The sequence below is a fragment of the Leekyejoonella antrihumi genome, assembly GCF_007845645.1.
In the GTDB taxonomy this organism is placed as follows: Bacteria; Actinomycetota; Actinomycetes; order Actinomycetales; family Dermatophilaceae; genus Leekyejoonella; species Leekyejoonella antrihumi.
This window is the reverse complement of the sequence record NZ_VCQV01000037.1, coordinates 1-55,405: the sequence shown is the minus strand read 5'-3', so window position 1 is coordinate 55,405 and position 55,405 is coordinate 1. Positions and strand designations below refer to the sequence as shown.

49 protein-coding genes and 1 pseudogene are annotated in these 55,405 nt (G+C 66.7%); 29 read left to right on the top strand and 21 right to left on the bottom strand.

From position 1 onward, the window contains the following. Positions 1–93 precede the first annotated feature (93 nt). From FGL98_RS20440 to FGL98_RS20420, 5 genes are all read right to left on the bottom strand, one after another. A complete protein-coding gene (locus FGL98_RS20440) occupies positions 94–648 on the bottom strand; it encodes an alpha/beta hydrolase-fold protein (RefSeq protein ID WP_146319949.1) in 555 nt (184 codons plus the stop codon). 136 nt (positions 649–784) lie between these two features. After that, complete coding sequence (locus FGL98_RS20435) at positions 785–1,540, bottom strand: alpha/beta hydrolase-fold protein (RefSeq protein ID WP_186526283.1); 756 nt, start codon at positions 1,538–1,540, stop codon at positions 785–787. 272 nt (positions 1,541–1,812) lie between these two features. After that, entirely contained in the window at positions 1,813–3,921 is a 2,109-nt protein-coding gene (locus tag FGL98_RS20430; protein ID WP_246136668.1) for a prolyl oligopeptidase family serine peptidase, read from the bottom strand. A 131-nt stretch (positions 3,922–4,052) separates the two neighbouring features. Further along, positions 4,053–5,462: an ABC transporter substrate-binding protein gene (locus tag FGL98_RS20425; RefSeq protein WP_222432300.1), complete on the bottom strand. Its 1,410-nt coding sequence runs from the start codon at positions 5,460–5,462 to the stop codon at positions 4,053–4,055. Positions 5,463–6,021: 559 nt separating this feature from the next. After that, entirely contained in the window at positions 6,022–7,332 is a 1,311-nt protein-coding gene (locus FGL98_RS20420; protein ID WP_146319941.1) for an NAD(P)/FAD-dependent oxidoreductase, read from the bottom strand. A gap of 798 nt (positions 7,333–8,130) precedes the next feature. Here FGL98_RS20420 and FGL98_RS20415 point away from each other — a divergent pair. From FGL98_RS20415 to FGL98_RS20390, 6 genes are all read left to right on the top strand, one after another. Further along, positions 8,131–9,087, top strand: coding sequence for an ABC transporter permease (locus FGL98_RS20415; RefSeq protein ID WP_222432299.1), 957 nt, complete (start codon positions 8,131–8,133; stop codon positions 9,085–9,087). A gap of 4 nt (positions 9,088–9,091) precedes the next feature. Next, positions 9,092–9,958 carry an ABC transporter permease gene (locus FGL98_RS20410; protein ID WP_146319939.1) on the top strand — a complete coding sequence of 289 codons (867 nt, stop codon included), beginning with the start codon at positions 9,092–9,094 and terminating at the stop codon, positions 9,956–9,958. Beyond that, positions 9,955–11,874: a dipeptide ABC transporter ATP-binding protein gene (locus FGL98_RS20405; protein WP_146319937.1), complete on the top strand. Its 1,920-nt coding sequence runs from the start codon at positions 9,955–9,957 to the stop codon at positions 11,872–11,874. Before FGL98_RS20410 ends, FGL98_RS20405 begins: the two co-directional genes overlap by 4 nt. After that, on the top strand, positions 11,871–13,925 hold the full coding sequence (locus FGL98_RS20400) for an alpha/beta hydrolase family protein (RefSeq protein ID WP_146319934.1): 2,055 nt from the start codon (positions 11,871–11,873) through the stop codon (positions 13,923–13,925). Before FGL98_RS20405 ends, FGL98_RS20400 begins: the two co-directional genes overlap by 4 nt. A gap of 138 nt (positions 13,926–14,063) precedes the next feature. Beyond that, positions 14,064–15,287, top strand: coding sequence for a PucR family transcriptional regulator (locus FGL98_RS20395; protein WP_186526281.1), 1,224 nt, complete (start codon positions 14,064–14,066; stop codon positions 15,285–15,287). A 369-nt stretch (positions 15,288–15,656) separates the two neighbouring features. Then, on the top strand, positions 15,657–17,630 hold the full coding sequence (locus FGL98_RS20390) for a S9 family peptidase (RefSeq protein WP_146319930.1): 1,974 nt from the start codon (positions 15,657–15,659) through the stop codon (positions 17,628–17,630). A gap of 586 nt (positions 17,631–18,216) precedes the next feature. Here FGL98_RS20390 and FGL98_RS20385 read toward each other — a convergent pair. Next, positions 18,217–21,054, bottom strand: coding sequence for an AfsR/SARP family transcriptional regulator (locus FGL98_RS20385; RefSeq protein WP_146319928.1), 2,838 nt, complete (start codon positions 21,052–21,054; stop codon positions 18,217–18,219). A 152-nt stretch (positions 21,055–21,206) separates the two neighbouring features. Between FGL98_RS20385 and FGL98_RS20380 the strand changes: the two genes are divergently transcribed. Further along, entirely contained in the window at positions 21,207–22,160 is a 954-nt protein-coding gene (locus tag FGL98_RS20380; RefSeq protein WP_146319926.1) for a LysR family transcriptional regulator, read from the top strand. A 7-nt stretch (positions 22,161–22,167) separates the two neighbouring features. On the opposite strand, the gene FGL98_RS20375 is transcribed toward FGL98_RS20380, so the two are convergent. From FGL98_RS20375 to FGL98_RS20350, 6 genes are read right to left on the bottom strand one after another with little or no spacing between them, the layout of a single operon-like run. Then, entirely contained in the window at positions 22,168–23,397 is a 1,230-nt protein-coding gene (locus FGL98_RS20375) for a vWA domain-containing protein (RefSeq protein ID WP_222432298.1), read from the bottom strand. Continuing rightward, positions 23,373–24,248 carry an AAA family ATPase gene (locus tag FGL98_RS20370; RefSeq protein ID WP_146319924.1) on the bottom strand — a complete coding sequence of 292 codons (876 nt, stop codon included), beginning with the start codon at positions 24,246–24,248 and terminating at the stop codon, positions 23,373–23,375. The genes FGL98_RS20375 and FGL98_RS20370 overlap by 25 nt, the downstream gene beginning before the upstream one ends. Positions 24,249–24,251: 3 nt before the next feature. After that, positions 24,252–25,151, bottom strand: a complete 900-nt coding sequence (locus FGL98_RS20365) for an XdhC family protein (protein ID WP_222432297.1) — start codon at positions 25,149–25,151, stop codon at positions 24,252–24,254. A 15-nt stretch (positions 25,152–25,166) separates the two neighbouring features. Continuing rightward, positions 25,167–27,563 carry an aerobic carbon-monoxide dehydrogenase large subunit gene (locus FGL98_RS20360; protein WP_146319922.1) on the bottom strand — a complete coding sequence of 799 codons (2,397 nt, stop codon included), beginning with the start codon at positions 27,561–27,563 and terminating at the stop codon, positions 25,167–25,169. Further along, complete coding sequence (locus FGL98_RS20355) at positions 27,560–28,099, bottom strand: (2Fe-2S)-binding protein (protein WP_146319920.1); 540 nt, start codon at positions 28,097–28,099, stop codon at positions 27,560–27,562. Before FGL98_RS20355 ends, FGL98_RS20360 begins: the two co-directional genes overlap by 4 nt. A gap of 1 nt (position 28,100) precedes the next feature. Next, positions 28,101–28,994, bottom strand: coding sequence for an FAD binding domain-containing protein (locus FGL98_RS20350; RefSeq protein ID WP_146319918.1), 894 nt, complete (start codon positions 28,992–28,994; stop codon positions 28,101–28,103). Between the two features lie 140 nt (positions 28,995–29,134). Between FGL98_RS20350 and FGL98_RS20345 the strand changes: the two genes are divergently transcribed. Further along, positions 29,135–30,037 (top strand): SPFH domain-containing protein, encoded by a 903-nt coding sequence (locus tag FGL98_RS20345; RefSeq protein WP_146319916.1) that lies wholly within the window; start codon positions 29,135–29,137, stop codon positions 30,035–30,037. Continuing rightward, complete coding sequence (locus FGL98_RS20340) at positions 30,034–30,234, top strand: type II toxin-antitoxin system antitoxin (RefSeq protein WP_146319914.1); 201 nt, start codon at positions 30,034–30,036, stop codon at positions 30,232–30,234. Before FGL98_RS20345 ends, FGL98_RS20340 begins: the two co-directional genes overlap by 4 nt. 23 nt (positions 30,235–30,257) lie before the next feature. On the opposite strand, the gene FGL98_RS26515 is transcribed toward FGL98_RS20340, so the two are convergent. Continuing rightward, a complete protein-coding gene (locus FGL98_RS26515; RefSeq protein WP_246136667.1) occupies positions 30,258–30,677 on the bottom strand; it encodes an MmcQ/YjbR family DNA-binding protein in 420 nt (139 codons plus the stop codon). A gap of 70 nt (positions 30,678–30,747) precedes the next feature. Between FGL98_RS26515 and FGL98_RS20330 the strand changes: the two genes are divergently transcribed. Continuing rightward, positions 30,748–32,622: an APC family permease gene (locus FGL98_RS20330; protein WP_146319910.1), complete on the top strand. Its 1,875-nt coding sequence runs from the start codon at positions 30,748–30,750 to the stop codon at positions 32,620–32,622. A 217-nt stretch (positions 32,623–32,839) separates the two neighbouring features. On the opposite strand, the gene FGL98_RS20325 is transcribed toward FGL98_RS20330, so the two are convergent. Next, on the bottom strand, positions 32,840–33,397 hold the full coding sequence (locus FGL98_RS20325; protein WP_222432296.1) for a hypothetical protein: 558 nt from the start codon (positions 33,395–33,397) through the stop codon (positions 32,840–32,842). A gap of 101 nt (positions 33,398–33,498) precedes the next feature. Between FGL98_RS20325 and FGL98_RS20320 the strand changes: the two genes are divergently transcribed. Genes FGL98_RS20320 through FGL98_RS20305 form a run of 4 tightly spaced genes read left to right on the top strand, consistent with a single transcriptional unit; the run spans position 33,499 to position 36,150 of the window. After that, positions 33,499–33,990: a DUF2505 domain-containing protein gene (locus FGL98_RS20320; protein ID WP_146319908.1), complete on the top strand. Its 492-nt coding sequence runs from the start codon at positions 33,499–33,501 to the stop codon at positions 33,988–33,990. A 14-nt stretch (positions 33,991–34,004) separates the two neighbouring features. Then, the gene (locus FGL98_RS20315) at positions 34,005–34,976 is read left to right on the top strand and encodes a carbohydrate kinase family protein (protein ID WP_222432295.1); all 972 of its coding nucleotides are present in this window, start codon (positions 34,005–34,007) and stop codon (positions 34,974–34,976) included. Continuing rightward, the gene (locus FGL98_RS20310) at positions 34,973–35,911 is read left to right on the top strand and encodes a pseudouridine-5'-phosphate glycosidase (protein ID WP_146319903.1); all 939 of its coding nucleotides are present in this window, start codon (positions 34,973–34,975) and stop codon (positions 35,909–35,911) included. Before FGL98_RS20315 ends, FGL98_RS20310 begins: the two co-directional genes overlap by 4 nt. Positions 35,912–35,925: 14 nt before the next feature. Further along, positions 35,926–36,150, top strand: a complete 225-nt coding sequence (locus FGL98_RS20305; RefSeq protein ID WP_146319901.1) for a hypothetical protein — start codon at positions 35,926–35,928, stop codon at positions 36,148–36,150. A gap of 2 nt (positions 36,151–36,152) precedes the next feature. On the opposite strand, the gene FGL98_RS20300 is transcribed toward FGL98_RS20305, so the two are convergent. After that, entirely contained in the window at positions 36,153–37,040 is an 888-nt protein-coding gene (locus tag FGL98_RS20300; RefSeq protein WP_146319899.1) for an alpha/beta fold hydrolase, read from the bottom strand. 72 nt (positions 37,041–37,112) lie between these two features. Here FGL98_RS20300 and FGL98_RS20295 point away from each other — a divergent pair, with 72 nt between their 5' ends. The 3 genes from FGL98_RS20295 to FGL98_RS20285 all read left to right on the top strand — a co-directional run bounded on the left by FGL98_RS20295 (position 37,113) and on the right by FGL98_RS20285 (position 39,657). Next, positions 37,113–37,766, top strand: coding sequence for a GntR family transcriptional regulator (locus FGL98_RS20295; protein ID WP_186526279.1), 654 nt, complete (start codon positions 37,113–37,115; stop codon positions 37,764–37,766). After that, the gene (locus tag FGL98_RS20290) at positions 37,763–39,124 is read left to right on the top strand and encodes an MFS transporter (protein ID WP_246136666.1); all 1,362 of its coding nucleotides are present in this window, start codon (positions 37,763–37,765) and stop codon (positions 39,122–39,124) included. The genes FGL98_RS20295 and FGL98_RS20290 overlap by 4 nt, the downstream gene beginning before the upstream one ends. Positions 39,125–39,261: 137 nt before the next feature. Continuing rightward, on the top strand, positions 39,262–39,657 hold the full coding sequence (locus FGL98_RS20285; protein ID WP_146319895.1) for a universal stress protein: 396 nt from the start codon (positions 39,262–39,264) through the stop codon (positions 39,655–39,657). 104 nt (positions 39,658–39,761) lie between these two features. On the opposite strand, the gene FGL98_RS20280 is transcribed toward FGL98_RS20285, so the two are convergent. After that, a complete protein-coding gene (locus FGL98_RS20280) occupies positions 39,762–40,253 on the bottom strand; it encodes an inorganic diphosphatase (protein ID WP_146319894.1) in 492 nt (163 codons plus the stop codon). Positions 40,254–40,337: 84 nt separating this feature from the next. Here FGL98_RS20280 and dacB point away from each other — a divergent pair, with 84 nt between their 5' ends. From dacB to FGL98_RS20235, 9 genes are all read left to right on the top strand, one after another. Continuing rightward, positions 40,338–41,762, top strand: a complete 1,425-nt coding sequence (gene dacB / locus FGL98_RS20275; protein WP_146319892.1) for a D-alanyl-D-alanine carboxypeptidase/D-alanyl-D-alanine endopeptidase — start codon at positions 40,338–40,340, stop codon at positions 41,760–41,762. Between the two features lie 129 nt (positions 41,763–41,891). Continuing rightward, complete coding sequence (locus FGL98_RS20270; protein ID WP_146319890.1) at positions 41,892–42,971, top strand: zinc-dependent metalloprotease; 1,080 nt, start codon at positions 41,892–41,894, stop codon at positions 42,969–42,971. Between the two features lie 3 nt (positions 42,972–42,974). Then, positions 42,975–44,033 (top strand): tRNA lysidine(34) synthetase TilS, encoded by a 1,059-nt coding sequence (gene tilS / locus FGL98_RS20265; protein ID WP_146319888.1) that lies wholly within the window; start codon positions 42,975–42,977, stop codon positions 44,031–44,033. A 4-nt stretch (positions 44,034–44,037) separates the two neighbouring features. Further along, positions 44,038–44,589, top strand: a complete 552-nt coding sequence (gene hpt / locus FGL98_RS20260; RefSeq protein WP_146319886.1) for a hypoxanthine phosphoribosyltransferase — start codon at positions 44,038–44,040, stop codon at positions 44,587–44,589. Positions 44,590–44,760: 171 nt separating this feature from the next. Beyond that, positions 44,761–46,794: an ATP-dependent zinc metalloprotease FtsH gene (gene ftsH / locus FGL98_RS20255; protein WP_146319884.1), complete on the top strand. Its 2,034-nt coding sequence runs from the start codon at positions 44,761–44,763 to the stop codon at positions 46,792–46,794. Further along, a complete protein-coding gene (folE, locus tag FGL98_RS20250) occupies positions 46,772–47,359 on the top strand; it encodes a GTP cyclohydrolase I FolE (protein WP_146319882.1) in 588 nt (195 codons plus the stop codon). The genes ftsH and folE overlap by 23 nt, the downstream gene beginning before the upstream one ends. A 5-nt stretch (positions 47,360–47,364) precedes the next feature. Further along, complete coding sequence (folP, locus tag FGL98_RS20245) at positions 47,365–48,237, top strand: dihydropteroate synthase (RefSeq protein ID WP_425461013.1); 873 nt, start codon at positions 47,365–47,367, stop codon at positions 48,235–48,237. Then, positions 48,230–49,159, top strand: a complete 930-nt coding sequence (folK, locus tag FGL98_RS20240; protein WP_246136665.1) for a 2-amino-4-hydroxy-6-hydroxymethyldihydropteridine diphosphokinase — start codon at positions 48,230–48,232, stop codon at positions 49,157–49,159. Before folP ends, folK begins: the two co-directional genes overlap by 8 nt. Continuing rightward, the gene (locus FGL98_RS20235; RefSeq protein ID WP_186526278.1) at positions 49,156–49,659 is read left to right on the top strand and encodes a DUF3180 domain-containing protein; all 504 of its coding nucleotides are present in this window, start codon (positions 49,156–49,158) and stop codon (positions 49,657–49,659) included. The genes folK and FGL98_RS20235 overlap by 4 nt, the downstream gene beginning before the upstream one ends. 193 nt (positions 49,660–49,852) lie before the next feature. Here FGL98_RS20235 and FGL98_RS27230 read toward each other — a convergent pair. Then, positions 49,853–50,062 (bottom strand): annotated as a pseudogene (locus tag FGL98_RS27230) (ClpX C4-type zinc finger protein); the annotation flags it as partial. Between the two features lie 165 nt (positions 50,063–50,227). On the opposite strand from FGL98_RS27230, the gene FGL98_RS20225 reads away from it, so the two are divergent. Both FGL98_RS20225 and FGL98_RS26510 read left to right on the top strand, forming a co-directional pair. Then, positions 50,228–50,746, top strand: coding sequence for a DinB family protein (locus tag FGL98_RS20225; protein ID WP_146319877.1), 519 nt, complete (start codon positions 50,228–50,230; stop codon positions 50,744–50,746). A 458-nt stretch (positions 50,747–51,204) separates the two neighbouring features. Further along, the gene (locus tag FGL98_RS26510) at positions 51,205–51,444 is read left to right on the top strand and encodes a hypothetical protein (RefSeq protein ID WP_246136664.1); all 240 of its coding nucleotides are present in this window, start codon (positions 51,205–51,207) and stop codon (positions 51,442–51,444) included. A gap of 273 nt (positions 51,445–51,717) precedes the next feature. Here FGL98_RS26510 and FGL98_RS20210 read toward each other — a convergent pair whose 3' ends face one another. The 4 genes from FGL98_RS20210 to FGL98_RS20195 all read right to left on the bottom strand — a co-directional run bounded on the left by FGL98_RS20210 (position 51,718) and on the right by FGL98_RS20195 (position 54,607). Continuing rightward, a complete protein-coding gene (locus FGL98_RS20210; protein WP_146319873.1) occupies positions 51,718–52,029 on the bottom strand; it encodes a hypothetical protein in 312 nt (103 codons plus the stop codon). 115 nt (positions 52,030–52,144) lie between these two features. Beyond that, positions 52,145–52,330, bottom strand: coding sequence for a hypothetical protein (locus FGL98_RS20205; RefSeq protein ID WP_146319871.1), 186 nt, complete (start codon positions 52,328–52,330; stop codon positions 52,145–52,147). A 155-nt stretch (positions 52,331–52,485) separates the two neighbouring features. Further along, complete coding sequence (locus FGL98_RS20200) at positions 52,486–53,646, bottom strand: NADH-quinone oxidoreductase subunit D (protein WP_146319869.1); 1,161 nt, start codon at positions 53,644–53,646, stop codon at positions 52,486–52,488. 4 nt (positions 53,647–53,650) lie between these two features. Further along, a complete protein-coding gene (locus tag FGL98_RS20195; protein WP_246136663.1) occupies positions 53,651–54,607 on the bottom strand; it encodes an EamA family transporter in 957 nt (318 codons plus the stop codon). Positions 54,608–54,740: 133 nt separating this feature from the next. Between FGL98_RS20195 and FGL98_RS20190 the strand changes: the two genes are divergently transcribed. Beyond that, on the top strand, positions 54,741–55,286 hold the full coding sequence (locus tag FGL98_RS20190) for a CGNR zinc finger domain-containing protein (protein WP_146319865.1): 546 nt from the start codon (positions 54,741–54,743) through the stop codon (positions 55,284–55,286). The last annotated feature ends 119 nt before the right edge of the window (positions 55,287–55,405 follow it).

Here is a 55,405-nt window from a genome sequence, read left to right as displayed (position 1 = left end):
CGTCGAGGTCCTTGGTGATCGGTGAGCTTGGTCGCTTCCGATCCTGAGGACCTCGACCCCTACCTCACCGCATCCACGATCACTGGCGTGTCGCTAACGCCCCCACCACACGTACGAAGAGCCGGAATAGCCGAATAGTCCAGCGGCGTCCGTCCGCACGTTGTAACGCTGCTCGACCACTGGTCGGAGTTCTTGTTCCAGGAAGGCCAGGAAGTTGTCAGCACGTCCCCCATTCATGATCGACTCTCGGTAGGCCTGCTCCTCTTCCGCTGTCCACCCCGCGGCTTCAGCGTCGTCGTGCACATTGGCCAGGACCGATTCGGACGGTAGCTCACCAGGTGGGACTAGCTCACGAGTGCGTCGAGTCAGCCAACTGGTTGCGCCTTCCGGCGGATAGCCGACTGCCACATGAACGAACGGCACCCATGACTCGATCACGTCGTAGGCGAGTTGCTCGACGTATGGGGCGAGGAGCGCGGCCGAAGCATTCCCATCGGTGGTATAGAGGACCGGGTAAGGACCTCGACTGTCAGTATAATTGACTGGTTTGGTAACCCAGATCGCGAGGCGATCGCCGACGAGTTCGGAATCCAGCTCGAAGTAATCAGTGGTAGGTAACGTCGCGGCGAACGGCGACAATTCGGTCATGATTGGCCAACCCTTCGAGGTAAGTTGCTGTCTATTTAGCGAACCGTGCCTTCACCGATCGAACCTCCATCATCTGGTCTCGATTCCTAACCCGCGCCTGACGCGTCGAGTGAAGCCCACACGTGAATGGGCTGGATTAACCTTGGCGCATAATCTCCATCTCAGGCGACTCCTGAGAATAGCACTGACGCAGAAAACTGAACCAGGATGACGTGTTACCGGTGGCGTGAGATTGTGCGGGTATAATGTGACTGCTAAGCACATGACCACGCAATGGCTTCTTCCCTGCGTGGGTTATGAACTCCGCGGTGCCGACTCCAACGTAGGCTTGATAGGCTGATACCCTCGTGATTTCGGTCTCGTTCACAGTGATATGCAGCATTCGATCGCTATAGTCGCTGTCTTTTTTTGCCTCACTGTCATACAGTTGAAAGACTTTTGACTCGAATCCGATTATTCCGGGACTGCCCGCACCGACTTTACTGAATATTGTCCGCTGGAGGGCGGCATAGATCGCGAATAGACCCCCGTAGGAGTATCCGAATAAACCAGTCGATGCGTCATCGATGCGAAACTCGGCAGTGATCAGCGGGTGTAATTCTTCGACAAGGAATGCGAGGAATTTGTCGGCGGCCGGATTCTGCAGGTTATGCAGATAAAGCTTCGCAGCGTCCGCGTCTAGGAGTCCAGCTTCCACTAGCAGATTCAAGCTCTCCGCGCTGGTAGTCGGCAGAAGGGGCTCTCCAGGCGGAAGAAGGTCGCGGGCACGTACCGCCAGTTGCCGATCCACATCGGGGCCGACATACCCGACGCATACCTGAATATGAGGCTGGATCGGATTGATCGGATCGTCCCGTATCATCATCGTATGGGGGGCGGTCAATGGCGCCATCAGATTTCCGTCGGGCAAATATATTGCTGGATAGCGGGCGGTTGGCTCGGATTCATATCGGGGAGGGACCGTTACCCACACACCAAAGCTGCCTCCAACGGTACTCGATTCTAACTCGAAGTACCGCGTGTTGGGCAACATTGACGCAAGTGGCGGGGATGTTTCATTCCAAGTCATTGATGCGGTCCGTTCTTGATATTGGCAAATGTGTTTCGCGGCGTGGTCACTGATTCAGTGAGAACGGGATCGTACAGTTCCGGGCCCGCGATGTCTCAGCCTGGCCGATTGAGGTTGGATGTGCCATCCGCGGTGGCCGGCCGCATTCCGAGTTCGCAGAAGATGAAGGAGAGCCAGTCGGTTGCCTGGGCAACGGCCTCGAGCCTGCCGTTGGACCACCCGTGCCCCACGTCGCGCCAGACACGCAGCAGGACTGGCCGCCGTGAGTTGGTCGCCTGCAAACGTGCGACGAATTTTCGGGCGTGCCATGCCGGGCAGCGGGTGTCGGTCTGGCCAGCGTCGACGAAGATTGCGGGATATTCCGTGTCAGCGACGACGAGCTGGCACGGGGAGAAGGTCGCCATCCGGCGTACATCGTCCGGAGCGTCGATCCGTCCGAACTCGCCTACGACGATGTCGCGGCCGTAGGGCTCACGGCATCCCCCGACAATGTCGAGAAACGGCTTCTGGGGAACGGCCACTGACCATAAGTCCGGCCTTTGGGTAATGGCGACACCGGTCATTAGGCCGCCACCGCTGCCTCCGGTCACCGCGAGCATGGACGGTTCGGTGTCACCTCGTGAGATAAGGTCCTCGGCGATCGCATATAGATCGTCGTAGCCGCGCTGTTTGTGCTCGAACCGCCCGGAGTTCCACCAGTTCCGTCCAAATTCGCCACCGCCGCGAAGGTGCGTATGCACATAAAGTCCCCCCGACAGGGCGAAAGCAGAGAGTGGCCCAGTGTACTGAGGTGCCCATGGCACCCCGAATCCGCCGTACCCGTACATGAGCGCGGGGCGAGGCCGCCCAGCGGGTGTGGCGTCTGCCCGCGCAACGACGTGGTAAGGAATCCGAGTGCCATCGACGGACACCGCCTCCCTGCTCTCCACAGAGAGTTCCGCGAGGCTGACCGCGGGCGGATCAATTACGTGAACGGCGTTCGACTTCAGGCCGTGACGGTACGTTCCCCATGAGGAAGTGAGGGTCGAGAACGCGAAGATAAACTCGTCGGGGTACCCGGTTGGCATCGCCTGCATCAGTGGAAATGGCGGCTCCGCGACCACCCCGTCGCCGGGCAACGTCAACTCCCCGAGCGGTTCGCCGTTTAGCGAGATCATGCGAACGCGGGAGAATGTGTCCACCAATTCGGTGAGGTAAAGGACATCACCCACGGCGGTCACTCGCCGCAACACGGCAGTGGACTCAGGAACGATTTCACGCCAACTGTGCGGATCGTTGGGTGTTCGGCTGGCCAGTGGGATTCCGACGAGACGTGAGCGTGGCGCGCCGCAGTCAGTCACAGCTATGTATTCGTCACCCACGATCTGACCTATGACTGTGCCGTCGACGTCTGTGACGAACGGCGTCCATGATTCTCCGTTGTTCAGGTCCCGCCGGTAGCGGGGAACCGGTTGGAAGAGACCCACAGCAACGACGACTTGCGCGGTCGGGGACACTTGCGCGATCGCGTATGAGGCGAGGCCGTCAGTAAGCTGAATTGGTTCGGGCGCCGAGGGCGGCAACGCACCGAGACGATGGAAGAAGATCGCATTGCGAAACTGATCTCGGTGCGTCTCATCCCGAGCCGTGAAGAAGAATCCGTTGGAGTCAGGTAGCCAGACGACGCCGCCTGTCCAGCTGTCATTCACCAGTTGCTCGATCTTGTCCGGGAGCTCCTCGCCGGACTCAACGTTAAGCAGAACGATTCGATTGCGTTCGGACCCATCCGTCGTCAGCCCGTAGGCGATGATCTGCCCATCGGGAGACGGGCTGAACCACTCGATGTTCAGCACTCCGTCGACTGGAAGCACGGCAGGGTCTACGAGAGTCCGCCACGGCCCCTGGGCGGATGGGCCGCACTCGAGTCGACCATGGTCGGTATCGGCGTCTGATCCCTTTCGAAACCACGTTTCTCCGCCCCGTACAGGCACTCCCCCAAATCGGGACGTGACTAACTGGTCGAGCAGACGCTGGGTCGCCCAGCGATCAGGCCAGGACTCGAGGTATTGGGTGCTCAGCGAGTTCTGAGCATCGTCCCAACTCGACACTCTATCGTTGTTTCCCTCAAGCCACCGAAGGCCATCCGGGAAGGTCACTCCTGCCAGTTCGTCGACGGTATTGTCTAGAGGAGTCGGAGGATACGCTGGGGGCTTCCCAGATGGCATGGTACTCAATGGTCGCTCCTATTTGGGCAGACGGCTCGGATTTGTTCACTCGTGCGCGATAGGCAGTGTCCGCGCGGCCCGATGACAGGAAACACACTGCGCCGCCTCGAACGCATATCATAGACGAAGTATCATCTGGAGGCCTTGAGATCGAAGATCCAGCTCCCATTTATAAGCGTGAACAAGTTTCCGTCGTTCGTGAATGTATAACCTTTCGCCAATACAGTGGCATTGTCAGGTGAGAACAGTGGGATGTAGGCTGCATCGCCGGCAATCTGGGAGAGAATAGTCTTGGTAGCCTTCCACCGCGCGCCGTTACTTGACGAGCTTTCCATCACCGGTAGCGCTGTCTCGATCTGAGGCGTCGTCCAGTTGGTGGTGTTGAAGTGTTGTGGAGCCGTATTTGCCTTGCCAACCACAAGGCTCAGGAGTCCATTCGGATCCGGAACATCCGCAACTATCGTCATGAACTGGGCTCCGGGGTTCTTCTGGCCATAGACACTGGTAAGCCACTGGTTCTGGGTCTGGGACTTGAGATTGATCTTGACGCCCAGCTTCTGCATATTCTGTTGGAGGTTGAGAGCCGTCAGCTTGGTAAAAGGAGTGCTCGAGATGTAGGGAACGGTTACCGTGAAGCCCTTGGGGTGCTTCGACTGGGCCAGTTCGGCTGCTGCCTTCGTCGGACTGAAATCATACCCGGGCAGGCTTTTGAGAAATGATTTAGCGGCGCTAGTCGACGGAGCAACATCGCTTATAACGCCCGCGGGGACTAGCCCGTGCAGCACGGCCCCGTTGTTTCCGAAGGCCGCCTTGAGGAGCCCGGTCCGGTCGATTGAGTAAGCGAACGCCTTTCGAACATGCGGGTCATTGAACGGCGCAATTGATGTATTCAGTGCGATATAGGTGGATTCAAGGGAAGGCGTCTCATAAAGTGTTGCTCCGTCGATACTCTTCCACTGTTGGATGGCCTTAGGATCGGAGATCAGCGTGCCGTCGATCGACCCCGAGCGCATTGCGAGTTGCGCAGACGTGTCGTTATCGATGAACGTGAAGACCACCTTCCGTGCGGATGGTCTCTTTCCCCAGTAGTGCGGATTCGCGGCCAGGGTAACGGCGCTGGTGGTATCCGAACTGAACTTGTACGGTCCGGTACCCACTGGGAGCGCGGTCCGGGTGCCAAGCTCCTTGGCGTGGGCCTTGGCGAACTTGGCTTCCTGCACGTATGTGATGACGGCGAGTTTGGCGCGGGTTGCGGGATCGGGCTTAGTCAGCTTGACCGTGACCTGCAGCGGGCCGGTGACTTTAACGCTTCCAATGTTTCCTACATCTCCAGCGGTCTGTGCGGGTGGGCTGGTTACGTGCTTGATGCTCCACGCGACGTCCTTCGCGGTCAGAGGTGTTCCGTCCGAGAACTTGACCCCCGACCGGATTGTGTACACGAGGGTGGTCGCGTTCGGTTGGCTGACTGCCGTTGCTAGATTGGGCGAAACCTGGCCTGTCGATGACACCCGCTCAAGTGGTTCGGTGACCAGTGAGATCATCTGCATCGTCGTGGTCACATAGTTTTTCGCGATGTCTAGCGATACTGGCGCGCTCGCCAGGGCGAACGTGAACGTGGGTATCGCTTTGCTACTACTCTTACCGGGCGACGAGCTACTCGTCTGGCCCGACTCCGAGCCACCACTACAGCCAGCGAGCAGCACCGCCAGGCATATTCCTACTATGACTGTAGTGTGTCGGGCGTGTACCGTCGTGTGTCTAGGGTCAACTAGCGGGATCGGCCTCATTGCTTCGCCTCTCAGTCATCACCACTACGAACGTGCTTGTCGTTGGCCGCTATCGCGCGCCGTCTAAGAGCAAGGCTAGACAACCTATGCCCGACCTTTCGAGAGACGACTGTCGAAACATCAGCGTGTTTGGCGAGACGCCTGTCAAGTTGCCGAGGAGCCAGCGGCGGCCTGGTTGAAATCGGCTCCGCTGATCGCAGAACCTTTCACCCGGCGTCGGCTTCGCATCGGCGGGTGGGGCCATCCGTGAATTCATTCCGTTGGCCTTACCTACCACGTCAAACGTGCTGCTCTTCGCCACGCCGCCCTTCGGTCAGCCCATCACGGTTCCCGAGGAGGCATTGTTGGGGGTGCGCTTGCGCGAGAATGCGCCCAGGTTGATCACATGACCGGTGTGTTCGCAGGTGTAGCGCAGCGGGTCGCGGTCGTGGTCGTGCCCGGCCTCGACACCGTCGATGATGGTGGCGAGGAATCGGCCAGCGAGGGGTGCGTTCTTGAACTGGTTGCCGCTGGTGCCGATTGCGACATAGAACCCATCAAGGTCGGTGCGGTCGTAGATCGGGGTCCAGTCGTCGGCGACGTCGTAGACGCCGGCGATTCCGGTGGGAGCGTTCGGTACGGTCAAACCGGGAAGGCGGCGGGCAGCGCGGGTGACCTGCGCCTGAAACCGCGAGGCCGTCGGTCGGGGATTGGCCCGATCCGGATCGTCGATCCACTCCAGCGGATCGCATGCCGGCTCGGTGCCGCCAATGAGTAGGAAGCCCGATCCGTCTGGGCGCATGTAGGTGCCCAGATCCATGTCGGCGATCGCCGGACCGAGTCCTGATGGTCGGTTGTATCCGGGTGGTGCTGCTACCTGGTGCACTTCCTGACGCATGGGCCGCACACCTACGGTGAATTCTCCTCCAACGCCGGCCATCCGGTTTATTTCGCTCGACCACGGCCCGGCCACGTTGACGAGCACACGAGTGGCAATCTGAGTCCCGTCCGAGAGCTTGACCGCAGATACCCGGCCCGCGTGACGATCGATACCCGTCACCGCCCGATTGAACAGAAATTCGGCCCCGGCCGCTCCTGCGGCGGTGGCGAGGTTCTGCGCCGCCAGCTGAGCATCGTCGATGAATCCCCCGTCCGGCGTGTATAGCGCACCGATCTGCTTCGTCGCGGTCTCGGCGAAGAAGGCCTCGTCGTCCACCCGTTTGGGCGGCCAGTATCGACCGGTATCAATGCCCGGAACCCGCGCACGGAGCTCGGCGGCATCCCACTCCTCATACGGCACGCCCACCAGATCGAAAAGAGGCATGATGTGGTCGCGAGGCATCGGCGGCACGTCGAGCATCACCATCCCGACTCGAACGAATGTGGCCAGACCACCGTTATCCGGTATCCGCAGGTGCTCGGACCACTTCTCCCAGCAGTGCTTCGACTCCCACGCCGTCGCCACCGCGTCCCAGGTGGAGTAGTTGAAGCGCACGACCGCACTTGATGCGCTCGTCGACCCGAGTCCGGCCCCCCCCGCCTTGTCGACAACGAGGACGCGCAAACCAGTCTTCGCTAGCTCCAACGCCGAGGCCGCACCGATCACACCCGCACCGACGACGACCACATCCGCCGTATCAGACATACCGTCCCTAACCCTCGAAGTCGAATACACCTATCGTCTGGCGCAGGGCCCGTAGTAGACCATCGGCTATCGTCGAGAATCACGACTCATCGCTTCGTCATATGTATACGAGTCGACCCTGGGATGCGGCGCATTGGCGTTCTCGACCTATGTCGTGGTCCGGACTGCCGATGGCTCGCCAGACTGAAATTGCGACGAGTGTGCAAGATCAAGATGCAAGAATCCCACATCTGTCGCTACACGTGGAGCCGTCGCGGGGCGGACACTTGAGCTAGTCGAGTACCGCAGGAATGCGGCTGTCCGCCAAAGGAGGTATCCCATGCAGCACAACCGAGTAGTTCCCACGGCTTTTGTTCGGATGGCCACCGCCGGGGCAGCAGTGGCGCCGCCGGTGGCTGCCGGTCGCAGCGCGAGCTCGACAGAGGGCACACCAGCGCGCATCCGACTAACTTCGCACTCGCCCTACCGGCCGCGCCCATCTCACTTGACGTCTCCAAGGATTACGACGCCAACATCATGCAGATCATGGCATTGGTGGCCGGGAAACCTGGGTACATCTCCAGCACGGGCACGTTGTCGCCGGGACTCGCGGGGAGCGTGTCGCAGCCGAATCCCACGACGCTCGCCGACGATTATTCTTACATTCCGTTGTACAGCCCAGGCACGGTCTCCGTGTTGGGGAGCGGATTCCACTTCGGCACGAAGCCAACTCTGTTCGATCTGGACGTTAACGGAACCTGGATATCCCACCTGAAAGCCAGCTAGGCGATCCTTGCATGTGAAGGAGCAGATTCCACCGTGGCAATCGTACTATTCCTGCTCAAGCGGCTGGTCGGGATGGTCGTGATTTTGATCATCGTGAGCTTTCTGGTGTTTAGCCTGCTGGCGTTGAGCCCGGGATCGGTGGTGGCAACGCTGTTGGGCACGCAGCCATCGACGCCACAGGTTGTCGCAGCGATCAAGGCGCAGTACCACCTGAACGACCCGTTCCTCGTGCAGTACTGGCACTGGTTGACCAGCGCGGTGCACGGCGATCTCGGGCGGTCGATCCAGTCGGGCGAGGCGGTGACCAGCGTGATTGCCTCGCATCTTCCGGTGACGTTGGAGTTGGCGGCGTACACGTTGGTGCTGGTTGTCGTCGTGGGGATCCCGGTCGGGATGGCGGCCGGGATCGGCCGTGGCCGGCTGTTCGATCGGAGCGTCTCCGGGGCGACGATCGTGGGAATGGGCGCGCCAGGGTTCGCCCTGGGTATCTTGCTGATCTACGTGTTCGGGGTGGGTTTGGGCTGGTTTCCGGTCTACGGCGCGGGCAGCAGCCAGGCCATCGACCGGGTGTATCACCTGACGTTGCCCGCGGTGGCACTGGCAACCGGCCTGGTGGCGCTGATTGTCCGACAGACTCGGGCCGCGGTGATGGACGTGATGGAGCAGGATTACATCACGTTTGCCCGGACCCGCGGGGTCGGTCGCGCCCGGGTCATGCTGGGCTACGCATTGCGCAACACCGCGCTTCCGGTGGTGACCGCGGCCGGGCTGCTGCTGATCGTTGCGATCTCGGGGACGGTCCTCGTCGAGACGGTGTTCTCCCTCCCCGGGGCGGGGCAGTTGATGGTGCAGGCTATCGAGGCGAAGAACGTTCCCGTAGTGCAGGGCCTGGCGTTCTTCGTGGCCGTGCTGGTGGTCGCGGTGAACCTGCTGGTCGATGCGGCCGCGTTGATGATCGATCCGCGCACTCGTGCCGGGGTACGGGGGTGAGGCGATGACCAGTGATGTTAGGTCGGACCAGGCCGAGGGTGCGGCAATAGATCATCTGCAACGAGTGCCGGTGGTGGCAGTCATCTGCGGCCTCGTGCTGCTCGCCGTGCTGGTCTGTGTCGTCGCCGGGGGCTGGCTGGCGCCTCAGGACCCGAGTGCTCAGAACCCTCTGCTGAGTGCTATGGCGCCGGGGCACGGCCACCTGCTGGGAACGGACGAGCTCGGCCGCGATGTGCTTTCCCGGCTCCTGTCGGGAGCCCGATCGTCGGTCGTTGGCCCGCTCGTGGTCGCAGCTGGCTGTCTGCTGATCGGGGCGACGCTGGGGATGGCCGGCGCGTACTTCGGCGGTGTCGTCGACACTGCCGTCAACCGGCTCGCGGACATGGTGTATGCGCTGCCCGCGTTGCTCATCGCAATTGTCGTGCTCGGGGTTGTCGGCGGTGGGTACTGGATCACCGTTGCGGTACTGCTGCTCTTGTCGCTGCCCTACGAGATCCGATTGTGCCGGAGCGCCGCCATGGTAGAGGTCCGACTGCCCTACGTTGACGCGGCCCGCACGATAGGCATCTCGGCGTGGCGGATCATCTTCCGGCACGTCTTGCCGAACATCCTGCCCACCGTCGTCGCGACGTTCCTGCTCGACTTCGTCGGCGCGTTGGTCGGCTTCGCGGCACTGAGTTACCTGGGGTTGGGTGTGCCGCCGAGCAGCCCGAGCTGGGGGACGACGCTGGCCGAAGGGCAGTCGCTGATCACCCAGAACCCCTGGCTATCGATCGCTCCGGCGGTCCTGATCATCGTCACCGCGTCGAGCGCCACCTTGCTCGGGGACTGGGGACATGAACTACTGGCCCACGCGGGAACCCAACGATGAACACCGAGGAGGGGGCGGCGAGAGACCTGGCCACTCACCTGCACCCAGACGACGCCGGTGACCGTTCCGGCGCAGCACTGCTGCACGTCGAACGGCTCAACGTCGCGGTCGGGCCCGTGCGCCGGGCCCGACCGCTGGTACGCGACGTCAGCTTCGACGTGCACCGCGGCCAGGCTCTCGGCATCGTCGGCGAGTCGGGCAGCGGCAAATCACTGACCGCACGCGCCGTCGTCGGACTGCTCCCTGCAGGGTTGCACGCATCCGGGTCGGTGACCTTCGACGGTCACCAACTGATCGACGCCGAGCGCCGGACGTGGCGGGCGCTGCGGGGATCGCGAGTCAGCCTGTTACTCCAAGACCCATTCACCATGCTCAACCCGCTGCAGACCGCGGGAGCGCACCTGGCCGAGTCGCTGCCCCGGGGCGGCCACCACAGCCGAAGCAGGCAAAGAGACGAGATAGCCCGGCGACTGGGCGAGGTCGGCCTCGCCGCCGAGGTCGCCGAGCAATACCCGTTCCAACTCTCCGGAGGCATGCGGCAACGGGTCGCGCTGGCCGTGGCGCTCGCTCGCGACCCCGAGCTGCTCATCGCGGATGAACCGACCACCGCACTGGACGTGACCACGCAGGCCGAGGTGCTGGAACTGTTGCAGTCCATTCGCCGTAGCCGTGGAATGAGCCTGATTCTGATCACCCACGACCTGCGGGTCGCGTTCTCGGTCTGCGATCGAGTCCAGGTGATGTACGCCGGTTCCGTGCTCGAACAGTCCCCGACCGCAGCGTTGGCAGCCGATCCTGCGCATCCATACAGCCTCGGGCTGTTGTTGGCCGACCCGCCCGTCACGCACTACGTCGCCGAGCTTACTGCGATCCCCGGCAGTGTGCCGCAAGCCGACACCGTCGCCGACACCTGCGCCTTCGCGGCCCGCTGCAGCTGGGCCCAGCCGGAGTGCGCCGCGGCCAGACCCCCCTTGGCCCCGGTCGGCCCGAACCGGACCTCGGCATGCCTGCGCCTGGGCGAGATCCACCCGGAGCTGCGGGCCGCGCTCAGCCACCTCGACCAGCCGGCGGCACCGCCACCGGCTCTCACCGTTGGCGACCCTATCGCCGCGATCACTGAGCTACGCAAGACGTTCCATACCAGCAGGCTCGCCGGCCGGGCCCGGCGCACGACCGCGCTCGACGGTGTCAGCCTGCAGATCGGCGAAGGGGAATCCGTCGGCCTGGTCGGCGAGACCGGGTCCGGGAAGACCACCATCGCCCGCGCACTCCTCGGCCTCATCACCCCGGATGCGGGACGCATCGACCTGGCCGGTATCGACATCAGTAACTACCGACGCCTCGATCGACGCCAACGCCGGCAGGCGCGCCGGATCGTGCAGGCCGTCTTCCAAGATCCCTACACCTCACTGAATCCGGCGCTGAGCATCGGGACCACGCTGCGCGAGGTCCTCGACCTGCGCGGCGACGTCACCGACTCACGGCACGAAACAGCGGACCTGTTGGGCCTGGTGGGGCTACCGGCCTCCTACGCGCAGCGTCGGCCCGTGGCACTCTCCGGCGGCGAACGACAACGTGTCGCCATCGCCCGAGCCATCGCACTGCGCCCCCGACTGCTCATCTGCGACGAACCGGTGGCCGCGCTGGACGTCTCCGCGCAGGCACAAGTGCTCGAACTGCTCCGTGACATTCACCGCCGCTACAACACCAGCATGCTATTCATCACCCACGACCTGTCAGTGGTGCGGCAAATGGCCGACCGGATCATCGTGCTCTACCACGGACAGGTCGTCGAAACCGGCGACACCGCCACCGTGCTCGACTCCCCGAACCACCCCTATACCCGCCGGCTCATCAACGCGATTCCCAGCGCGCAAGCCCCCAGCGGTCACGCTCCCGATCGAAGTGAGCCATGACCCCTACATCACGGAGCAGCGTCGAGAACTACCGCGCACGGACCCTCACGCCTGGCCTCGGTCGGCTGATCGACATCACCGACATCGCACCCTCACCGGGCGGTGACCGGATCGCCGTCACCGGCAACGTAATGGACAGCCTCGATCGCCCGCCCCACCCCACCTGCCACCTGATCGAGGTAGCAACAGGCAAAATCAGGAGACTCGGCGGAGTCGGGCCGAGCGCCTGGTCCAGCGATGGCACGAGCCTCGCCTACGTCAACACGCCGACGTCGGTGGCGATCCTCGACACCGTGACCGGATCACGGCGATCGTACGAGCTGCCCGGCGTCATCGAATACCTCAGATTCGCACCGCGCAAGTCGAGCGTGCTGGCCGGGGTGGCCCAGATGAGCGCGGACCGCTCTGGAGCGGACGGGTCGGGTGCACTGTCTCAAGACGCCCCACCCCTCGAGACGCATCCCGTCGAGGACAGCAGCCACGACGCGGGCTGGCGGCACGCGTGGCGCATCGATCCCGAAGAAGGCACAGTCTGCCAAGTGTCGCCGCCAGGCTGGAACGTGTGGGAGGCCGACTGGTGCGCGGCCGGCATCGTGGCCGTCGCCAGCCGCCACCCCGAGGAGAGCGCCTGGTATCACGCCCGGATCGTCATGCTTCGTGGCCCGCACACGCCCCCGCGCGTCATTGCCAGGAGCGCCGCGCAACTCGGCCTGCTGTGCGCATCGCCCGACGGGACCGCCATCGCCTACGCCGAGGCAATCTGCAGCGACCGTGGGATCGTCGCAGGCGACGCCAAGATCCTCGATCTGCACAGTCAAGAAATCACCCCCGTTGACAGCGGTAATGTCGACGTCACGTCGCTGGCATGGCGTGACGAGTCGACGCTCCTCGCCACGGGGCAATGCAACCTGACCACGGTCGTCGCCGAGGCCACCCGCGACGGCAACTGGCGCCAGGTGTGGTCAAGCGAACAACGCACCTGCGGGGACTGGTACCCGAACGCCGTCCCGATCGCCACCGATGATGGTCCGGGATTCGCCGCCGCAATCCATGACTACGGTCACCCCCCGGCTTTGACCATCGTGACGTCGGCCGGCGAGCACACGCTGCTCGACACCGGCAACCCGGGATCCGATTACCGACGAAGCATCGGCGGCACGCTCCACGCCACCAGGTGGCACGCCCCGGACGGCCTGGAGATCGCAGGCTTGCTTGCGACCCCCAACTCGCCACCGCCGCATCCGTTGATCGTCCTCATTCACGGCGGCCCGGTCGCTGCGTATCGGCCGTCATGGAACCTCATCTACGACTGGACTCCGCTGCTGGTCGCAAGCGGATACGCCGTGCTCCATCCCAACCCGCGCGGCAGCGGCGGGCGAGGACAACAGTTCGCCTCACTGGTGCGCGGCGACATGGGGGGCGCCGACACCCACGATCTGATCAGCGCAGTCGACGCGCTCACCCAACGTGGCGCCATCGACCCTCAACGGGTCGCCGTCACCGGACGCAGCTATGGAGGCTACATGTCGGCGTGGCTCGCCACACAAGACGACCGATGGGCCGCGGCGATACCAATGGCGCCGGTGACGAACTGGATCAGCCAGCACTTCACCACCAACATCAACAGTTTTGACGAGATCTTTCTGGACGACACCGTGACCAACCCGGCCGGGCGGTTCTTTTCTCGCAGCCCCATTTTCTTTGCCGAGCGCGTCCGCACGCCGGTCTTGCTCATCGGCGGTGGCCAGGACCGATGCACACCGCCCGGGCAGGCGGTCGAGTTTCACCACGCGCTTAGCCACCATGAGAAGGACTCCACGCTCGTTATCTACCCCAATGAGGGGCACCACATCAACTCCCCCGGCGCGCGCTCCCACCTGCTTGTCGCACTCCTCGACTTCCTCGACCAGCACATGCCGGCGGCCGGTGCACCCGACCGCAACCGGCCCAGCGGATCATCCCCCCTGCAGGAACCGGTCACCGACAACAGTGCACCCGTCCCGCCCGCCGCGCATGACCCGAGACAGGCCGGCCGCAACCGTGGACGGTAGACGAGACGGCAGGCGGTCTCACGCGCCCGCTCACACACGCACGAGCCAACCCCGCAGCGTGCATCCACACTCTCGACGCGCGCCAACCGGCTTCGACAATCGTCGAAGCACTGGCCCGATATTCCTACAATGACTGGTGTGGCATCCGACTTGCAACGCCTCGTCGACCATCTGGGTACCCGCCTTCACCGCTCAGTCGCTATCGACGACCCATCCATCCGCCTGCTCGCCTACACCTCGCACACCGGCGAGGTCGACAGGGCGCGCACGGAGTCGATCATGCGGCGTCGTGTGTCAACCGAGTTGACTAGCTACCTCGGCGCGCAAAGCCCCAGCCACGCCGATGACCTGTTCACGGTCCCTGCCTGCCCCGCTATTGGCCTGGAGACCGACAGGATCGGCATGCCGATCCTGTACGAGGACAGCATGCTTGGCTATCTCTGGCTGATCGGCTCCGACGGGCCAGTCACCGGGCAAGACGCCGAGTCGGTCCGTGAAGCATCGCGGCAAGCAGCCTTGATCCTGCACCGTGAACGCCTCACCGTCGAAGTCACCCGCAGCCGCGAACGTGAACTCGTACGTGACCTCGTCTCCCCGGACGCCAGTCTTCGCGCAGAGGCGGCCGACGAGCTCATCGAGGAAGACCTCATCGTCGCCGGTCAGATCTCCGCGATCGTCGCGACGGCCGACCACGGCCCCAGCGAGCCGCTCAGCGAGCAGCAACGGCTTGCGCTGCACATCGCGGTCGACTACGGACAACACCAGCTCGCACTGAAACACGCCCTCGCACTGAACCGACCCGATCACTCGCTGCTGCTGATCACTCAGGACGGCTCACAGCCCGCCAAGAGCGCAGCACTCGAGCAGCTCGCCCAAAAAGTGCACCAACGCCTCACACTCGAGCTCCGCTCGCAACCAGCACCCTCCGGCTGGGTCGGCATCGCGGGCGCCCACCGCAACCTCACCGACGCCCACCACGCATATCACGAGGCCCGCAGGGCCGCCGACGTCGCGCGCATCACCGGCGCGCTCGGAACCGTAGTGCCCTACTCCCGCCTGGGCGTGTACGCACTCCTGGCGAAACTACCGCCGCACGAACTGGCCGAGGGCATACACCCTGGGGTCCGCCCGCTGCTCGACCCCGATTCAACTCACCGAGACCTCATCGAAACAGTGCAGGTGTACCTAGACAATGCCGCCGACGCGCAGCGCACCGCCGCAGAACTACATATCCACCGTGCCACCCTCTACTACCGCCTCCGCCGGATAGAAGACCTCAGCGGCCTTGACCTCTCCCGCGGCGATGACCGACTCGCGATACACCTGAGCCTCAAGCTCGCCCAACTGACGCAACTGAGGTAACAGAGTCCACAAACGACACTTGTAGCAGCCCGCGGGTTCCGCTCTTCACAGATGTACAACACTAGCCAGCCCGCAAAGCTATTAGTTTGAAGAAGCAAGGTTGCGCTTGGCCGAGGAGGCACATCAGTGAAGGACAGACCACGGGGCCAAACCTGCCGGAGCTGCGCTCCACGATCGCGTCCCAGTACATGAGCCCAAGATCCGCTAGCGCCTTGGCCGGTGCGCAGAATCTCACGCTTGGGCCACAGCCGGGAGATGCTGCCCTAGAGCCTCAGCCACGGCCTGCACCCACAACATCGTCACGAGACAGACCACATCGACGGCCTAAGCACATCTCGCGCGTGCACATATCTGACAGGAGCGCTGAACATGTCGAACGACCTACGAGAAACGCCCGAGTATGCCGCGATTGCCGAACACTTCCGGCGGCTGCACGAACCAGCGTTCGGCCGACCGCACGCACTGCGCGAGCCGCACGTCACCGCTGACGGCTCCCGGGTGGTCGTGACCGGGTCCGTGTACGACGAGCTAATCGGTCTGCCTCGCACCGCGATCTTCACCGCAGCCGATGGTGAGCTTCGCCCGGTATCGGCCGGCGCTGGTTCGGCGCGCTGGGCGCGATACGCCCCCGACGGCGCACGCTTGGCGTTCCTGTCCGACCGGGGCAAGGCTGGCGTGTTTCAACTATTCCTGCTCGGCGATGATCGGTTCGGGGAGGCGGTCGAGGCGCCTGCCGTGCCGGGCACCGTGGAATACGCGTACTGGTCCCCAGACAGCGCGCAGATTTTGCTGGGCGTCGCAGGGCTGGGAGCCGACCTGTCCGGCGGGCAAGGATCAGGCACCAATGCGCGTCTCGACGACGAGCTGCCCGCCTGGCACCCGCTGGTCGAGACCGGCGCCGAAGAGAGCGCGTGGCGCAGCCTGTGGTTGTACACGATCGCGACGGGCACCGTATCGAGGCTTTCCCCGGACGGGCTGAACTGTTGGGAGGCGGGCTGGTGCGGTCCCAGCCAGGTCGTCGCAGTGACCTCGAACCGCCCGAGCGAGGACGACTGGTACACCGCTGCGCTCACACTCATCGACGTCTCAAATGGCCAGAGCACAGAGCTGCTGCGCAGCGAGGTGCAACTCGCGCTGCCCACCGGTTCGCCGGACGGCACCCACGTGTCAATCGTGCAGGCGGTCTGCAGCGACCGCTGGGTTGTCGCGGGAGACCTCCTCCTCATCGACCTTGCCTCAGGCACGCACACGACAATTGACACCGCTCACACTGACGTCACCCGATTGGAGTGGATCGGCAACACCCGGCTGGGGTATTTCGGCCAGCGTCACCTGGACTCGGTCGCGGGCATCCTCGACGTCGCCACCGGCCAGGTAAGCGAGCTGTTCTGCACCGAGATGGCGTGCGGAGGCCCGTGGTATCCGGATGGGGCCTTCACCGCCGACGGCCGGGTCGCCACCGTCCAGGAGGCGTACCACCTGCCGCCGCAGATCGTGTTGGCCGGTGGAGAGAAGGACGAGGTGCTCGCCTCTGTCGCCCACACCGGCACGGACTACCTGCTCTCGATCGCAGGCACAGCCCAGGCGGTGTCCTGGCCGGCCCCCGACGGCTTGGAGATCGAGGGTGTGCTGTGCACCCCCCCAGGCGACGGGCCGTTTCCGCTGATAGTCAATGTGCACGGCGGCCCGATTTGGGCTTTCCGCAACACCTGGTCGATGAACTACCAGTGGGTGCCGCTGCTGGTCTCGCGCGGCTACGCAGTATTGAGCCCGAACCCGCGGGGCAGCGGCGGGCGAGGTCAGGCGTTTGCGCGACACGTTGTCGGAGACATGGGTGGCGCGGATACTCACGACTACCTGTCCGGCGTTGACACCTTGATCGACCGCGGCGTCGTCGACGGTTCCCGGGTCGGGCTGATCGGCGGTAGCTACGGCGGATTCATGTCCTCCTGGCTCGTGACTCAGGATCAGCGCTTCGCCGCAGCCGTACCGGTCTCGCCCGTAACCGACTGGTACAGCCAGTCGTTCACCAGCAATATCGCAGGCTGGGGCAACACCTTCCTCGGCGCGGACCCCGAAGAACCTGGCAGCTCAGCGCACACCCGCAGCCCCGTGCTACAGGCCAGCAAGGTCCGCACACCATGCCTCAATGTCGCGGGCGCCAACGACCGCTGCACCCCACCTGGTCAAGCACGCGAGTTCCACCAAGCACTACTCGCTCAGGGGGTGGACTCGAGACTGGTCATTTACCCTCAGGAGGGGCACGGCGTGCGAGCCTATCCGGCGATGACCGACTTCTTGACCCGAACGGTCAGCTGGTTCGAGACACATATGCCCGCCTGAGCCAAACTCGCCTTGTGGAGCCTGCTGCTTTTGAGGGGCAGGCCCCACGACATCGACAGTCACCCGACACATAGCGGCTGCCGCTCGCCCGCACTTCATGCGTTGTCATACTCGCCATTATCGGCCAATTTTTTTTGGGGAGTTGGGGGAGCAGCGTGTCGACAGTCGGAGCATCTTCGAGTGCCGACGCGGTGGTGAGCCGGTAAGGCGTGCTGCACGTGGTCGTCTCAGGCCGCGAGAGCCCTGCGCAGGCCATCGATAGCGCGCTGGCGGCACCGAACATCGCCAAAGACGTAGATTCGGTTGGCCGACTGACTGCCGACACGTCGCCTCCGAGTGACACGTTTGTGACACGTTTGAACGGATCCAGTTGCGTTGTGCTGAACCCCAACGAGCCGGCTCCAAGCCTGTGACCTGCGGAAACGCGCCGGTGTGGTCCGTTACGGGCCCTCGTGCGACGGGGTCGCGCAAAGAATAGGTCATCGGTTCGATTCCGATAGGCGGCTCCACGGCGCACGCGGGCTCTTCCACCTGGAAGGGCCCGCGTTTCGTTGTATCCAGGGGAGGGCTGCCCGGCACACCGATGTCATACCCACGCCAGGTCGCTTGCCGCCAGCCGCTCGCCACTGGTCCAGGCCTCGTCGAACTCCTTGCGGGAGAGCCGACCGCGGATGGTTTCGATCAGCGCCTCGGTCCCAGGGAGCTGCCAGCTGCGCCCCAGGCGCGAGTACTGCAGGTAGGCCGCGCCATAGCAGCGAACGGCGTCGCGCGGGTAGGCGGAGATGATGAACAGGCTGCCGCGGGCCTCGAGGGTGGCTGCCGCGTTGCGCTGGCCGATGTCCTGTTGGCAGCGGATGGCCTCTGCAGTCCACCGCAGACCGGCCGGGCCGTCCTGGGCGAAGAGCGCGGACATGTACAGCGTGTGCAGACACATGATGGCAGCCGCCGTGTTGCCCACCTTGCGGCTCTCCAGCAGCACGGACTGCGCTATCTCACCGGCGTGCGCGGGGTCGACCATCAATCCCATCGCGCACCTGACCCCCCTGGCGAGCACCCGGAGGTGGTCATCGTCGAGCCGCTCCCCGTACTCGGCGACGCCATCGGCGGCGGACTCCGCCGAGGCGAGGTCACCGCCGACCCAGCAGGCCGCGGCGACGGCCAGGAGTAGCTCCGCGGCAAACACCTGTAGGCCGGCCGGTGCCTCGAGCAGTTGCTTGATGGCTTGGCTCAGCGCATCCGGGCCGGCGCTGTCCTGCTCGTTGACTGCGAGGAACGATCCGTGTGCGGCGGTGACGGCCGCGACGGCGAACTCGCTGTTCGCAGCCCCGACTGTGGAGGCGACCGTGGAGATGAGGCGCACGGTCTCGGGGCTCAGGTTCCCGTCCAGCCACCAGTAGGGCACGAGTCGGCACAGCGTAATGACGACCTCGTCGGTCGGGCCGACCGCGATGGCCGACTCGAGGGCGGCGGTGATGGTGCGCCGATTGTCTTGTAGTCGTTGGTCCCCTCGGCCGTGATCCGACTGACCCATTCGGGGGCCTGCTGCGACGGTGTCAATGACCCACTGCATGAGGGACGCGGCCGTGTCGTCGCCTTCGCCGGCGCGCGTCAGCTTGCTGGCTGCGTGCGCTCGGATCGGCACGAGCTGTCGAAACAGTGACGGGCCATCCGGCCGTTCGGGCTGGGTCGCCTCCAACAGGCAGTGGTCGGCCAGCCCGATGAGCGCGTTCGGCACCATGTCCACCGGCAGCAGCTCGTCCGTGCAGACTGCGACCGCTGCCTCCAGCGTGAACCTCGAGGGGAGGACGGACAGTCGGCGGTGCGCCGCCTGCTCCTGCTCGGTGAGCAGGCCGTGACTCCACTCGATGGAGTCTCGAAGCGTTGACTCGTCATGGCCCCGACTTCGCAGGATCGTCGAGTCGCCCAGTGACGTCGGGTCGTCGCGGATGGCTGCCACGATCTCGTGGAGCTGGAAGGTTCGGATGCGGGCCGCGGCCAGCTCGATGCCGAGCGGGAGCCCATCCGTCGCCTGACAGATCCTGGCGATCTGCGCGCCTTGGGGGCCGGCCAGGTCGAACGTCATCCCGTGGCTTGCAGCCCGATCGGTGAACAGCATGACTGCTGGACTTACGGCGAGGGCGGCCGCGTCGTTGCTTGATGGCAGCCCGAGTGGTCGGAGGGCGTAGGCGTACTCGTCCTCCACCTCCAGTCGCCGACGGCTGGTGGTCAGGATACGTACAGATTGTGCATTGCCCAGGGCCTCGACGAGAGCAGCGGCAGCCAGGTGCACCTGTTCGCAGTTGTCCAGGACCAGCAGGACAGTTCGCTCGGCCAAGAACCCCGCAACCGCCTGTGTGGATGGCTGGTGGCTGTCACCTTCGATGTGCAATGTCTCCTGGATCCGATCGGCGACATCGGGTGCCTCGGTGACATCGGAGAGGTCAACGAAGTAGACGCCGTCGGGGAAGTGCGGTTCCACCCGTTCTGCGACCGCGGTGGCCAGGCGCGTCTTGCCGCAGCCGACCGGCCCGATGATGGACACCAACCGGTGCTGCTGCAGCAGCACGCCCACGGTGTCGACATCCTGCGAGCGACCGACCAAGGACGTCCGATGCCGCGGGATCCGAAGGATCTCCCGGCGGGCCCGTCCCTGTGGTGCGCGCGCGAGAGTTGGGTCCTGCTGCCGGACCTGCTGCCTCAGTCGCTGCAGTCCCGCTCCCGGGGTCGTGCCGAGCTCGCGGTCCAGCAGCCCGGCAACCTCCGAATACGCCTCCACCGCGGCCGAAGCGCGACCGGCCTGGTAGAGACCGAGCATCCGGCACTCCCACAGCCGTTCGACGAAGGGGTGCTCGGCCAGCGCCGGGATCAGCTCGGCGAGCGCCTGCTCGGGCTGGCCGACCTCGAGCAGCACCTGGACGCGGCTCTGTTGGACGCTCAGATGCTGCTCGGTGAGCCGGGCGCGACTGGTCTGCAGCCAGCCGTCGTCCGCCACGTCGTCGTACGGGCGGCCACGCCACAACGCCAACGCCGCTGCCGTTGTGGCGAGCACGCCGCTCGTGTCGTTCGACTCGCGCAGCGCCTCGATCTTGCGAACGGCCGCTGAAAACGCCCAGGAGTCGACCGACTCACCCGGGACCGTCAGCCGATACCCCTGCTCCACAGTGCGCAGAACGGTCGACGTGGCCCGGGGCGAACGCTCCGGGTCGAGCACCCGGCGCAGCCGCCCCATCAGAGTGTCCAGTGCCGCCGATGCCCGTCGTGACTGGTCCTCGCCCCATATGGCGTCGATGAGCACGTCCGAACGGACCTTCTGGTCCAGGTCAACCACCAGGGCAGACAGGGCAGCGGCCATGTGCTTGTCGGCCAGCGGAAGGGGCACGCCATCGGACTCGACCCACAACGATCCCAGGTCATGGATCTGCATAGTGGTGAAAGTACTCGCAGTCCGATCCGTGCGCTGCGGCGGTGGTGCGGGTGAGGGCCCAGCACCGGACCGGAGCCGGTCCGGTAGCGGAGCCGATTCGGGGGTCTGTCTGAACCCGGGCGGAACCTGCCGGCGCCGCGTAACGTGACAATATGACCCCCGCCCAGCTGCGCGCGTTCTGCACGGTGGTGCGGCTCGGGTCGGTGAAGGCGGCCGCCGTCGAGCTGGGGGTCAGCGAGGCTGCGGTGTCGTTGCACATCGGCAAGCTGCGCAAGGAGTTCGGCGACCAGCTGGTCAGCAGGACCGGCTCCGGACTCGCCTTCACCCCGGGTGGGCTTCGACTGGCCGGCCGCGCCAGCGAGATCCTGGGCCTGCAGGACCGCACGGTATGGGAGATCAAGGCCGCCGGTCAGGGCCGTCGGCTGTTGCACATCGCGGCATCCGCCCTTTTCGCCGAGCACGCGGCCACCGGGCTGATGGACCTGTTCGCCAGCCGGGCCGACGACCTCGAACTCCAGCTCAGCGTGGAGCATCCGGGCCGATTCGCCTCACTGTTGGCGGATCGCAGTGTCGATGTCGCGGTCGGCCCCAAGCAGCGTGACCTGCCGGCGTCCATGCTCGCCAAGCCGTTCTTGAAGTACGAGGTCGTTGCCGTCGTGGCACCCGATCATCCGCTGGCGGGCCGGCCCGTCACGCCGGTTGCCCTGCGGGGCCAGGAGTGGTTCCTCGGTCCGTCCGCGGCCGGCTCCGAGGGCGTCATCTGCGACACGTTGAGAAGCATCGGTGTGCCCGAGGCCAACCAGCGCATCTTTCAGAGTGAGGCCGCCGCGCTGGAGGAGACCAAGCGCACCACGCACGGGGTGACCCTTGCGGTGCAGTTCGCGGTGGCCGGCGACCTCAGGGAGGGGCGCCTCGTCAAGCTCGACGGACCCGGCCTACGCGGCCAGGGGGTATGGACGGCGCAGACACTCTCCGACGCCTCGCCGACGGCGCAGGAGCTCATGCGGTTCATCTCGAGCCCGCGGGCGATCCAGGCCATGATGCGCGGGGCCGGCGCCAAGATCGGGCGTTTTCGCCCGTCCGTCCACGTCACCTTGTGGAGCTGAGGCGCTGTCAGTCCTGGCCGATCAATTCCAGGGCGTCGGCCAGCGCCCGCACGGTGTGCGCGGGCAGGAACTCGTCGCAGTAGGGCAGCGCGGCGCTCATCGAGGCGACGAGCGGTAGGAACCCGGCGGAACCTGCCCGCGGATTGAGCCAGATGACCCGGTGCGCCCGGCGGTGCAGCCTCGACATGGCCGACGCCAGGTCCGTCGCCGGATCGCTGTCCCAGCCGTCGGAGGCAACCACCACGATCGCGCCACGGATCGAGGTGCCGTGGCGGGAGGAGAGCACGGCCCGAATGTTGGTCGCGATGCGGGTGCCACCGAACCGGTCGACGACGTGCTCGGTCGCCTCCTCGATCGCCTCGGTGGCCGAGCGACGCTGCAGGGCAGGGGTCAGCCGAGTCAGTGACGTTGAGAAGGCGAAGGTTTCGGCGTTGCCGTTGTTGGCAAGGGCACGCATCAGGTGCAGGTAGGCGGTGGAGTACGGCTGCATGGACTGGCTGACGTCGCACAGCATGACAACGGGGCGCGGCCGGTTGGTCCTGCGAGTGCGGACGAGGTCGGCCGGGTCGCCGCCGGTCCGGCGGGCACGGGTCATGGTGCGTCGCAGGTCGATCACGGTGCCGTGGGAGCAGGGCTTCCGCCGACGGGTGCGCCGGGTCGGCCACCGGCGCAACGCCTGCTCCAGCCAGCGGTCCAGCAGCGCGAGGTCCGCCGGGTCGAGGTCACCGAACGGCGTGTCGACCAGCGATCGCAGCTCGCTGGGCAGCCGCTCGCGCAGCACGGCCGTGGAGTCCTCCGCGTCCGTCCTCGGGAACGTCGCGGGGAGGGTCTGCCACGGCAGCCCGGCCCCGTCGCTGCCGCCCGACGGCGTCGCGTGCACGCCGATGAGGGCGTCGTCACCAACAGGGGGCGTCTGCTCGAAGTGCCGCCGGGCGGGCGGGTCGAGCCCGATCGAGGCGCGCTCGAAGACGGCGGCAAAGACCTCATCGAAGGCCGGTAGCTCGCGCCGCCGTGACACCAGCGTCACCCGAGCGCTCCAGTAGAGCGCCTGGCGCGAGTCGTACGGATAGGTATGCATCGCACGGGATAACGCGATCAGGGCGTTCTGCGAAACGGGGACACCCGCATGGCGCAATCGCTCACCGAAGGCCGCAACGAATGCCGCCTGATCCACGTCGTCGAACATGAGTGCCGCTTCGGGATCCGGCATGGTCAGCCGCCGATGAGGGTGTCGCACGAGTCGAGGATCAGCTCGCAGTCATCCGGTGTCTTGGCGAGGGCGCTCAAGGTGGCTACGACCGCCCCGCGCGCCAGCTCCGAGACCCGGAGCGCGGCCAGCGCCGACAGCCAGTCGATGGTCTCCGCGAGACCGGGCGCCTTGTCGAGGTCGAGCTCGCGGACCCGGCCGACGAAGGTGGTGGCCGACTCGATCAGGGCACCGGACGCGGCCGGCACCCGCCGACGCAGGATGTCCGCTGCACGCGCGGAGTCGGGATAGCTGATCCAGTGGTAGAGGCAGCGTCGGCGAAGGGCGTCGTGCAGGTCGCGGCTGCGGTTCGACGTCAGCACGACGATCGGCGGGTGCTTCGCGGTGAACGTGCCCAGCTCGGGGACGGTGACCGAGCGCTCGCCCAGGAACTCCAGGAGCAGGGCCTCGAACTCGTCGTCGGCACGGTCGATCTCGTCGATGAGCAGCACCGGCGGCGTCGGCCCGTCATACCGCACGCACGCGAGGATGGGCCGCTCGGTCAGGAACTCTTCACGGAACAGGTCGGCGTCGCTGAGAGTCTGGTGCTGTGACTCGGTGAGCCGGATGCTGAGCAGCTGGCGCTGGTAGTTCCAGTCGTAGAGCGCCTCCTGGGCGGTGAGTCCCTCATAGCACTGCAGGCGGATCAGCGGGGCGCCGAGCACCGTGGCAAGGGCCTGCGCGGCAGCGGTCTTGCCCACACCCGGCTCACCCTCCAGGAGCAGCGGCAGCTGCAGCTCCAGGGCCAGGAACAGCGCGGTCGAGGTGCCCTCGTCGGCCAGGTAGTCGACGGCGTCGAAGAGGTCACGCACCTCGCCGGGATCCGCCGGCGGGTTTGTCACGAGTCAGGCTCCCGCGTCGGCGTGCTCGGCCAGATAGGTGTCGCGGCACCCCGTGGCGCAGAACCAGAAGTCGGTGCCGTCAACGACCGTATGCGGGGTGTCCGGCCCGACCACGACGGTCATGCCACACACCGGGTCGACCACCTGAATCGGCGCGACCATCGCGGCCGAGGGTTCGGCGGTCAGGCCGTCGCGGCGGATGCGCTGCACGAGGTCGGCCATGATCGACAGGGCGATCTCGGGTGGGGTGCGGGCCCCGATGTCGAAGCCGACCGGGGAGTGCACGCGCGCTCGGTTCTGCGGTGGCAGCGGCGCGAGGACGCCCGCCGCCCGGCGCCTGCTTGCCACCATCCCGATGAATGGGATGTCGGCCTGGATCGCGCTCTGGATGACGCCGAGCTCGTCGCCGCCGTGGCTGGCCACGATGACCGCAATGGTGCCGTCCGGCAGGCCGGCCGGCGTCGCCTCATGGGTCTGGGTCACGGCGAATCCGAGGGTGTGGGCGAGGTCGGCCACTGCATTGGCCGTCGGCGTGCCGCCGATAAGCGTCAGCATCGGCGACGGCAGCAGTGGCTCCAGGAAGATCTCCAGGGCCCCGCCGGACAGGCACGGGTTGACGACGATCCGCGCACCATCGGACGAGGGGAAGTCCGGTTCCCCCTCGGGGAGCACCCGCAGCAGCAGGCTCTCGCCGCTCTCGAGGAGGTCCAGCGCGGCCGTGCGAACCGAACCGCTTGCGCACTGACCGCCGACGAATCCCTCGATCGACCCGTCCGCCAGCACGATTGCCTGATCCCCGGCCTTGGCCGAGCTCGGGCCCTGGGCGCGCACGACGGTCGCGTGGACGAACGGCATACGCCCGTCGCTGAGCTCGGCCATGCGACCCGACAGGTTGACGCTCACGGGGTGCTCCTCGGTTCAGAACGACGGCGTCGGGTGACCCTGCATCGCGTCCCACACGCGCGACGGGGTCAGCGGCATGTCGGCGTGCCGGATGCCGAACGGCGCCAGTGCGTCGATGACGGCATTGACGACCGCGGGCGGTGACCCGACGGTGGCCGACTCACCGACACCCTTGGCGCCGATCGGGTGATGCGGTGACGGGGTGACGGTGCTGCCGTTGATCCAGTGGGGGACCTCAAGTGCGGTCGGGATCAGGTAGTCCATGAAGGATGCGCTCAGGCAGTTGCCGTCCTCGTCGAAGGCGATCATCTGCATCAGCGCCATGCCGACGCCCTCGGCGCAGCCGCCCTGCACCTGCCCCTCGATGATCATCGGGTTGATCTGGGTGCCGCAGTCGTCGACGGCGACGAACTTGCGCACCTTCACCACAGCCGTGCCTGGGTCCACGTCGACCACGCAGATGTAGCAGCCGAACGGGTAGGTGAGGTTCTCCGGGTTGTAGCAGATCTGCGCCTCCAGCCCCTCGGGCAGGTCACCGGCTCCGTGCGCGCGCATCGCGATGTCCTGGATGGTCACCGACTGGGTCGGGTCGCCCGTCACGTGGAACGAACCCTTCTCCCACTCCAGGTCCGCGATCGAGCACTCGAGCATGCCCGAGGCGATGATGCGGGCCTTGTCGCGGACCTTGCGGGCGACCAGGGCGGCCGCGGCACCCGAGACGGGTGTCGACCGGCTGCCATACGTCCCCAGGCCGAACGGAGTGTTGTCGGTGTCTCCGTGCACGACGTCGATGTCCTCGGGCGGGATGCCCAGCTCCTCGGCGACGATCTGTGCGAACGTCGTCTCGTGGCCCTGGCCCTGCGACTGCACGGACAGCCGCACGACCGCCTTGCCGGTCGGGTGCACCCGCAGCTCGCAGCCGTCGGCCATGCCCAGGCCCAGAATGTCCATGTCCTTGCGCGGCCCCGCGCCGACGGCCTCGGTGAAGAACGACATCCCGATGCCCATCAGCTCACCGTGCTCGCGGCGTTGCGCCTGCTCGCGTCGTAGCCCGGCGTAGTCGGCCAGCTCCATGGCCTTGTCGAGGGTCCGCTCGTACTCTCCCGAGTCGTAGACCCAACCGGTCTGGGTGGTGTAGGGGAACTGCTCGGGCCGGATGAAGTTCTTACGCCGCAGCTCCGCCGGGTCCATCTTCAGCTCGTAGGCCAGGCAGTCGACCAGTCGCTCCACCAGATACACCGCCTCGGTGATCCGGAACGAGCAGGCGTAGGCCACCCCACCGGGAGCCTTGTTGGTGTAGACGGCCGTCATCTTGCAGTAGGCGGCGTCGAGGTCGTAGCTGCCGGTGAAGACGCCGAAGAACCCGGCGGGGTACTTCACCGGTGCGGCCGTGCCGTTGAAGGCGCCGTGATCGGCCAGCACGTTGGTGCGAATGGCCTGGATCCGACCGTCCTTGGTGGCGGCGATCTCGCCGCGCATCACGTAGTCGCGAGCGAATCCGGTGCTGATGAGGTTCTCGGCGCGGTCCTCCATCCACTTGACCGGTTTGCCCGTGACGATCGAGGCGACCACGGAGCAGACATACCCCGGATAGATCGGGACCTTGTTGCCGAAGCCACCACCGATGTCGGGTGAGATCACCCGGATCTTGTGCTCGGGTATGCCCGCCACCAGCGCGTAGAGGGTGCGGTGTGCGTGTGGTGCCTGCGAGGTGCACCACAGAGTGAGCTTGCCGGCCACGCGCTCGAAGTCGGCGACGCAGCCGCAGGTCTCCATCGGTGCCGGATGCACACGCGGATACACCATGTCCTGAGTCACTTTCACCTGTGCTTCATCGAACACCTTGGCCGTGGCGGCCTCGTCGCCGGTCTCCCAGTCGAAGCAGTGGTTGTCCTTCTTGCCGTCGAGGTCGTCACGGATGACGGGGGCGTCCGGGGCGAGCGCGTTGCGGACGTCCGCCACAGCCGGCAGCACGTCGTACTCGACGTCGATCAGCTCCAGCGCGTCACGTGCCGAGTAGCGGTCCTCGGCCACGACGAACGCGACCTCCTGGCCTTGGAACCGCACCTTGTCGGTGACCAGCACGGCCTGCACGTCATTCGACAGAGTGGGCATCCATGCGAGGCCCTGCTTGGCGAGGTCGGCGCCGGTGACGACGGCCTTGACCTTCGGATGCGCCTCGGCGGCGCTGGTGTCGATGCTCAGAATCCGGGCGTGTGCCACGGGCGAGCGCAGGATCGCCAGGTGCAGCATCCCCGGGAGGACGACGTCATCGACATACTTGCCCTGGCCGCGCACGAAGCGTGGATCTTCCTTGCGCAGCATCCGGCCATAACCGACCGGGTGGCCGTCGTTGTCGGTGAACTCCCGGCGGCGGTGCGTTGCGTGCGGCGCCTCTGGTGCGATGGTCATGATGCGCCCCCTACGGGCTGCGGTGCGGGCTCGTCGGCCGCGGCGTCTTCGGCGGCGACGGTGTCCCCGGGTGCGCCGGCCGGGTGGTCGGCGGCCCATTGGACGGAGTGGACGATGCTGGTGTATCCCGTGCAGCGGCAGATCTGCCCCGAGATGGCTTCGCGGATGGTCGCCTCGCTCGGATCGGGATCACGGTCGAGCAGGGCGCGCGCCGTCATCAGCATCCCGGGCGTGCAGAAGCCGCACTGCAGCCCGTGGCACTCCATGAAGCCCTGCTGGACCGGGTCCAGGACACCGTCCTTCTCCAGGCTCTCGACAGTGCGGACCTCGTGACCTCCGGTCATCGCGGCGAGCACCGTGCAGGACTTCACCGGTTCGCCGTCCAGCCAGACCACGCAGGTGCCGCAGTTGCTGGTGTCGCATCCCCAGTGGGTGCCGGTCAGGCCGAGGTCGTCGCGCAGAAAGTGGACGAGCAGTGTCCGAGGCTCGATCTCGCGAATGACCGGTTCGCCGTTGACGGTCGTCGAAAGCCGCATGTCAGCGCTCCTTCTCGTGCACGGTGGATGGTTGGATTCGTTCCACAGCGCGTCGCAGGCTGCGACGGGTGAGCTCGCCCGCCAGATGCCGCTTGTAGGCGACGCTGCCGCGGCCGTCCGGCGACGGCGAGCAGTGCGCCGCCGCCAGGGCGCCGGCACGCTCATACAGGTCCTCGGTGGGCTCCTGGCCGCGTAGCAGCGCAGAGATCTGTGGCATGCCGGTCGTGTTCGGCCCGACAGCAGCGAGCCCGACCCGTGCGTCGGTCACGACTCCGTCCGCCATCCAGACCGCGGCCCCGGCGGAGGTGACGGCCCAGTCACCGGCCCGGCGTTCCACCTTGAAGTAGGCGCTGGAGCCGCCCGGGCGGACGGGAAAGCGGATCTCCGTGAGGATCTCGGCCTGCCCGACCGCGGTCTCATAAGGGCCGCGGTAGAAGTCGTCCATCGACACAACGCGTTCCCCGTCACGACCGCGGATGACACAACTTGCGTCCAACGTGGTGCACACGGCCGACAGGTCCTCCGACGGGTCGGCCTGGCACAGCGAACCGCCGATGGTGCCGCGGTTGCGCACGACCGGGTCGGCGATGACCTTCTCCGCGTCGCCGAAGATCGGGAACGCGGCCGCCAACTCGGCGGACTCGAGCAGCTCCCGGTGGCGTGTCATGGCTCCGATCCGCACCTCGTCGGCCCCGATCCTGATGTAGCCGAGCTCGTCGTGCAGGTCGTTGATGTCGACCAGATACTCGACATCGGTCAGCCGCAGCTTCATCATCGGGATCAGGCTGTGACCGCCGGCGACGAGACGGGCATCCTGCCCCAGCCGCTCCAGCAGGTCGACGGCATGGGCGACGTCCGTCGCGCGTTCGTACTCGATAGGGGCCGGTACCTGCATGATCACGCCTCGCATCGCTCGATGCCCTCAGCGTGCGCCGGGCTTAGGCAGGCGTCAACGCCTGCCTAAGCGACCACTTAACCTCTGGGCGAGAGATCCTAAAAGTGATATCTTATTAGTATCACTTTTAGGAGGCCGACATGGACGGCACAAAAGCACCTGGCGCCGCCGAGCCGGTCGGCCACCAGGGCGTCAGAGTCGAGATTGCCCAGCGTCCCGCGCTCGCCGTCAATGGCTGGCTGGGCGTTGTCGTGCTCGCCGCATGTGCAGTGGCAGTGTGGCTGGCCGCCCCGCACCATTCGGGTCTGCTCTGGTTCCCGGTGCTGATCTTCGTCCTCGTCGTGACGTCGCTGGTGATCGTGCCGCCGGGGCAGAGCTCGGTGGTGCAGTTCTTCGGCCGGTACATCGGCACTGTGCGCCGCGCCGGGTTCTGGTGGGTGGTGCCACTGACCGTCCGGCGCAAAGTCAGCGTCCGGGTCCGCAACTTCGAGACGAACCACCTGAAGGTCAACGACGCCGACGGCAACCCGGTCGAGATTGCCGCGATCGTGGTCTGGCAGGTGGCCGACACTGCACGCTCGACCTACGCGGTCGACGACTACGAGGACTTCGTCTCCGTGCAGGCGGAGTCCGCGCTGCGGCATGTTGCCACCATCCATCCCTACGACTCCGGCGCGAGTGAGACCTCGTTGCGTGGTTCGACGGACCTCGTCGCCGGCGAGCTCGCGCACGAGGTCGCCGAGCGCGTCCTGATCGCCGGTGTCGAAGTTGTCGAGGTTCGCATCTCGCACCTCGCCTATGCACAAGAGGTCGCGCAGGCCATGCTGCGACGGCAGCAGGCCAATGCCGTTGTCGCCGCTCGTAGCCGCATCGTGGAAGGTGCTGTAGGCATGGTCGAGATGGCGCTGAACCGGCTCGCCGAGAACGAGGTGGTCGATCTCGACGAAGAGCGCAAGGCAAGCATGGTGAGCAACCTGCTGGTCGTGCTCTGCGGCGACCAGCCGCCGTCGCCGGTGGTCAACACCGGATCGTTGTACACGTGAGCGAACGTCGGCAGGTCCTCCTGCGAGTTGACCCGGCCGTTCATGATGCGCTGATGCGCTGGGCCAATGACGAGTTCCGCAGCGTCAACGCGCACGTGGAGATGCTGCTGCGGCGGGCGCTCGCCGATGCCGGCCGGATGCCCAAGCAGGCGGCCCCGCTGCCCAGGCGTGGACGCCCCCGACGCCACGCCGACTGAATCCCGCCGACGGGCCGGCCCGCTCAGCCCTCCGACCTGAGAGGGCCCGCGCCGTTGTCGAGCAGGCGCACCTGCCGTTTGAGGGCGGTGTTGCGGTAGGACATATCCACGAGCTCGGTCACCTCGTCCCAGTCCGGCTCTGCGGCGCGGAAGTTGAGGCCGATCCAGCCATGCGGGCCGTAGTAGGCCGGGCTGAAAAACCTCTCGTCGGAGAGCAGCACGTCGCGTTCCTCGGGATCCGGCTGAATGACGACGGACTGTGACCACACGTCGGACTGGTGGTCACCCTTGACCATCGCGCCGAAGAGCGCAAACGTCCTTTGCGTGAAGAAGATCGGCCGGCCGTGCGAAACCCGCTCTGCGGCATCGGGAAACGAGAGCGCAATCCCCCGCAACCGGTTGAGATACGGGTCGTCATCGGTGAATCTCAGGGGGTGCGGCACTACTGCAGAGTAGCGGAATTTGTCTGCCGTAAGTCTGCGTTCGAGGATGATTCGGTTGTACCTTCGGTAGATGGCGCCGACAGAGAATGATGGTCTGGGCAAGTTCGAGCTGGCGGATCGTGGCCTTCGTCGGACGATGTCGTTCACGCAGTTGCTGCTGCTGGGCGTGAGCGCGCAGATCGGATCCGGGTGGCTGTTCGGGGTGCTGTCGGCTGCGGGTGTGGCGGGTCCCGCCGCGATCCTCGCGTGGATCATCGCGTCGATTCTCGTCGGTCTGATTGCCCTGGCGTATGCCGAGATCGGCTCGATGCTGCCCAGGTCGGGTGCGATCGTGCGCTACACCTACCTGACGCATGGAGCCTTTTCCGGCTGGATCATCGGTTGGGCCTACTGGCTGTCGGCAGTGACGATCCCGCCGATCGAGGCCATCGCCTCCATCACCTACCTCGGCGGCAAGTATCCCGGCCTGCACCTGCTGGAGAAGAAGGACGGCGTCGACATCCTCAGCTGGCCGCAGGGCATTCTCCTCGGCATCGTGCTGATGATCCTCTTCTTCATCCTCAACTACTTCGGTGCCAAGTTCCTCTCCGAGTCCAACCGGTGGGTGACGATCTGGAAGCTCGCCCTGCCGACCCTGACCTTCATCGGGCTGTTCTTCGTCCTCGACAGCAGCAACTTCCACTCCTTCGGCGGCTTCGCGCCCGAAGGAGTCGGGCCGATCTTCCACGCGATTGCTTCCAGCGGGATCATCTTCTCCCTGCTGGGGTTCCGCCAAGCCTTGGACTACGGCGGCGAGGTGAAGAACCCGCAACGCAATGTTCCCCTTGCCACGTTTGGGTCAATCGCCATCCCGATGGTCATCTACACCCTGCTGCAGGTGGCCTTCATCGGTGCGATTCGATGGGCGAGTATGGGCCTCTCGCCGGGCGACTGGAGCCTGCTCGAGACCGGAAAGTGGGCCGACGGCCCGTTCTTCCACGCGCTCGACTCGGCCAATCTCGCGCTGCTGACTGCGCTTGGCACGCTGCTGCTCATCGACGCGGCCGTCTCACCGCTGGCCACCGGCTGGGTCTACCTCGGCACGGCGACCCGTACGTCATACGGCATGGCCGTGCATCGCAACATTCCACCGATGTTTCAGGCCAACAACCGATTTGGCATCCCGTGGATCTCCCTGATCGTTTCCACCGTGGTCGCCTGCGTGTTCTTCGTGCCCGCACCCAGCTGGTATCAGCTCGTCGGATTCATCAGTGCCGCAGCGGTGCTCACCTACATGATGGGTGGAGTGGGGTTGCCGGTACTGCGTCGGACAGCCGGTTCACTACCCCGCCCGTTCCGGTTGAAGCAGGCCGGGCTGTGGTCGCTGGTGGGCTTCCTCGCCTCGGCGCTGATCCTCTACTGGGCAGGGTTCTCCACGCTGGCAAACGTGTTCACCGCGACCTTCATCGGACTGCCGCTGTTCGCGGGATATTACGCGTGGAAGGAGGGGTGGGCGCCGAAGGTGCCGGCGGTCGTTCTGGGCGTCGTCTTCTTGGTGGTCTGGGTGTGGATTGCCCGCTCCGGTGGCTGGGTGCTGACCGCCGACGGTGGACAGAGCGTCGGCGGCTGGTCGTTCTGGCCCTACTTCATCGCCTTCGCCGCGGCGCTGATCATCTTCTGCGTGCTGCTGTGGGCGCTGTGTACGCCGGTGGGCAGGCTGCACATCGAACGCTCTGCCTGGCTGCTGTGGCTGCTGCTCGGCACCTTGCCGATCTCCTACTACGGGTTCTACGGGCCGTTGAAGAACCCGCCATTGGCGTTCCCCTGGGGCACGCTGATCGAGATCGTCCTGGCCATCAGTGCCTACTTCTGGGGTGTGCGCAGCGGATTCGAGACCGACGAGATCAAGGACATCGTCGATTCCGTGGCTGGCGACGGACAACTGCCGGAGGAACAGCTCGTCTGAAAGCCACCCCGCAAAGTCTTCGCTCCTACGTCGCTCAGTACTTTGCGAGGACCCCGACAAGCCACCCCGCAAAGTCTTCGCTCCTACGTCGCTCAGTACTTTGCGAGGACCCCGACAAGCCACCCCGCAAAGTCTTCGCTCCTTCGTCGCTCAGTACTTTGCGAGGACCCCGACAAGCCACCCCGCAAAGTCTTCGCTCCTACGTCCTCGAGAGGGGTCAGTTTCCCTGCCGCCAGTCGCGGATCTCGCGGGCCGCGGCCGGCCAGAACGACGACCCGGTGATCGCGACCCCACCAAGGGCGATGATGCCGATCGCGATGTCGACGCTCGTGCGGCCCTGCTTGGCCCAGTAGACGTCCTCCAGGTCGATGAGCAGGGCAGCCTCGTCGGCGATCAGCGCCGTCGCCATGCCGTAGGAGAGCGCGGTGGCGGGGTGCCGTTCGTCCTGGGCTTGGCCTCGGATGGCGAGGACTCCGATGCCGGTCAGCAACGCAATGCCGATGTTGTAGTGATGGAAGTGGCGTCCGCCGACGCTCATCCCACCGCCCTTGGGCCCGTGCCCGGCGCGAATCCAGTGGGTGAGGGCGCGGGTCGCCCCGAAGGTGACGGCAAACGACGTCCAGGCGACCAGCGCCGACTGCTCACCCTGGTCGAGCTGGATATTGAGCTTGTCGTTCAGCCGGCGGGTCAGCTTCGTGCTGAGCAGGCGCCGACCGGAGTCGTCGAAGACGCCCTCGTCGTGGGTGGGGGACTGCTGGCCTGGTTCGTTCGTCATGATTCTCTCCTTGTCGCCGGTGCCGCTGGCAGCGTAGCGACGAAGTTGCCACAGTCGGGCGTAAACCGCCTGAGTGGAGGCTGTGGCACTACGCTGCGCGTATGCGAATCTCGGAGAAATGGACCTACGCGGCGGATGCCGACCAGGTCTGGGCGATGACCACCGACCAGACATTTCAGGACAAGAAGTGCGCCGACGCCGGTTCGCTGTCCTCGAGCGCCAGCGTCACGGAGGCGGGTGAGACCACCGAGATCCGCAACGAGCGCGAGATGCTGACCGAGGGCATCCCGGACGTGCTGAAGAAGCTGATCGGGCAGACCGTTCGAGTGACGGAGACCCAGACGTGGAGTGCGCCGGACGAGGGTGGAGTGCGCACCGCGGACGTCGACGTCCTCATCAAGGGCCAGCCGATCACCATGCGCGGCAAGATCGTGATGCGACCTGAGGGGGAGGCCACCACCCTGACGCTGGAGGCCAACTTGAAGGCCGGCATCCCGCTCATCGGCGGCAAGCTGGAGAAGGCGGCCGCTCCCTCCATCCTCGACGCGATTCACAGCGAGCAGCGGACCGGCACGGCGTATCTCACCACCTGAGCGACAATGAGGTGGTGCGCGGGACAGTTGCGGTCATCGGAGGTGCGAACCTCGATATCGTTGCGCGCAGCGGTCGCCCCGTGCAGATCGCGACCAGTAACCCCGGTCGCACGGTCGCGACGCCCGGCGGAGTGGGTCGTAACGTGGCCGAGAATCTCGCGCGGCTCGGCGCCCCGGTGTCACTGGTTGCCGTGATAGGGCGGGACGACGCGGGGCGGCGGGTGTTGCGGCAGACTGCGGCCGCAGGTGTCGACGTCGAGCACGTCACTCGCGTGGACAGCCCAACCGGCACCTACACTGCCGTCCTCGGCGACGACGGTGAGCTGGTGGTCGCAATCGCCGACATGGCGGCCACCGAGGCGATGGACGTCGCACGGCTGCCGATGTCGTTGCTGGAGAGCGCCGAACTGCTCGTGCTGGACGGCAACCTGCCGCTGCCGGTCATCGAGCACGTGCTGGTGCACGTCGGCACCCCGGTGCTGCTCGACCCGGTCAGCGCGCCCAAGGCGGGTCGGCTGAGCGGCCTGCTCGACGGCCGGCACCAACTGCATACGATCACCCCCGACCGGCACGAGCTCGCCGCGCTGACCGGTGAGCCGACCGGGACCTGCGCCCAGATCGCGTATGCCGCACGCACCCTCCTCGATCGCGGGGTGCGCCGGGTGTGGGTGCGTCAGGGCGCCTGCGGGTCCACGCTGATCACCGGCGTGGACACGGTTCACATTCCCGCCATTGCGGCCGTGCCGGTCGACGTGACCGGCGCCGGCGACGCCATGCTCGCCGCCTACGTCCAGGCGTTGCTGACCGGGCGCGGCGACGAGGACGCGGCCCGTGATGGCGCCGCGGCGGCCTACCTGACCATCACCAGCCCGCACACTGTGCGGCCGGATCTGAGCACTTGCGCGGTCGAGCGCATCCGCCGAGAGCACCCAGCACCCCCCGTCCAGCGAGAGGTGCCCTCACCCCGACGGAAGGACGTCATATGAACCCAGCCATCCACCTGACCGACGAGGTCCGCGAGGCCCTGCGCGACCACCGTCCGGTGGTTGCTCTGGAGAGCACCATCATCAGCCACGGCATGCCCTACCCGCAGAACGTCGAGATGGCGCGCGAGGTGGAGGACATCATCCGCAGCCACGAGGTGGTGCCGGCGACCATCGCCGTGCTCGACGGGATGGCGCACGTCGGGTTGACCGCCGATCAGCTGGAGTTGCTCGCGAGCAGCGGCGACGTCGAGAAGGCGAGCGTGCGTGACCTGGCCTACGTGCTGGCGCGCGGTGTGCACGGCGCGACCACCGTGGCCGCCACGATGCGGCTCGCGCATCTGGCCGGCATCCGGGTCTTTGCGACCGGCGGGCTCGGTGGGGTGCATCGCGGCGCCGCCGGAACCTTCGACATCTCCGCGGACCTCACCGAGCTGTCCCGCACGCCGGTCGCTGTCGTGTCGGCCGGCGTGAAGTCGATCCTGGACATCGCCCTCACCATGGAACAGCTGGAGACCCTGAGCGTGCCGGTGATCGGGTATGCCACGGACGAGTTTCCGGCGTTCTACTCGCGCAGCAGTGGCCACCGGGTGCCGATGCGCGCCGACTCACCGGCGCAGGTGGCCCGGATCATGCACACTCAGTGGGGCCTCGGCATCACTGCCGGCGTCAATGTGGCCAACCCCATCCCCGTGGACGACGAGGTGCCCGCCGACACGATCGACGCCATCATCGACCAGGCACTGTCCGACATGGGGGCGGCACGGGTCACGGGCAAGGACGCCACGCCATACCTGCTCGCGCGGATCGTCGAACTGACCGGTGGCGACAGTCTGCGGGCCAACATCGCGCTGGTGCGCTCGAACGCTCACCTTGCGGCGCAGATCGCTGCGGAGTACGTCGAGATCGAGGCCGATGTGAGCACGCGGGACGTCTGAGAGACAATGGCACGGTGATGGATCATCTGGCAGCCTGGCAACCCGTGGCAGGGCTCGACGAGCCGACGGGTCACCCGTACGGCCTGGGCCTGACGTTTGCTGCCATGTGCGTCTTCTTCATCGTCCTGTTCCTGATCGTCGTACTCGTCGGCAGGGCCCGGGATCGGCGGAGGCCGCCGCCCCCGCCGCCGGTCTACCCGATCCTGGGCGACAAGCCCCGGAAGGACCGCCACAAGTAGGCCTACCTGCCCACGGACCGAACTCTTTGCAGGACGGCCTCGGCGACCACGTCCGGGACGACCTCCGGGAGCCAGTGGCTCTCGTCCAGCTCGATGAACTCGTAGTCACCGCAGACGAATTCTCGGGTCTTCTCCGCAGCCGCCCGCCCGAGCGCAAAGTCGCGGCTGCCCCAGATGAAGGTCGTCGGCACCGTGATCCGCCGAGGCTGCGACGCGCCTGCCGACCGCCCCTTCCGCAGCGAGGCGAGGGACCGTTTCATCGAGCGGCTGGCCGGCATCGAGCGGTACCAGCCGAGCGGTCCGCGAAGCTCCTGCGGGTTGTTGAACCGCGCGACGTACTTTGCGGCCTGCTCCGCTGCGACACCGTGATGCGTATACAGGTCGTGCAGGCCGCGTGCGACGGCGCGCTCGGGCAGCCACGGCAGCTGGAAGAAGACCATGTACCAGCTCTTCTTCCACTGGTCGCCGTGCGTGAACGCCCATCCCATGGCGGCCGGATGTGGCGTCGACAGCGCGGTCAGCGAGGCGACGCGATCGGGATGGCGGTCCGCGAGTGCCCAGGCCAGCGCCCCGCCCCAGTCGTGTCCGACGAGATGAGCGCGTTTCGCGCCCGCGGCGTCGAGCAGTGCGAGCGTGTCGGCACTGAGCTCCTCCATTGTGTATGCCGTGCGACTGCGTGGGCGCGCGCCGGGGGAGTAGCCGCGCTGGTCGGGCGCAAGGGTGCGCAGCCCCGCCGCATTCAGCGCGGGAGTCACGCTGTCCCAGGCCGTGCGGTCCTGCGGGAACCCGTGCAGCAGCACGACGACCTCGCCCTCGGCCGGTCCGCTGTCGGTGACGTCGAAGGTCAGGTCGTCTCTGGTGAAGGTCTGCACACCACGACCTAACGGCATGAGCGAGGGAGTGGCAAGTCACACGTCGTCGACTGGAAGATGCATACATGTTGCATCTATGATGTATGCATCATGTCGACTGCAGTAGCCGCTGAACACCCGGTGCCCGCGAGCGAGCGGGCCTACAGCCACATCAAGGCAGCAATCCTCTCCGGAGCGCTTGCCGGGGGCACCTTCGTCACCGAGGGCGCCCTTGCCGAGGAGATCGGCATCTCACGCACTCCGGTCCGAGAAGCTTTGCTACGCCTACAGGTTGAGGATATGGTCGAGCTCTACCCGAAGAAGGGCGCCCTCGTGGTTCCGGTGACGGCGCGGGAGACCCGGGAAGTATTCGAGGCCCGGGTGCTGATCGAGGAGTGGGCCGCGACTCACGCCTGGCCACGCCGCGCAGAGCTCGGCCCGCGCCTGCATCAGCTGCTCGACGACATGACTGCAGCTCGCAGAATCAAGGACGCGGCGGCCTTCAGCGCGGCCGACCGCGCCTTCCATGAGGTGATCGTCGAGGCGGCCGGCAACTCGGTGATCACCCGGCAGTATCGCCATCTGCGGGACCGTCAGCTGTGCATCGTCGCGAGCGTGATGCGGACCGACGAGGCTCGGATGACGCGGGCCGTGGTCGGTCACAAGGAGCTGCTGGCGCTGCTTGAGCACGGCACGCGTGCCGAGTTCACCAGGGCTGCACGGGAGCACGTGGCCCACACCGGCGAGATGGTGGGTAGCCGGTGACCGGTCAGACCCTGCGCTATCCCCTCGGTGGTCGGCGGGCCTGGATCGTCTGGGCCAGCGCGATCAGCGTCTACGTCCTCGCCGTGTTCCACCGCACCTCACTCGGCGTGGCCGGTGTCGTCGCGGCGCAGCGGTTCCACATCAGCTCGGCCCAGTTGGCGACCTTCACCATGGTGCAGCTGCTGGTGTATGCCGCGATGCAGGTGCCCGTCGGCGCGCTCCTGGATCGCTTCGGTTCGCGTGCACTGCTGATCACCGGCGTGGTCACGATGTCACTGGCCCAGTTCAGCTTCGCCTTCGCGGACACCTTCGCCGCGGGCCTGCTGGCTCGCATCTTCGTCGGCATGGGAGATGCGATGACGTTCGTGTCGGTGCTGCGGATCGTGATGCTCTGGTTCCCACCCGCCCGTACCCCCATGGTCACGCAGATCACCGGAATCATCGGTCAGCTCGGCGCCGTCGTGGCGGCCGTGCCGTTGTCTGCCGCGCTGCACGCGTTCGGTTGGAAGACCTCGTTCCTGGCTGCGGCCAGTGCCGGCGTGGTGCTGGGCGCCGTGCTGCTCGTCGTGGTCAAGGACTCGCCCTACGTCGATCAGGCCCGCACCCAGATCAAGGTCCGGGCGGTCGGTCGGGCGGTGCGACACGCCTGGAACGAACCGGGCACCCGGCTCGGTCTCTGGTGCCACTTCACCTCGCAGTTCGCGAGCACGGTCTTTGCGCTGATGTGGGGCTTCCCCTTCCTGGTGAAGGGCGAGGGACTCAGCGCCACCACCGCGAGCCTGCTGCTGTCCCTGATGGTCGTGGCGGCGATTGCGGCCAGCCCGGTCTTCGGCGCGCTGGTGACGCGGTTCCCCTACAGCCGCTCGTCCCTTGTGCTCGTGCAGGTTGCGCTGATGGTGCTCACCTGGACGGTGGTGCTGCTGTGGCCGACACGGGCGCCGCTCTGGATGCTGATCGTGCTCGTGGTGATCACGGCCATCGGCGGGCCCGGATCGATGGTCGGCTTCGACCTCGCCCGCACGTTCAACCCGCCGACGCGCCTCGGCAGCGCGACCGGCATCGTCAACGTCGGAGGGTTCACGGCGTCCTTCAGCAGCGTGGTCCTGATCGGGGTGGTGCTCGACCACCTGTCGCCCGGCGGACCGGACAGCTACGACCTGCACGCGTTCCGGTGGGCGTTCTGCGTGCAGTACGTCGTCTGGGCGATCGGGATCATCCAGATCCTGCGGCTACGCCGCAAGACCCGGGTCCTCGTGCACCGGCAGGACGACTACGCGCACCTCATACCCGCGGGTCCGCACCGGGTTCCACGGGCCGTGCGTCGCGACCGCGAGCGCACCTCCGACGCCCGACCATAGCCATCGAATCACGGACTTGTAGAGTCTCGCGCCGCTAGACTGAGCCACGCCAAAGTGCCGGTCACCGACGTCGACAAGATGCTCCCGGCGTCGACGAGATCGTGGGCGGCGTGCTCATCACTCGATTGGAGTCGGAGATGACCGTGGTTGTGGGATATAAGCCAACGCCTGAGGGAGATGCGGCTCTCGATCGTGCGGTGCTCGAGGCGCGGCGCGGCGAGGAAGACATCCTGCTTGTCAACGCGTCACAGAGCGACACCACAGAGGGCGACCCGGCGATCGCCGACAAGTCCAAGTTGGCTGAGGTTCGCGCTCGACTCGACAAGGCGGAGATCAAGTATGTCGTGCGCCAACGACTTCGGGTGGTCAGCCCGGCCGACGAGATCCTCGGCGCAGCAACGGACAGTGCAGCGTCGGCGATCGTCATTGGGCTGCGTCGACGCTCCAGGGTCGGCAAAGTGCTCTTCGGCAGCATTGCCCAGACGGTCCTGCTCGAGGCGGACTGTCCGGTGATCGCTGTCAAGGCAAGGTAGCGGCGCGAGCGCCTCACCCGTCGAGTGGAGCAGGTAACCGCCGAGCGGAGTATGAATATGTGCTCCACTCGAGTGCTAGGTGCCCCACTCGACGGGGGATGGGGTCAGTGACCGTGCTGCTTGGCGCGGTCCAGGGCGTCGGTGACGGCCTTCTCGGCCTCCGCACGTCCCTGCCAGTGGGAACCCTCTTCGACGGCCTTGCCCGGCTCGAGCGCCTTGTAGGTCTCGAAGAAGTGCTTGATCTCGGCGAGCGTGAACTCATTCACGTCGCCCAGGTCCTGGGTGCCGGCGGTCCGCGGGTCGCCGGCCACGACACACAGCACCTTGTCGTCGCCGCCGGCCTCGTCGACCATCTTGAAGACCGCGACCGGCCGCGCCTTGACGATGACGCCGGGATACACCGACTCCTCGATCAGCAGGATCGCGTCGAGCGGGTCGCCGTCCTCGCCGAGGGTGTGCTCGATGTAGCCGTAGTCGGCGGGGTACTGCATCGACGTGAAGAGACGCCGATCCAGGTGGATCCTGCCGGTCTCGTGGTCGATCTCATACTTGTTGCGGTTGCCCGCGGGGATCTCGATGGTGACGTCGAACTCCATGTAGCGTGCCCTTACTCTGTGCATGGCGATACTGGTTGCTGGTAAGTCTCCCGCACACCGGCCAGATCGAGAAGCAGGGGTGACATGCGCAGGTGGCACAAGGTCGGCGCGGGCGCCGGCGTCGTGCTGATCGTGGTGCTCGGATACGGCACGCTCGACGTGTATGACGTTGTTCCCGGCGTGCTGACGCTGCAGGACGCTCCGCAGCCACCCGTGCCCGAGCCGGGGCACGCGGCGGCCGCGGCGAAGTCGGTGAAACCTCCGGCCGCACCACCGTCACCGAGCGTTCTGCCTGCTCTGGAGGGCGCCGAGCCAACGGCCGCCAGGATCAAGGCGATCACTGCCGGACCCCTCGCCAGCAAGAACCTCACATCGACGGTGGCCGTCACCGTGCGAGATGCCACGACGGGCGCCCACCTGCTCGACAGGGGCGCCAACAAGGCAGTGACGCCGGCGTCAGTGACCAAGTTGCTGTCCGCCTGGGCGATCGCGAACACGATGAACCTGTCGAAGCCGCTGACGACCAAAGTGGTCGCCGGCGCGACCGGGCATGTTGTGCTGGTCGCCGGCGGTGACACCGCACTGAGCCCCGGCAGGGGCAACCCGAACAAGGTCGACGGACACGCCGGTCTCGCCGACCTGGCCGCGCAGGTCGCCGAGAAGGTCAAGGCCGCCGGCCGCTCCACGGTCATAGTGGACTACGACACGTCCTACGCGCCAGGCCCCTTCGCGGTGCCCGGCTGGTCGCCCGACTTCCTGTCCGTGGGCTACACGACCCGGATCGCCCAGCTGGGCCTGTCTATTGAGCGGGCGGACCCGCCGCGGCCCGCGGCCGCCAACCCGAACGTGGACACCCAGCGAGCTCTGGTCAAGGACCTGTCGGCGCAGGGGCTCACGGTGAGGACCGGGGCGAAGGTGCGTGCAGCCGCAGACGCCGCGGTGCTTGGCAAGGTCGAGTCGTCCCCGCTGATCGACGTGCTCGGGATGGCGCTGCAGGACAGCGACGACGCGATGGTCGAGTCATTGACCCGGCAGGCCGCGTTCGCCGACGGAGTGGCCGGTGACAATGCCTCGGTCACGCACTGGGTGGTCCGCACGCTGACGAAGGCCGGGTTCGACATGGCGGGAGTGCACCTCGGTGACGTGTGCGGACTCGCAGAAGGCACCACGATTCCCGTGCGGGTGCTCGGTGACGTGCTGACCTCGGGCACCAGCGGTCACAACCCGGCCTTTCAAGAAGTGCTCTCCCGGCTGCCGGTCGGAGGCTGGAACGGCACACTCGACGATCGGTTCCTGCAGGTCACTAACAGCTCCGCGGCCGGATGGGTGCGCGCCAAGACCGGCAGTCTCAATCTGGTCAGCTCACTGGCCGGGACCGTGGTGGACAAGGACGGTCGCCTGCTGGTCTTCGCGATCATCGCCAATGGCGCGTTCCCGGACGGGGTCTGGGCCACCCGGGCGGCGATCGACAACATCGTCGCCGACCTGGCGAAGTGCGGCTGCAGCTGATCCCCACGAAGTTCTCCCTCCGCAAGCTCCGGTCGATACTTCGCGGGGCCCCGCGTCGGGAAGCCACCCACGACCCGTATCGCGAGCCGCGGTCCCGGAGTACGCGTCGTGAGGCCTACGGTGGGGGGCATGGCGAGCAGTGCGGACGAGCAGCCCGACGATGCGGGACACACGTCGTATGTCGACTGGGGCCTGGCCGCCAGCACCGGCCGCCGGCTGGTCTCCGATGGCCCCACGGTCAGCGCCGCCGAGGCGAGGGCAGCGGTGGAGGAGCTGCGGGCGGCGGCCGCTCGCGCGCACGGACCGGTCGCCGAGACCGCCCGGATGGATGCCTCCGCCGGCAGCGAGAGCCCGGTACATGTGGTGGACCGCACCGCGTGGATCGATGTGAACGTGGCGTCGATGCAGGCGATGATGGACCCGGTGATCGACAAGATCACCGCGAAGAAGGCGGCGGGGCGGGCCGCCCGCGCCGTTGGCGCGAAGGTGACCGGCACGGAGACCGGTGCCCTGATGGGTTACGTCGCGAGCAAGGTGCTGGGGCAGTACGACCTTGCGCCGGGCGGTCAGCCCAGCCTGCTGCTGGTGGCACCCAACATCGTCACCGCCGAACGGGAGCTCGGCGTCGACCCGAGCGACTTCCGGCTGTGGGTCTGCCTGCACGAGGAGACGCACCGGGTGCAGTTCACGGCGGTCCCGTGGTTGCGCGACCATCTGGTGACGCGGGTCCGCGACCTGATGGTGGACCTGGTGCCGGATCCGGAGGCGCTCCAGCAACGCCTGCACAGTGCTCTGCGTGAGCTGCCCGGCGCGCTGCGCGAGGGCGGCGCCGGCATCGCGGATCTGGTGGTCGCGCCGCAGCAACGCGCCGAGATGGCCTCGGTCACCGCCATCATGGCGCTGCTGGAGGGCCACGCCGACGTGGTGATGGATGATGTCGGACCGCAGATCGTGCCGTCCGTGGAGCAGATTCGCGCGAGGTTCGACCGCCGTCGCAAGGGAGCCGGCGGCATCGACCGCCTGCTGCGCCGGCTGCTCGGCCTGGAGGCGAAGATGCGTCAGTACCGTGATGGTGCCGTCTTCTGCCGTGCAGTCACCGACAAGGTGGGCGTGGACGGTCTCAATGCCGTGTGGACCTCCCCGCAGACCCTGCCGACCCCCACCGAGATCGAGTCGCCGCTCGACTGGGTGGCGCGCGTCCACGGCTGACGTATGCCGGGCCCACACCCCGCCGTCGCGGCCTGTCGCAGCGCGGTGCGCCGCGCGCTCCGGGCCTACGGGGAGCTGCCCGAGCACGCGCTCGTCCTGGTGGCCTGCTCCGGTGGAGCCGACTCGCTGGCGCTCGCGGCCGCCGCCGCATTCGAGGCTCCGCGCGCCGGTCTGCGCGCGGGCGCGATCGTCGTGGACCACCGGTTGCAACCAGGATCCGAGCAGGTGGCCGCCCGTGCAGCGGCGCAGTGCCTGGACCTCGGGCTGGACCCGGTGGACATTCGGGCAGTCGATGTCGGCACCGGAGCGGGGCCTGAGGCCGAGGCCCGCATGCAGAGGTATGCCGCGCTCGCGGATGCCGCCGCGGCCCACGGCGCACGGTGCGTCCTGGCCGGACATACCCGCGACGACCAGGCCGAGAGCGTGCTGCTGGCACTGGCGCGTGGTTCCGGGACCCGGTCCCTCGCCGGGATGTCGCCGTGCACAACTCTGCCGACAGCGCGAATCGACCCTGCTGATCGGGCCTCCGGCTCGTCGAAACGCGCCCTCGACGAGCAGTGCGCGCTGCTGCGGCCCTTCCTCGACGACCTCACGCGCGCGCAGACGCGGGCGGCGTGCACCGCGCTCGGGATCACCTGGTGGGACGACCCACACAACGAGGACCGGCGGTATCTGCGGGTCCGCGCCCGCGCCACCCTGCAGGACCTGGAGAAGGAGATCGGTCCGGGGGTGATCGCCGGACTCGCCCGGTCGGCGCAGATCGCGCGCGGCGACGCGGACCTTCTCGATGAGATGGCGCTTGCCGCGGCAGACCGGCTGAGGGAACCGCCCTGGGCGGCGGACGAACTCGCCGCCCTGCCGCAGGCTGTGCGCGCCCGGGTGTGGCGCCTGCTGATGGCGCGGCAGGGCGCCGCCGCCGCCGATGTGGGCAGGGTGCACGTGCAGGCTCTGGACGCGCTGCTCACCGCCTGGCACGGACAGGGGCCGGTCGACGTGCCGGGCGGTCTGCGGGCGCGGCGGGTGGCCTCCCGGTTGGTCGTCGAGCGCGGTCCGGTTCAATAGAGTCATGGACTCGTCGCACATGGGCAATGATCTTGACCACGTCCTGTTCACGCAGGATCAGATCCAGGAGCGACTGGAGCGGCTGGGCGAACAGATCTGGCAGGACTACGAGGGTAAGGACCTGCTGCTCGTCGGGGTCCTCAAGGGTGCGGTGCTCGTCATGGCCGACCTGATGCGGACGCTGCCGGGGACGGTGCCGATGGACTGGATGGCCATCTCCTCCTACGGCTCGGGCACCAAGTCCTCCGGTGTCGTCCGCATCCTGATGGACCTGCGCGAGGACATCACCGACAAGCACGTGCTGATCGTCGAGGACATCATCGACTCCGGGCTGACGCTCAACTGGATCCAGGGCAACCTGCGCTCCCGCGGGCCGGCGTCCCTGGAGATCTGCACGCTGCTGCGCAAGCCGGAGGCCGCCAAGGTGGCGATCGACTGCAAGTACGTCGGGTTCGACATTCCCAACGAGTTCGTGGTCGGCTATGGGCTGGACTACGACGAGAAGTACCGCAATCTGCGCGATATCGGCACCCTTGCGCCGCACGTCTACAGCTGAGTGCCGGCTGCGCAGATCATCGGCGCCTCCCGGAACACAGGCCCACGCCGGCTCGTTACAGGTGCGTATGCCGTGTGATGGGGTAGTTACCCGTCGGTGTACCGTCTTGACGTCTGATGTCGGCCACGCGGCCAACCGAGCAGGAGGATCGGGGCATAGCCCCGCACGTTCATGAACTACAAGCGTCTTCTTCGAAACCCTGGCCTCTTGATCTTTCTGGTGGTCGCGATCGGGTTTCTCTGGTTCACCTTCGGCAGCGTGGGTGGCTACCAGAACATCGATACCTCGGTAGCCGAGCAGCTGATCACCCAGAACAAGGTCGAGTCGGCGAAGCTCACCCCGGACTCCGTCGAGCTGACGCTGAAGAGCGGGTACACCGGCGGTAACGTCAAGAACGCCACGCAGGTGGAGGCCAGCTATGTCAGCGCTCGCGGTGACCAGCTCGTCAACCTGCTGACCAAGCACCAGCCGGCAAAGGGCTACACCGACGACACGAAGCAGCAGAACGTCTTCGTGACGCTGCTGCTGAACATCCTGCCGTTCGTGCTGGTCCTCGGTGTCTTCTGGCTGATCCTCAGCCAGATGCAAGGCGGCGGCTCGAAGGTCATGCAGTTCGGCAAGAGCAAGGCCAAGCTGGCGACCAAGGACATGCCCAAGGTGACCTTCGCCGACGTGGCCGGCGCCGACGAGGCGGTCGAGGAGCTCGAGGAGATCAAGGACTTCCTGGAGGCTCCGAAGAAGTTCCTGGACGTCGGAGCGAAGATCCCCAAGGGAGTACTGCTCTACGGCCAGCCGGGCACGGGTAAGACGCTGCTCGCCAGGGCCGTCGCCGGTGAGGCCGGTGTGCCGTTCTACTCGATCTCCGGTTCGGACTTCGTGGAGATGTTCGTCGGTGTCGGCGCCTCCAGAGTCCGCGACCTGTTCGAGCAGGCCAAGTCCAATGCGCCGGCCATCATCTTCGTGGACGAGATCGACGCCGTAGGCCGCCACCGTGGCGCCGGCCTGGGCGGTGGCCACGACGAGCGCGAGCAGACGCTGAACCAGCTGCTGGTCGAGATGGACGGGTTCGACGTCAAGACCAACGTCATCCTCATCGCGGCGACCAACCGTCCCGACATCCTCGACCCGGCGCTGCTGCGGCCGGGCCGGTTCGACCGGCAGATCGCGGTGGATGCACCGGACATGGCAGGCCGGCACCACATCCTGCAGGTGCACGCCAAGGGCAAGCCGATGGCGGGGGACATCGACCTGCTGAACGTCGCCCGCCGGACCCCCGGCTTCTCCGGGGCCGACCTGGCCAACGTCCTCAACGAGGCCGCGCTGTTGACCGCGCGCAGCAGTGCGCAGATCATCGACAACCGGGCACTGGACGAGGCCATCGACCGCGTGATCGCCGGACCGCAGAAGCGCACCCGGGTGATGAGCGCGAAGGAACGCAAGATCACCGCCTACCATGAGGGCGGGCACGCACTGGTGGCGTCGGCGCTGAATCACACGGACCCGGTCAGCAAGATCACGATCCTGCCGCGCGGTCGGGCTCTGGGCTACACGATGGTGCTGCCGGTGGACGACAAGTACTCCACGACCCGCAACGAGTTGCTGGACCAGCTCGCCTACGCGCTCGGCGGCCGGGTCGCGGAGGAGATCGTCTTCCACGACCCGAGCACCGGAGCCTCCAACGACATCGAGAAGGCGACCGGACTGGCCCGCACGATGGTCACGCAGTACGGCATGAGCGAACGCGTCGGGGCCATCAAACTCGGCAGTGGGCAGGGCGAGGTCTTCCTGGGCCGCGACATGGGCCACGAGCGTGACTATTCCGAAGAACTCGCCGGAGTTGTCGACGAGGAAGTGCGCCGGCTGATCGAGGCCGCCCACGACGAGGCGTGGTCGGCCCTGAACGACAACCGGGACGTCCTCGACCGGCTGGTCCTCGAGCTCCTGGACAAGGAGACGCTCAACGCCGACCAGCTCAAAGGCGTCTTCGCCGACGTCCGCAAGCGACCCCAGCGGCCGGTGTGGCTGTCCAGTGACCGGCGTCATGTCAGCGACCGCGGACCGGTGCTGACGCCGGCCGAGCAGGAAGCCCTCGCGCGCGGTGACTACCCGGTCGACCTGGACAAGCAGCGCGTCGACGTGCATCCGCCGGAGGCCGTGATCGAAACCCCGGAGGCCGGACGACATGACGAACCCGAGCGGGGTTGACCTCACCCGTGCCGCCGCGGCGGTGCGTGAGCTGCTCATTGCGCTGGGGGAGGACCCCGACCGCGAGGGACTGAAGGACACCCCCGGACGGGTGGCGCGCGCGTATGCCGAGTCGTTCGCCGGGATGTGGCAGCACCCATCGGAGGCGCTGAACCGCACCTTCGACGTCGACCATGACGAGCTGATCATCGTCAAGGACATCGAGGTCTACAGCACCTGCGAGCACCACCTCGTGCCGTTCCACGGGGTCGCGCACGTCGGCTACATCCCGGACCGGGACGGGCGAGTCACCGGACTGTCCAAGATCGCCCGGCTCGTCGAGGTCTTCGCGAAGCGGCCGCAGGTCCAGGAGCGGCTGACCACCCAGATCGCCGATGCGCTCGTCGAGCACCTCGGCGCTCTGGGGGTCATCGTCGTGGTCGACTGCGAGCACCTGTGCATGTCGATGCGTGGGGTCCGCAAGCCGGGCGCCCACACCATCACCTCGGCCGTGCGCGGACAGCTGCGCAACCCGGCGACCCGAGCCGAGGCCATGAGCCTGCTGCTGAGCGACAGCCGACGGTGACGTCGGTGAAGGCCCCCGCGAGCGGGACGCGCCCCCGGCCGCTGCCCGTCCGTCCTGAGCGACGACCGCTGGTCATGGGGGTCGTCAACGTCACGCCGGACTCATTCTCCGACGGCGGACGGTGGCTGGAGCCCGGGGCGGCGATCACCCACGGCATCGAGCTGCTGGAGCAGGGCGCGGACATCCTCGACATCGGCGGCGAGTCGACCAGGCCGGGCGCGGACCGGCCGAGCCCGCAGGAGGAGCTCGACCGGGTGATCCCCGTGGTGCGCGCGCTGGCGGACGAAGGGGCGGCGGTCTCCATCGATACCATGCGATCCGGTGTCGCGGCAGCCGCGCTCGACGCCGGTGCGTGCGTCGTCAACGACGTCAGTGGTGGACTGGCGGACGGCAAGATGGCGCAGACCGTTGCGCGCTCCGAGGCGATATTCGTCGCGATGCACTGGCGCGGCCACAGCCACGACATGCAGTCCCGCGCCGTCTATAACGACGTCGTGGCAGACGTATGCCGTGAGCTGGAGCAGCGTGCGCAGGACCTGCTGGGCGCCGGGATCCGGGCCGACCGCCTGGTGCTCGACCCCGGACTCGGCTTTGCCAAGACCGCGGCACAGAACTGGACCCTGTTGCATCATCTCGACGCGTTGGAGCGGCTGCGCCAGCCGGTGCTGGTGGGCGCATCGCGCAAGTCCTTCCTGGCTCGCATCGCACAACGCGGAGAGGAACCGGTGCCCGCAGCGGAGCGAGACCTGGCCACCGCGGCCGTGAGCGTCGTCCTCGCCCAGGCGGGAGTCTGGGGCGTGAGGGTCCACGACGTGCGCTCGACCATTGCCGCCCTGGACGTCGTCGCCGCCATCGAGGAGTGTGGTGACAGTGGCTGAACGACCGCAGCTCGGTGCCGCCGGCATGGCGGCTGATCGCATCATCCTCAACGGGATCACTGTCACGTCCTGCCACGGGGTGCTGCCGCAGGAAAAGACCTCTCCGCAGCGATTCATCGCCGACATCGTGCTCGAGTGCGACCTGAGCCGCGCGGGCCACAGCGACGACCTCGCACACACCGTGAGCTACGCCGAGATCGCGCAGGAGGCCGAGGCCATCCTGCGCGGGCCGACGGTCGACCTGATCGAGACGCTGGCCCAGCGGATCGCCGACACGGCCCTGACCCGCGTGGCCGTCGAAGCCGTCGAGGTCACGATCCACAAGCCGCAGGCGCCGGCGGGCGTTGTCTTCCACGACGGACAGCTCGGCGGACCGGCCGTCCGCATCAGGCGTGAGCAGGACCGCCAGGTCGTGATCGCCTGCGGAGCAAACCTGGGCGACCGGGAAGCCACGCTGAGTGCCGCGGTCCGCGCACTCGATCGGACCCCAGGCATTCAGGTGGTCGCAGTGTCGCCGCTGGTCGAGACCGACCCGGTCGGCGGCCCGGACCAGCCGGACTACCTCAACGCGGTCGTGATCGCGCGCAGCCGCCTCGCACCGCTGCACCTGCTCGGTGAGCTGCACCGGATCGAGTCCTGGCACCACCGCATACGGGAAGTGCGATGGGGTGCAAGGACGCTCGACCTCGACCTGATCCAGGTAGGCGACCCTGACAATGGTTCGGACCTGATCTGTGCCACGAACGACCTGACGCTCCCACACCCGCGCGCGGCTGTCCGCGGATTCGTGCTGGTGCCCTGGTCGCAGGTGGATCCGGCCGCGGCGTTGCGCTGCGGCGACACCGCCCGACCCGTGCTGCAGATCCTGGGCGCGGTCGATGTCTCCGGCGTGCGCAGCGGACCGCCGTGGTGGCCGCTGTGATCGAGAACGGCGTCACGTGGAAGCACGCCGCCGGGTGCGGGGGACTGGTATTTGTGGTCGCGTATGCCGCGCTGCGGCTGTGGAGCACCCGGGGTCACGCGATGCCGAACAACTCGTGGTTCGCTCTCGGCGTGCTCGTCCTGATGATCGCGTTGGTGCTGGTCGGCGGATGGGACATCCGCCGGTACCTCCAGGGACAGTCGACCAGGATGCCGACCCCGATGCGGGCGCGTCGAACGCTGGTGGCCGGGCAGGCCTGCGCGCTGGGTGGATCCGCAGTCGCCGCGTGGTATGTCGCGCATGCTGCGGTTGACGCTCGATCGTTGGACGTCCCGTCGGTGCAGGACGCGTTCTGGATGGCGGTGCTGCTCGCGGCCGGCGCTCTCGGACTCGTCGCCGCGGGTTTCGTGGTGCAGTCCTGGTGCCGGATCCCCGATGATGACGACCAGGAGCGTCGTCGTCGCCGTGGATCGGGCGGTGGGGGAGCGCTCGGAGCCTGACCGTCGTCGGGAGGCGGTGATGCGGGCACAGTTTGGACCCGGCGCGCGGCGAAGGCTCCTCGACGGCTGTTCGTGCGCAAGGTGCCCCATCGGGCAGTTCCGCACCCCGCGGGTGGATCGTCGTGCGGGACGCCCGCTTCATGAACGTCGAGGTAGGTGTTCCTCCTCGATGATCTGGGATGCATGATCTGACGCAGTCGACGCAGCTGTGCACACCGGGGCCAGCGATGAGTTTCACCGTCTCGCTTTCTGGCTGCCCACAGAAGGAGCAGCGCGGTGAGCCGTCGACCCACCGCGCGGGCGCCTCACTTGTGACGGGTGCGATGACGAGCGGACCGCGATACCAACCTAAACGCGCCCTCGACCGCGGTGCGCTGACCCATGTTGAACACCCGACGGTCATAGGTCCTCGCGACGCGGACCGCACCCAGGTCGAGAGACCCGGCCGACCGTTGATCGATCATTAGGCGGAGATTGGCGATTGCCCTCGGCGGGCTGGCCAGCAACTGTTTTACGAGAGTGCTGCTGCGGGTTGCGACTGCCGTCCAGGCGCTGTCAGAATTCTGTAATGGTCCCAGGTTTTGACGAGGCAGATCGCCCGGCGCTCCTCGCGGCGCTGGAGTATCAGCGCGCCTCGGTGCGCTCGATCGTGGACGGTTTGTCCGAGGAGGACTGGCACACCTCGGTGGTGCCGTCGGGTTGGACGCCGGCGGGACTCGTGACGCACCTCGGCGGTGCCGAGCGGCATTGGACGTGCGACGTGATCCTCGCAGACGATCCGGGTCATCCGTTCGATGAGGATTTCGGCGATGAACCGTACGACCCGGATGCGCCGTTCGTCATTGATTGGGCCTCGTCGAAGGTGCTGACCTATTACCGGGACCAGGCCCGGCAGACTGACCAGATGCTCGCCGTCACCGCGCTCGATGCGGCGCCACGTGGACGGCACGGCACCGCGGCCGGGGATCAACCGATGAGCGTCCGCGAGATCGTCCTGCATCTCATCGAGGAGACGGCTGCCCACTCCGGTCACCTGGAGATCGCCCGGGAACTGCTCGACGGCAAGACCCGACTCGGTCTGAGGTAAGACCGGTTCAAGCCGCAGAGCGAAACTGCCAGGTGCGAAAGCGGTTGCGATGGCAGGTCTCGGGACGCAGCCCTCGGAGTACTCGCATGTGGCCGGTCCTGCACCGGCGCCTCGGCAGTCCTGGCCGTGCCATCCTCGCGCAGCCTGGGCGCCTTCGGGCCATCGATCCCATCGAGGAATGCGCCCTGTTCGGTGCATCTAAGCACTGTGCCGGCGCCACTTCGGGCGAACTCGATGGTGGCCACCGATACCGAGATGCGGACATCGTTGGCGTACATCTCATAGCTGTACACGATTCGTTCGACGGGGACGAGGTCGTAGACTGGTCTTGACTACAAGCGAGGCGAAGGCAGCGGAAACCCGTGAGGGACTCGCCGGGTAGGTTCGCTCGACCGTGAAGGTGTCGTGGATGACGGAATGCGCGGTCATGGTCGCTCCTTGGGAGTACGTGGGTTGGGGTGCTGCACGTAGGCGGTGTCTTCCAAGTACTGGCCGAGGCGGTCGAGGTGCCGTTCTGCCAGGGTCCTTCGGTCGGTGATCCACGACTCGAGCGATCGAAGAGCAGCCGTGTCGATGCTGCAGATTCGCACGCGGCCCACCTTCTTGGTCCGGACGAGGCCGCTGGTTTCGAGTACGTGAGCGTGCTGCACAACGGCGACGAGCGAGATGGAGAGTGGCTTGGCGAGTTCGGTCACTGAGGTCGGCCCCTGAGTGAGCCGCTCCACCATGACCCGGCGCCCTGGGTCGGCTAGAGCCGCATCGGGCAGTTACGCACCCCGCAGGTGGAACCCGTTACGGGGGCAGCCTCGCCTAGACGGGTGAGGCGATCTCCGGTCGGGTGGCCGATCCTCGAGCACGTCGGCCGGCGTGCTGTGCGGAACGCTCGCGACGATGGGCTGGACCAGAGTGCCGTTACGGCGCGGGCCTCGCCGACTGCCATCCCGGGTCCGGGTGATCACAGCACTCGGCGGTCAGGCGGAGTCTGTGGGCAATCGCTTGCCAGTCACCATCATCCGAGCGACATTGGCGAGGCCGAGCGCGACGAGCACGATCGACACGTTGCGGAGCCTCCTGGCACCCGTGGGCGTGAGTGGCTTCGCCGGTGGATAGCCACTGCGCGCAATGGTGGCCGACGTCCATCCGATCCACCACCCGCCGCATACAAGCCTGAGAACCCGCCACGTCGGAGCATCCAACCGACGGCGTCCGAGGGCGAGGATCGCGCCCCACACCCCTGCGCAGCCGATGCTGTACGCCGTGTAGCTATCAAACCGGTTGCTCATCGGTGACCGCCCTTCGAGAGGCAGGCCCTCACGGCAGGTCAAGCCACGGTTGGACCCTGTTCGATTCTGGCACCATCTGCGCCACCTCGTCCACATCGTCAGCCCCCGAACCGGGTCAACCCGCCTCCCACGGCTGCGGATACCGCATGCGTTGCACCTGGTCGATCAGCCACCGCGGCCGCGGTGGCACCGTCTCGATCGCCGACCGCTTCTCCTCGTCGAGCTCGGCAAGGTATACCGGGTCGGCCCGGTCGGCCGGATTGCGCCACAGCGGGTACCTGATGCTCAGCGAGAAGTCCACCAGACCAGCGTTGTGCCACCCGCTGGTGAGAGCGGGTCACTTGAGCTGAGGGGTCGTGGCGATCGACATGAGGTGCGCGCTTGCGTCGACAATCTCCGGGCAGGCTTCAGTGACATGCCCTTTCCTGCATCTCGACACCAGGCACTGGTGCCGGCCTATTTGTCGATGTCGCCGACGACGAAGAACATCGATCCGAGGATCGCGACCATGTCGGCGAGCAGGGTTCCGGGCAGGACCTCGGCGAGCACGGCGACGTTGTTGAAGGACGCCGACCGCAGCTTGAGCCGCCAGGGGGTCTTCTCCCCACGGGAGACCAGGTAGTAGCCGTTCAGTCCCAGCGGGTTCTCGGTGGCGACGTAGTCGTCGCCCTCGGGCACCTTGACCACCTTGGGCAGCTTGACGTTGATCGGCCCGCCCGGCATCGCCGATAGCCGTTCGACGCAGGCCTGGGCAAGGTCGAGGCTGACCTGCACCTGCTCGAGCAGGACCTCGAGCCGTGCCAGGCAGTCGCCCTCGGTGCGGGTGACGACCCGACCCGCGCCGCCGGGCGCGAACAGCTCCGCATACGCCAGGTAGGGCTGGTCGCGGCGTAGATCGACGTCGACGCCGGACGCCCTGGCGATCGGGCCGGACACGCCGTAGGCATGGATGACCTCGGGGGTCAGTACGCCGACACCACGGGTGCGCGCGTGCACGATCTCGTTGCCGACCAGCAGGCTCTCCAGGTCGGGCATCCGGCGGCGCACGGCGTCGATGGCCGCCGTCACTCGGACCAGCCAGCCGGCCGGGATGTCCTCGCGCAACCCGCCGACGCGGTTGAACATGTAGTGCATCCGCCCGCCGGAGATCTCCTCCATGACCGCCTGGAGCTCCTCGCGTTCGCGGAAGGCATAGAAGATCGGCGTGATCGCACCAAGCTCCAGAGGGTAGGAGCCAAGGAACATCAGGTGGTTGAGCACCCTGTTCAGCTCGGTCAGGAGCGTGCGTGCCCAGGTGGCGCGCTCCGGCACATCCATCCCGAGCATCCGCTCGACAGCCAGGGCCAGGCCGATCTCGTTGCTGAACGCGGACAGCCAGTCGTGCCGGTTGGCCAGCACCAGGATCTGCCGGTAGTCGCGCACCTCGAAGAGCTTCTCCGCACCGCGGTGCATGTAGCCGACGATCGGGTCGGCGGCCATGATGCGTTCGCCGTCCAAGGTGACCCGCAGGCGCAGCACGCCATGGGTTGCGGGGTGCTGCGGCCCGATGTTGAGGACCATGTCGGCGGTGGCGAGATCCCCGGCGCCGACACCGACGGTGAGCTCGCGACGTGCCATGGCCTCAGTCTGCCAGTTGCACCTCGGCGCTGCGGACCAGCACAACTCCGACGACGATCAGGGCGCCACCGGCGAGCTGGACCGGCAGCGGCAGCTGACCCAGCAGCAGCCAGGCGAAAAGCACCGCGAAGAGCACCTCGGCAAGGGCCACGAAGGAGGCCACCCGCGCGCCGAGCAGACGGGCGCTCACGACCCCTGCCGCATAGGCGAAGGCGGCCGCGAGGACCGAGATGCCCAGCAGCGGCAGCAGGAACGACACCTGGCGGCCGGCGAAGACGACGTCCGAGGTCGTGGCGTGCATCGGGGTGACGCCGACCGCGCCGAGCGCGACCAGGAAGAGCGCGCCGACCACCATTCCGGTGCCCGCCAGCGCGATGGGCGGAAAGTCCTCGTCGGCGCGGCTGGAGAGCAGGAAGTAGGCCGCCGAGCAGACTGCCGCGCCGAGGCCCCAGGCGACGCCCACGAGGGAGATGTGCACGCCGTTGAAGACGTCGAGCACCAGCACCAGGCCGCCGATGCACAGGGCCGCCCCGGCGAGGGTGAGCCGGCCGGGCGAGCGGCGGTGGCGCACCCAGAAGAGTCCGATGAGCAGCACGGGTGACAGGTATTCCAGCAGCAGCGCGACGCCGACCGACAGGTGCTCGATGGCGTTGAAGTAGGCCAGCTGGCAGCCTGCGACGCCGGTGAGCCCGTAGATCGCGATGATCGGCAGGCGGCTGCGCAGCAGGTGCCAGCGGCCGCGCAGGGCTCGGGCGGTCGGTATGGCCAGGACGAGCGCGGCCAGCGCGATCCGGGCGGTGACTGCCGCAGCGGGCGACCACCCGGTGTTCAGCAGCGACTTGGCGAACGGCCCGGAGGTGCTGAAGGCCGCGGCGGAGGCCAGTGCGATGCCGATCGGTGCGGCGCTGGAGGGGGCCTTGCGGGGTGCGGTGGCGGCGGTGCGGGCCAGCTGTGCGGTCACAATCACCTCATATCTTTGAGCTCGTGGAACGAGTGCGGTCGGGTGGGACAGGAGGAGAAGGTTTGTAAGTGGCAAAATATACCTACGACTCTTTCTGGCACGATGATAGAAGAAAACCAAGACAGAGGTCAAGATGCTTTTCACTCATGACACGGATGTTGCACTGGCGGCGCTCGCAGCGCTGGTCAATACGGAGAAGGGCGAGCCGGACCCCCTGGCCGATCCGGCGGGGCTGGATGCCTTTGTCGACGAGTGGGGCTGGACCGGCCGCCGGCGGCACGACGAGCAGGAGCGCCGAGAGGTCGTGCGGGTGCGGTCCCGGCTGGTGGCGCTGTGGGGCGCGACCGAGGACGAGACGGTGACGCTGGTCAACGACCTGCTGCGCCAGGCGGGCGCGGTGCCGCAGCTGGTCCGCCACGACCAGTGGGACTATCACCTGCACGCGACGTCCGCAGAGGCACCGCTGGCGACCCGGATGGCGGTCGAGGCGGCCATGGCGATGGTGGACGTGGTGCGAGCGGGCGAGCTGGGCCGGTTGCGGTGGTGCACGGCGGACGACTGCGACAACGTCATGGTGGACCTGTCCAAGAACCGGTCCCGGCGATACTGCGACGGAGGCTGCGGAAACCGGGCGAATGTAGCCGCCTATCGCGCGCGTCAGGCGTCCGGGACCGGCTAGAGCGTGTCTCCCAAAGATTCGGCGCTGACGTTGAGAGCGTGGGATGCATGGTGCGTGAGGATCAGATTTCCGATGAGTTCTGGGCAATAGTCGAGCCGCTACTGCCGACGTCGACCGGT

What these genes read in the sequence shown, in the direction of transcription:
- FGL98_RS20385 (WP_146319928.1), bottom strand. Translation starts at nt 21,054, where the DNA reads ATGCAGATCCATGACCTGGGATCGTTGTGGGTCGAGTCCGATGGCGTG.
- FGL98_RS20380 (WP_146319926.1), top strand. Translation starts at nt 21,207, where the DNA reads ATGACCCCCGCCCAGCTGCGCGCGTTCTGCACGGTGGTGCGGCTCGGG.
- FGL98_RS20325 (WP_222432296.1), bottom strand. Translation starts at nt 33,397, where the DNA reads ATGACGAACGAACCAGGCCAGCAGTCCCCCACCCACGACGAGGGCGTC.
- FGL98_RS20285 (WP_146319895.1), top strand. Translation starts at nt 39,262, where the DNA reads ATGACCGTGGTTGTGGGATATAAGCCAACGCCTGAGGGAGATGCGGCT.
- FGL98_RS20350 (WP_146319918.1), bottom strand. Translation starts at nt 28,994, where the DNA reads ATGCAGGTACCGGCCCCTATCGAGTACGAACGCGCGACGGACGTCGCC.
- tilS (WP_146319888.1), top strand. Translation starts at nt 42,975, where the DNA reads ATGCCGGGCCCACACCCCGCCGTCGCGGCCTGTCGCAGCGCGGTGCGC.
- FGL98_RS20425 (WP_222432300.1), bottom strand. Translation starts at nt 5,462, where the DNA reads ATGATCTCACTGGTCACCGAACCACTTGAGCGGGTGTCATCGACAGGC.
- FGL98_RS20345 (WP_146319916.1), top strand. Translation starts at nt 29,135, where the DNA reads ATGGACGGCACAAAAGCACCTGGCGCCGCCGAGCCGGTCGGCCACCAG.
- FGL98_RS20225 (WP_146319877.1), top strand. Translation starts at nt 50,228, where the DNA reads ATGGTCCCAGGTTTTGACGAGGCAGATCGCCCGGCGCTCCTCGCGGCG.
- FGL98_RS20320 (WP_146319908.1), top strand. Translation starts at nt 33,499, where the DNA reads ATGCGAATCTCGGAGAAATGGACCTACGCGGCGGATGCCGACCAGGTC.
- FGL98_RS20420 (WP_146319941.1), bottom strand. Translation starts at nt 7,332, where the DNA reads ATGTCTGATACGGCGGATGTGGTCGTCGTCGGTGCGGGTGTGATCGGT.
- dacB (WP_146319892.1), top strand. Translation starts at nt 40,338, where the DNA reads ATGCGCAGGTGGCACAAGGTCGGCGCGGGCGCCGGCGTCGTGCTGATC.
- FGL98_RS20210 (WP_146319873.1), bottom strand. Translation starts at nt 52,029, where the DNA reads ATGAGCAACCGGTTTGATAGCTACACGGCGTACAGCATCGGCTGCGCA.
- FGL98_RS20280 (WP_146319894.1), bottom strand. Translation starts at nt 40,253, where the DNA reads ATGGAGTTCGACGTCACCATCGAGATCCCCGCGGGCAACCGCAACAAG.
- FGL98_RS20270 (WP_146319890.1), top strand. Translation starts at nt 41,892, where the DNA reads ATGGCGAGCAGTGCGGACGAGCAGCCCGACGATGCGGGACACACGTCG.
- folE (WP_146319882.1), top strand. Translation starts at nt 46,772, where the DNA reads ATGACGAACCCGAGCGGGGTTGACCTCACCCGTGCCGCCGCGGCGGTG.
- ftsH (WP_146319884.1), top strand. Translation starts at nt 44,761, where the DNA reads ATGAACTACAAGCGTCTTCTTCGAAACCCTGGCCTCTTGATCTTTCTG.
- FGL98_RS20310 (WP_146319903.1), top strand. Translation starts at nt 34,973, where the DNA reads ATGAACCCAGCCATCCACCTGACCGACGAGGTCCGCGAGGCCCTGCGC.
- FGL98_RS20330 (WP_146319910.1), top strand. Translation starts at nt 30,748, where the DNA reads ATGGCGCCGACAGAGAATGATGGTCTGGGCAAGTTCGAGCTGGCGGAT.
- FGL98_RS20190 (WP_146319865.1), top strand. Translation starts at nt 54,741, where the DNA reads ATGCTTTTCACTCATGACACGGATGTTGCACTGGCGGCGCTCGCAGCG.
- FGL98_RS20390 (WP_146319930.1), top strand. Translation starts at nt 15,657, where the DNA reads ATGTCGAACGACCTACGAGAAACGCCCGAGTATGCCGCGATTGCCGAA.
- FGL98_RS20435 (WP_186526283.1), bottom strand. Translation starts at nt 1,540, where the DNA reads ATGGCGCCATTGACCGCCCCCCATACGATGATGATACGGGACGATCCG.
- FGL98_RS20200 (WP_146319869.1), bottom strand. Translation starts at nt 53,646, where the DNA reads ATGGCACGTCGCGAGCTCACCGTCGGTGTCGGCGCCGGGGATCTCGCC.
- FGL98_RS20295 (WP_186526279.1), top strand. Translation starts at nt 37,113, where the DNA reads ATGTCGACTGCAGTAGCCGCTGAACACCCGGTGCCCGCGAGCGAGCGG.
- FGL98_RS20300 (WP_146319899.1), bottom strand. Translation starts at nt 37,040, where the DNA reads ATGCCGTTAGGTCGTGGTGTGCAGACCTTCACCAGAGACGACCTGACC.
- FGL98_RS20440 (WP_146319949.1), bottom strand. Translation starts at nt 648, where the DNA reads ATGACCGAATTGTCGCCGTTCGCCGCGACGTTACCTACCACTGATTAC.
- FGL98_RS20355 (WP_146319920.1), bottom strand. Translation starts at nt 28,099, where the DNA reads ATGCGGCTTTCGACGACCGTCAACGGCGAACCGGTCATTCGCGAGATC.
- FGL98_RS20410 (WP_146319939.1), top strand. Translation starts at nt 9,092, where the DNA reads ATGACCAGTGATGTTAGGTCGGACCAGGCCGAGGGTGCGGCAATAGAT.
- FGL98_RS20400 (WP_146319934.1), top strand. Translation starts at nt 11,871, where the DNA reads ATGACCCCTACATCACGGAGCAGCGTCGAGAACTACCGCGCACGGACC.
- FGL98_RS20360 (WP_146319922.1), bottom strand. Translation starts at nt 27,563, where the DNA reads ATGACCATCGCACCAGAGGCGCCGCACGCAACGCACCGCCGCCGGGAG.
- hpt (WP_146319886.1), top strand. Translation starts at nt 44,038, where the DNA reads ATGGACTCGTCGCACATGGGCAATGATCTTGACCACGTCCTGTTCACG.
- FGL98_RS20405 (WP_146319937.1), top strand. Translation starts at nt 9,955, where the DNA reads ATGAACACCGAGGAGGGGGCGGCGAGAGACCTGGCCACTCACCTGCAC.
- FGL98_RS20430 (WP_246136668.1), bottom strand. Translation starts at nt 3,921, where the DNA reads ATGCCATCTGGGAAGCCCCCAGCGTATCCTCCGACTCCTCTAGACAAT.